At 36.9% G+C, this 57,017-nt stretch carries 60 protein-coding genes and 1 tRNA gene (2 of these 61 cut by a window edge); 17 read left to right on the top strand and 44 right to left on the bottom strand.

The window, feature by feature from the left end; all coding sequences use genetic code 11:
- From AC3RVG_RS13820 to AC3RVG_RS13795, 6 genes are all read right to left on the bottom strand, one after another.
- Positions 1-1,145 carry the 5' portion of a hemolysin family protein gene (locus tag AC3RVG_RS13820; protein WP_489692062.1) on the bottom strand. Its footprint begins 109 nt before the window's first position, so 1,145 of the gene's 1,254 nt are visible here — the first part of the coding sequence; the start codon lies at positions 1,143-1,145; its stop codon lies beyond the left edge, outside the window.
- A 67-nt stretch (positions 1,146-1,212) separates the two neighbouring features.
- Positions 1,213-1,410 carry a hypothetical protein gene (locus AC3RVG_RS13815; protein WP_489692061.1) on the bottom strand — a complete coding sequence of 66 codons (198 nt, stop codon included), beginning with the start codon at positions 1,408-1,410 and terminating at the stop codon, positions 1,213-1,215.
- Positions 1,400-1,978: an LPS export ABC transporter periplasmic protein LptC gene (gene lptC, locus AC3RVG_RS13810; protein WP_489692060.1), complete on the bottom strand. Its 579-nt coding sequence runs from the start codon at positions 1,976-1,978 to the stop codon at positions 1,400-1,402. Before lptC ends, AC3RVG_RS13815 begins: the two co-directional genes overlap by 11 nt.
- A gap of 2 nt (positions 1,979-1,980) precedes the next feature.
- A complete protein-coding gene (locus tag AC3RVG_RS13805; RefSeq protein WP_489692059.1) occupies positions 1,981-3,345 on the bottom strand; it encodes a tetratricopeptide repeat protein in 1,365 nt (454 codons plus the stop codon).
- Between the two features lie 19 nt (positions 3,346-3,364).
- A complete protein-coding gene (gene bamG / locus AC3RVG_RS13800) occupies positions 3,365-4,609 on the bottom strand; it encodes a BamG family beta-barrel-assembly machinery protein (RefSeq protein WP_489692058.1) in 1,245 nt (414 codons plus the stop codon).
- Positions 4,609-5,337, bottom strand: coding sequence for a type III pantothenate kinase (locus tag AC3RVG_RS13795; protein WP_489692057.1), 729 nt, complete (start codon positions 5,335-5,337; stop codon positions 4,609-4,611). Before AC3RVG_RS13795 ends, bamG begins: the two co-directional genes overlap by 1 nt.
- 144 nt (positions 5,338-5,481) lie before the next feature.
- Here AC3RVG_RS13795 and AC3RVG_RS13790 point away from each other — a divergent pair.
- A tRNA-Phe gene (locus AC3RVG_RS13790) sits at positions 5,482-5,554 on the top strand.
- A gap of 146 nt (positions 5,555-5,700) precedes the next feature.
- On the opposite strand, the gene AC3RVG_RS13785 is transcribed toward AC3RVG_RS13790, so the two are convergent.
- The 12 genes from AC3RVG_RS13785 to AC3RVG_RS13730 form a co-directional block, all read right to left on the bottom strand.
- A complete protein-coding gene (locus tag AC3RVG_RS13785) occupies positions 5,701-6,174 on the bottom strand; it encodes a hypothetical protein (RefSeq protein ID WP_489692056.1) in 474 nt (157 codons plus the stop codon).
- Positions 6,171-7,076 carry a GYDIA family GHMP kinase gene (locus AC3RVG_RS13780; RefSeq protein WP_489692055.1) on the bottom strand — a complete coding sequence of 302 codons (906 nt, stop codon included), beginning with the start codon at positions 7,074-7,076 and terminating at the stop codon, positions 6,171-6,173. Before AC3RVG_RS13780 ends, AC3RVG_RS13785 begins: the two co-directional genes overlap by 4 nt.
- A gap of 18 nt (positions 7,077-7,094) precedes the next feature.
- Complete coding sequence (locus tag AC3RVG_RS13775) at positions 7,095-7,334, bottom strand: hypothetical protein (protein ID WP_489692054.1); 240 nt, start codon at positions 7,332-7,334, stop codon at positions 7,095-7,097.
- Between the two features lie 43 nt (positions 7,335-7,377).
- A complete protein-coding gene (locus tag AC3RVG_RS13770) occupies positions 7,378-8,691 on the bottom strand; it encodes a hydroxymethylglutaryl-CoA reductase, degradative (protein WP_489692053.1) in 1,314 nt (437 codons plus the stop codon).
- Positions 8,692-8,833: 142 nt separating this feature from the next.
- Positions 8,834-8,965 carry a 30S ribosomal protein THX gene (locus AC3RVG_RS13765; RefSeq protein WP_489692052.1) on the bottom strand — a complete coding sequence of 44 codons (132 nt, stop codon included), beginning with the start codon at positions 8,963-8,965 and terminating at the stop codon, positions 8,834-8,836.
- Positions 8,966-9,047: 82 nt separating this feature from the next.
- Entirely contained in the window at positions 9,048-9,809 is a 762-nt protein-coding gene (trpA, locus tag AC3RVG_RS13760; protein WP_489692051.1) for a tryptophan synthase subunit alpha, read from the bottom strand.
- 47 nt (positions 9,810-9,856) lie between these two features.
- The gene (gene trpB, locus AC3RVG_RS13755; RefSeq protein WP_489692050.1) at positions 9,857-11,038 is read right to left on the bottom strand and encodes a tryptophan synthase subunit beta; all 1,182 of its coding nucleotides are present in this window, start codon (positions 11,036-11,038) and stop codon (positions 9,857-9,859) included.
- On the bottom strand, positions 11,028-11,630 hold the full coding sequence (locus AC3RVG_RS13750) for a phosphoribosylanthranilate isomerase (protein WP_489692049.1): 603 nt from the start codon (positions 11,628-11,630) through the stop codon (positions 11,028-11,030). The genes trpB and AC3RVG_RS13750 overlap by 11 nt, the downstream gene beginning before the upstream one ends.
- A 23-nt stretch (positions 11,631-11,653) precedes the next feature.
- The gene (gene trpC, locus AC3RVG_RS13745; RefSeq protein WP_489692048.1) at positions 11,654-12,436 is read right to left on the bottom strand and encodes an indole-3-glycerol phosphate synthase TrpC; all 783 of its coding nucleotides are present in this window, start codon (positions 12,434-12,436) and stop codon (positions 11,654-11,656) included.
- A gap of 78 nt (positions 12,437-12,514) precedes the next feature.
- Positions 12,515-13,513 carry an anthranilate phosphoribosyltransferase gene (gene trpD / locus AC3RVG_RS13740; RefSeq protein ID WP_489692047.1) on the bottom strand — a complete coding sequence of 333 codons (999 nt, stop codon included), beginning with the start codon at positions 13,511-13,513 and terminating at the stop codon, positions 12,515-12,517.
- Positions 13,514-13,584: 71 nt separating this feature from the next.
- Entirely contained in the window at positions 13,585-14,154 is a 570-nt protein-coding gene (locus AC3RVG_RS13735) for an anthranilate synthase component II (RefSeq protein WP_489692046.1), read from the bottom strand.
- 2 nt (positions 14,155-14,156) lie between these two features.
- Positions 14,157-15,554, bottom strand: coding sequence for an anthranilate synthase component I family protein (locus AC3RVG_RS13730; protein WP_489692045.1), 1,398 nt, complete (start codon positions 15,552-15,554; stop codon positions 14,157-14,159).
- A 259-nt stretch (positions 15,555-15,813) separates the two neighbouring features.
- On the opposite strand from AC3RVG_RS13730, the gene AC3RVG_RS13725 reads away from it, so the two are divergent.
- From AC3RVG_RS13725 to AC3RVG_RS13715, 3 genes are all read left to right on the top strand, one after another.
- A complete protein-coding gene (locus AC3RVG_RS13725; protein WP_489692044.1) occupies positions 15,814-16,125 on the top strand; it encodes a rhodanese-like domain-containing protein in 312 nt (103 codons plus the stop codon).
- 12 nt (positions 16,126-16,137) lie between these two features.
- Positions 16,138-16,536: a rhodanese-like domain-containing protein gene (locus AC3RVG_RS13720; RefSeq protein WP_489692043.1), complete on the top strand. Its 399-nt coding sequence runs from the start codon at positions 16,138-16,140 to the stop codon at positions 16,534-16,536.
- A 95-nt stretch (positions 16,537-16,631) separates the two neighbouring features.
- On the top strand, positions 16,632-17,045 hold the full coding sequence (locus AC3RVG_RS13715; protein ID WP_489692042.1) for a hypothetical protein: 414 nt from the start codon (positions 16,632-16,634) through the stop codon (positions 17,043-17,045).
- 1 nt (position 17,046) lies between these two features.
- Here the strand turns inward: AC3RVG_RS13715 and AC3RVG_RS13710 are convergent, their stop codons facing one another.
- From AC3RVG_RS13710 to AC3RVG_RS13685, 6 genes are all read right to left on the bottom strand, one after another.
- The gene (locus AC3RVG_RS13710) at positions 17,047-18,282 is read right to left on the bottom strand and encodes a DUF3570 domain-containing protein (RefSeq protein ID WP_489692041.1); all 1,236 of its coding nucleotides are present in this window, start codon (positions 18,280-18,282) and stop codon (positions 17,047-17,049) included.
- Positions 18,283-18,290: 8 nt separating this feature from the next.
- Positions 18,291-18,506, bottom strand: coding sequence for a DUF4266 domain-containing protein (locus AC3RVG_RS13705; RefSeq protein WP_489692040.1), 216 nt, complete (start codon positions 18,504-18,506; stop codon positions 18,291-18,293).
- Positions 18,507-18,540: 34 nt separating this feature from the next.
- Positions 18,541-19,530 carry an FAD:protein FMN transferase gene (locus tag AC3RVG_RS13700; protein ID WP_489692039.1) on the bottom strand — a complete coding sequence of 330 codons (990 nt, stop codon included), beginning with the start codon at positions 19,528-19,530 and terminating at the stop codon, positions 18,541-18,543.
- 1 nt (position 19,531) lies between these two features.
- The gene (locus AC3RVG_RS13695) at positions 19,532-19,969 is read right to left on the bottom strand and encodes a thioredoxin family protein (protein WP_489692038.1); all 438 of its coding nucleotides are present in this window, start codon (positions 19,967-19,969) and stop codon (positions 19,532-19,534) included.
- 81 nt (positions 19,970-20,050) lie between these two features.
- Entirely contained in the window at positions 20,051-21,625 is a 1,575-nt protein-coding gene (locus tag AC3RVG_RS13690; RefSeq protein WP_489692037.1) for a T9SS type A sorting domain-containing protein, read from the bottom strand.
- Between the two features lie 57 nt (positions 21,626-21,682).
- Positions 21,683-22,177 carry a DinB family protein gene (locus tag AC3RVG_RS13685; protein ID WP_489692036.1) on the bottom strand — a complete coding sequence of 165 codons (495 nt, stop codon included), beginning with the start codon at positions 22,175-22,177 and terminating at the stop codon, positions 21,683-21,685.
- 186 nt (positions 22,178-22,363) lie between these two features.
- Here AC3RVG_RS13685 and ctlX point away from each other — a divergent pair, with 186 nt between their 5' ends.
- Positions 22,364-23,275, top strand: a complete 912-nt coding sequence (gene ctlX, locus AC3RVG_RS13680) for a citrulline utilization hydrolase CtlX (RefSeq protein WP_489692241.1) — start codon at positions 22,364-22,366, stop codon at positions 23,273-23,275.
- On the opposite strand, the gene AC3RVG_RS13675 is transcribed toward ctlX, so the two are convergent.
- Positions 23,262-24,704, bottom strand: a complete 1,443-nt coding sequence (locus tag AC3RVG_RS13675; protein ID WP_489692035.1) for an SDR family oxidoreductase — start codon at positions 24,702-24,704, stop codon at positions 23,262-23,264. The two genes, ctlX and AC3RVG_RS13675, sit on opposite strands and share 14 nt — an antisense overlap.
- A 125-nt stretch (positions 24,705-24,829) precedes the next feature.
- On the opposite strand from AC3RVG_RS13675, the gene AC3RVG_RS13670 reads away from it, so the two are divergent.
- On the top strand, positions 24,830-25,036 hold the full coding sequence (locus tag AC3RVG_RS13670) for a hypothetical protein (protein ID WP_489692034.1): 207 nt from the start codon (positions 24,830-24,832) through the stop codon (positions 25,034-25,036).
- Positions 25,037-25,039: 3 nt separating this feature from the next.
- Here the strand turns inward: AC3RVG_RS13670 and AC3RVG_RS13665 are convergent, their stop codons facing one another.
- Positions 25,040-25,672, bottom strand: coding sequence for a MarC family protein (locus AC3RVG_RS13665; RefSeq protein ID WP_489692033.1), 633 nt, complete (start codon positions 25,670-25,672; stop codon positions 25,040-25,042).
- Positions 25,673-25,884: 212 nt separating this feature from the next.
- Between AC3RVG_RS13665 and argS the strand changes: the two genes are divergently transcribed.
- Entirely contained in the window at positions 25,885-27,660 is a 1,776-nt protein-coding gene (argS, locus tag AC3RVG_RS13660; protein ID WP_489692032.1) for an arginine--tRNA ligase, read from the top strand.
- Positions 27,661-27,732: 72 nt separating this feature from the next.
- Here the strand turns inward: argS and AC3RVG_RS13655 are convergent, their stop codons facing one another.
- The 3 genes from AC3RVG_RS13655 to AC3RVG_RS13645 all read right to left on the bottom strand — a co-directional run bounded on the left by AC3RVG_RS13655 (position 27,733) and on the right by AC3RVG_RS13645 (position 31,912).
- Positions 27,733-30,294, bottom strand: coding sequence for a TonB-dependent receptor (locus AC3RVG_RS13655; protein WP_489692031.1), 2,562 nt, complete (start codon positions 30,292-30,294; stop codon positions 27,733-27,735).
- Positions 30,275-31,201, bottom strand: a complete 927-nt coding sequence (locus AC3RVG_RS13650; RefSeq protein ID WP_489692030.1) for a FecR family protein — start codon at positions 31,199-31,201, stop codon at positions 30,275-30,277. Before AC3RVG_RS13650 ends, AC3RVG_RS13655 begins: the two co-directional genes overlap by 20 nt.
- Positions 31,202-31,402: 201 nt before the next feature.
- Positions 31,403-31,912 carry an RNA polymerase sigma factor gene (locus AC3RVG_RS13645; RefSeq protein WP_489692029.1) on the bottom strand — a complete coding sequence of 170 codons (510 nt, stop codon included), beginning with the start codon at positions 31,910-31,912 and terminating at the stop codon, positions 31,403-31,405.
- A gap of 103 nt (positions 31,913-32,015) precedes the next feature.
- On the opposite strand from AC3RVG_RS13645, the gene AC3RVG_RS13640 reads away from it, so the two are divergent.
- From AC3RVG_RS13640 to AC3RVG_RS13605, 8 genes are all read left to right on the top strand, one after another.
- Entirely contained in the window at positions 32,016-33,779 is a 1,764-nt protein-coding gene (locus AC3RVG_RS13640; RefSeq protein ID WP_489692028.1) for a hypothetical protein, read from the top strand.
- Positions 33,780-33,826: 47 nt separating this feature from the next.
- A complete protein-coding gene (locus tag AC3RVG_RS13635) occupies positions 33,827-34,294 on the top strand; it encodes a hypothetical protein (protein ID WP_489692027.1) in 468 nt (155 codons plus the stop codon).
- Positions 34,295-34,452: 158 nt separating this feature from the next.
- On the top strand, positions 34,453-35,958 hold the full coding sequence (locus tag AC3RVG_RS13630) for a hypothetical protein (protein ID WP_489692026.1): 1,506 nt from the start codon (positions 34,453-34,455) through the stop codon (positions 35,956-35,958).
- Between the two features lie 163 nt (positions 35,959-36,121).
- Positions 36,122-36,484 (top strand): c-type cytochrome, encoded by a 363-nt coding sequence (locus AC3RVG_RS13625; RefSeq protein ID WP_489692025.1) that lies wholly within the window; start codon positions 36,122-36,124, stop codon positions 36,482-36,484.
- Between the two features lie 5 nt (positions 36,485-36,489).
- Positions 36,490-37,038: a YceI family protein gene (locus tag AC3RVG_RS13620; protein ID WP_489692024.1), complete on the top strand. Its 549-nt coding sequence runs from the start codon at positions 36,490-36,492 to the stop codon at positions 37,036-37,038.
- An 11-nt stretch (positions 37,039-37,049) separates the two neighbouring features.
- A complete protein-coding gene (locus AC3RVG_RS13615; RefSeq protein ID WP_489692023.1) occupies positions 37,050-37,427 on the top strand; it encodes an OB-fold protein in 378 nt (125 codons plus the stop codon).
- Between the two features lie 5 nt (positions 37,428-37,432).
- Positions 37,433-38,320 carry a DUF5777 family beta-barrel protein gene (locus tag AC3RVG_RS13610; RefSeq protein ID WP_489692022.1) on the top strand — a complete coding sequence of 296 codons (888 nt, stop codon included), beginning with the start codon at positions 37,433-37,435 and terminating at the stop codon, positions 38,318-38,320.
- Positions 38,321-38,404: 84 nt separating this feature from the next.
- A complete protein-coding gene (locus AC3RVG_RS13605; protein WP_489692021.1) occupies positions 38,405-38,983 on the top strand; it encodes a T9SS type A sorting domain-containing protein in 579 nt (192 codons plus the stop codon).
- A 52-nt stretch (positions 38,984-39,035) separates the two neighbouring features.
- Here AC3RVG_RS13605 and AC3RVG_RS13600 read toward each other — a convergent pair whose 3' ends face one another.
- The 14 genes from AC3RVG_RS13600 to AC3RVG_RS13535 all read right to left on the bottom strand — a co-directional run bounded on the left by AC3RVG_RS13600 (position 39,036) and on the right by AC3RVG_RS13535 (position 54,088).
- Positions 39,036-39,683: a carbonic anhydrase gene (locus AC3RVG_RS13600; RefSeq protein ID WP_489692020.1), complete on the bottom strand. Its 648-nt coding sequence runs from the start codon at positions 39,681-39,683 to the stop codon at positions 39,036-39,038.
- A 107-nt stretch (positions 39,684-39,790) separates the two neighbouring features.
- Positions 39,791-41,311, bottom strand: coding sequence for a tetratricopeptide repeat protein (locus tag AC3RVG_RS13595; RefSeq protein ID WP_489692019.1), 1,521 nt, complete (start codon positions 41,309-41,311; stop codon positions 39,791-39,793).
- Positions 41,312-41,374: 63 nt separating this feature from the next.
- Positions 41,375-42,676, bottom strand: coding sequence for an APC family permease (locus AC3RVG_RS13590; protein ID WP_489692018.1), 1,302 nt, complete (start codon positions 42,674-42,676; stop codon positions 41,375-41,377).
- Positions 42,677-42,691: 15 nt separating this feature from the next.
- Positions 42,692-43,738: a proline iminopeptidase-family hydrolase gene (locus tag AC3RVG_RS13585; RefSeq protein ID WP_489692017.1), complete on the bottom strand. Its 1,047-nt coding sequence runs from the start codon at positions 43,736-43,738 to the stop codon at positions 42,692-42,694.
- A 16-nt stretch (positions 43,739-43,754) separates the two neighbouring features.
- Positions 43,755-44,936, bottom strand: a complete 1,182-nt coding sequence (locus AC3RVG_RS13580; protein WP_489692016.1) for a dipeptidase — start codon at positions 44,934-44,936, stop codon at positions 43,755-43,757.
- A 32-nt stretch (positions 44,937-44,968) separates the two neighbouring features.
- A complete protein-coding gene (locus tag AC3RVG_RS13575) occupies positions 44,969-46,324 on the bottom strand; it encodes an MFS transporter (protein WP_489692015.1) in 1,356 nt (451 codons plus the stop codon).
- A 168-nt stretch (positions 46,325-46,492) separates the two neighbouring features.
- On the bottom strand, positions 46,493-46,828 hold the full coding sequence (locus AC3RVG_RS13570; protein ID WP_489692014.1) for a hypothetical protein: 336 nt from the start codon (positions 46,826-46,828) through the stop codon (positions 46,493-46,495).
- A gap of 157 nt (positions 46,829-46,985) precedes the next feature.
- Positions 46,986-47,927, bottom strand: a complete 942-nt coding sequence (locus AC3RVG_RS13565) for a nuclear transport factor 2-like protein (RefSeq protein ID WP_489692013.1) — start codon at positions 47,925-47,927, stop codon at positions 46,986-46,988.
- A 35-nt stretch (positions 47,928-47,962) separates the two neighbouring features.
- On the bottom strand, positions 47,963-48,901 hold the full coding sequence (locus AC3RVG_RS13560) for an NAD-dependent epimerase/dehydratase family protein (protein ID WP_489692012.1): 939 nt from the start codon (positions 48,899-48,901) through the stop codon (positions 47,963-47,965).
- Between the two features lie 147 nt (positions 48,902-49,048).
- The gene (gene ahr / locus AC3RVG_RS13555) at positions 49,049-50,053 is read right to left on the bottom strand and encodes an NADPH-dependent aldehyde reductase Ahr (RefSeq protein WP_489692011.1); all 1,005 of its coding nucleotides are present in this window, start codon (positions 50,051-50,053) and stop codon (positions 49,049-49,051) included.
- 17 nt (positions 50,054-50,070) lie between these two features.
- Positions 50,071-50,598 carry a nuclear transport factor 2 family protein gene (locus tag AC3RVG_RS13550; protein ID WP_489692010.1) on the bottom strand — a complete coding sequence of 176 codons (528 nt, stop codon included), beginning with the start codon at positions 50,596-50,598 and terminating at the stop codon, positions 50,071-50,073.
- 285 nt (positions 50,599-50,883) lie between these two features.
- Entirely contained in the window at positions 50,884-51,654 is a 771-nt protein-coding gene (locus AC3RVG_RS13545) for a LytR/AlgR family response regulator transcription factor (protein WP_489692009.1), read from the bottom strand.
- Complete coding sequence (locus AC3RVG_RS13540) at positions 51,654-53,540, bottom strand: tetratricopeptide repeat protein (RefSeq protein WP_489692008.1); 1,887 nt, start codon at positions 53,538-53,540, stop codon at positions 51,654-51,656. The genes AC3RVG_RS13545 and AC3RVG_RS13540 overlap by 1 nt, the downstream gene beginning before the upstream one ends.
- Before the next feature lie 149 nt (positions 53,541-53,689).
- Positions 53,690-54,088, bottom strand: a complete 399-nt coding sequence (locus AC3RVG_RS13535) for a hypothetical protein (RefSeq protein WP_489692007.1) — start codon at positions 54,086-54,088, stop codon at positions 53,690-53,692.
- A 104-nt stretch (positions 54,089-54,192) separates the two neighbouring features.
- On the opposite strand from AC3RVG_RS13535, the gene AC3RVG_RS13530 reads away from it, so the two are divergent.
- Entirely contained in the window at positions 54,193-54,867 is a 675-nt protein-coding gene (locus AC3RVG_RS13530; protein ID WP_489692006.1) for an RNA polymerase sigma factor, read from the top strand.
- 92 nt (positions 54,868-54,959) lie between these two features.
- Here the strand turns inward: AC3RVG_RS13530 and AC3RVG_RS13525 are convergent, their stop codons facing one another.
- Positions 54,960-55,589: a hypothetical protein gene (locus AC3RVG_RS13525; protein WP_489692005.1), complete on the bottom strand. Its 630-nt coding sequence runs from the start codon at positions 55,587-55,589 to the stop codon at positions 54,960-54,962.
- A 206-nt stretch (positions 55,590-55,795) separates the two neighbouring features.
- Here AC3RVG_RS13525 and AC3RVG_RS13520 point away from each other — a divergent pair, with 206 nt between their 5' ends.
- A protein-coding gene (locus AC3RVG_RS13520; protein ID WP_489692004.1) for a DEAD/DEAH box helicase crosses the window boundary here: on the top strand, positions 55,796-57,017 show its 5' portion. The gene runs 53 nt beyond the window's last position; only the first 1,222 of its 1,275 coding nucleotides appear in the window; it begins with the start codon at positions 55,796-55,798; its stop codon lies off the right edge, out of view.

Raw genomic sequence — 57,017 nt, 5'->3', positions numbered from 1 at the left:
ATTTCTTCGGTGTGGTTTACAATTAAACCGCCCAAAGTTTCATAATTTTCGTTTTCGGTTAAATTGAGATTGTAGTTTTCGTTTATGTAGTCTACTTCCAAACGTGCAGAAAATTTATAATGTCCATCGCCCAGCTCTTCTTCAATTAGTGCAACACTATCGTGTTCGTCTTCAATATCGCCAAATAATTCTTCAATAATATCTTCAACAGTAATAATACCGCTGGTTCCACCGTATTCGTCAATTACAACTGCAATACTTTTTCTTTTTTTGCTTAGGATGCCGAGAACATCTTTTATAAGCATGGTTTCTGGTACAAAAACCACAGGCATTAAAACTTTTTTTATAGTTGCAGGTTTTTTGAAAAGCTCGAAGGAGTGAACATAGCCCAATATATCGTCTATATTTTCTTTATAGATTAATATTTTTGAAAGCCCAGTTTCAGTGAAAATTTTAGCGAGTTCTTTTGGCGTAGTATTAATATCTACTGCGACAACCTCTGTACGCGGAATCATAGCTTCGCGCGATTTTACTTCAGAAAAATCTAATGCGTTTTGGAATATTTGTATTTCCGAGTCCATTTCATCTTTGGTTTCGGCAATATCCATTTGTTCAGAAATATAATTACCAAGTTCCAGTTTGCTGAAAGTAAGTTGCACGGTATCGCCTTCCGACTTAAAAATTAATTTAAGTACTAAATCTGAAATCCAAATTACAAATTCGGAAATGAAAGAAAAGAATACATAAAAGAAATAAGCGGGAACTGCAAAAAACTTTACTAAGCTATTGGCATATATTTGGAAGAAAACTTTTGGCAGAAATTCTGCGGTCATTAAAATTACGAGCGTTGAAATTATGGTTTGCACCAATAAACCGCTAAAACCTGCCAAGGGAATGTAGCGCATTAAAAGATCGCCCATAAAAAAACCATAGATAACCAGCGCAATATTATTACCCACTAACATTGTGGCAATAAATTTTGAGGGGCGTCGGGTTATTTTTTTCAGAATACCGGCTAAAAAGGTATTCTGTTTCTTTTCAATTTCAATGTGGATTTTGTTGGAAGAAACGTATGCAATCTCCATCCCCGAAAAGAAAGCGGAGAGTATGAGCATTATTAGAATAATTATGATGCTGTAATCCAAATTGAATTTTGTTTAAACAGGTAAAAAAATCCCAGCTACTAAAAACAGGGAAGTTGTTTTGTGAAAATTAATCTTTGGAACGATTGTCCATTTTCTTTCTAAAATTTCTTTTGAAGAAAAACATAGAAATTGCAAGAACAACGAAGAATAAAAATAGATATGCTTGATTCGGTTCGGTGTTCCACTTGTTTATCGCTTCATAAGCGAAAAATGCAGCAATTATTAAATATGCGTATTCAAAAAAACGATATACTTTATTTACCATCTTCAATTTTTGTTTTGTCAACTAATTGTACTCCTTGGTTTTTTCTGGATAGAAAGGTAGTGAAATCTTCACTGCTGTCAAACCCAACGGCGCCCTCATTATAAGAGCCATCCTTAAATTTTATCTGATAGGGTTTATCTGTAAAAACCCATTTACTCTTTTGGTCCCAGTAAAGCTGGTTAGCTTTTAAGACCACGCTGTCTGCCGTAACAACTACTACATTATGGCGTAAATCTACCAATCCATTTTCATCAAACTGAATGGCGTAATCTGCGGTTACTGTGCTTCTTTTTCCGTCTTCATTCCAGAATCTGACTTCAATTCCGTTTGGGAATTCTTTATACGGAAACTCTAAATTTGAATAATCTAGTAATTTATTGGCTAGCAGGTTAGTAACTAATTTACCTGAGTCTGTATATTTAAAGTTGATGTTTTTGCCTTCAGCAATGGGTGCGCCATCAGAGAGGCTCAACTTTTTTACATTCTGATAATTGCTTTCACATGCAAAAAGCGTGATGACCAATACCAAGGCCATCACGCTTTTAAACATATTTATTGAGGTGTACATTCTTATAAATTTGGAACTCGAACGCTTCCACCAACCCAACAGTTAAACTTTACAGTTTTACCGGCCATACCTTCTGCGAAGATATCACTTGGTTGTGGTGCGCGGCCTCTGTATGAAGCGGCTGCTGCTCTAGCATTTCCTGCAACGGTACCATCAACACGTGCAGCTTTATCCATCATATCTGCAGCTAACCAGTACATTGCTCTTTTTTCAAAAACTGTTGTTCCACAGCCGTTTGCACTATCTGCGTACATTGCGCCAATTTTGTAATAAGCGATTCCAGCAGATGGCTTTACTTCAAGCATTTTGTTGTAGTAGTTTCTTGCAGTACCGTAGCTTCCTTTCTTACGGAAGTTTTCAGCTATACTGTAATAGATTCTGTATTTTTTTGAATTGTCTTTTTCAAGATCAGCAGCTTGGTTAAAGTATTCCAATGCTTTTGAAGCTTGTCCTTTCGCTTCAGCTTGTTTACCCAATAGGTAAGCAGAAGTTGAACTTGGCTCTAATTCGTGAAGGCGAACAGCTAATTTGCTAGACAATGGAGTTTCACAATCTTTAGCATCAAGTCTGTTACTTGCACCTTTTAACCAATCAACGTTATTTTTGTTTTCTTCAAAGTCTTTTTCGTAAAAAGGCACTAGGTTTTCGCAATCTGCTAATTGACCCAATGTTCCATTTACACTACCTTCAACAGTAGCATAAACTCCCAAGTTGTTTTCGTAAACATCTTTTGCGCGTTGTTCCTTATCGGTCATTGCAGTTCCAGCTTCTTCTTTATCCATTAAAGGAGTAAGTTTTGAAGCAAGGCTGTTCTTTTCAGTATCTATTTTACTAGTTACAACATCGTAAAGATTGAAAATTTCTTGAAGGGTTTTCTCACCATTGTTATAAAGCTCTACTGCTAAAGAGAAGTAAGTATATAAACTCTTTCCGCTGGTGAAATCTTCAGGGTGTTTGTTGAAAGCTTCATCAAAAGCTTTAAACTGCTCTGCTTTTGTACCAACGCTGTAATCGTACTTTATCTGAGCAATTGTTGAAAGTACATCACCTTCCTTAGTTTTTTCAGGAAAATTCTGCAATCTCAAGTTGTGAGCTTCAATAAGGTCTGTTACTTTGCTTTTGTCTCCTTTTTCTTCAACAAAATATTCAAACATTTTCACGCCATATTGATAAATGGCTAGATTGTAGTCTGGACATTCTTTTATTAATTTTTCGTAATACGGAAGTGCAGCCTCATAATTTTTTATTTTGGCAGGTTCTGTAAAGTACGATAACGAAATTGCACAATCATCAGGAGCTTGGGCAAAAGTTGTTCCTGAGAAGGAAAGAAGTGCAATTGAAAATAATAAAATGAATTTTGTTTTCATGGTATTTGAATTATTGGTATTAATCATATAGTCTTTTTTCGAACCAACGGTCATTTAACGAGAAGCTCAAAAATGTATTAAAAAAGTTTTCTTGAATCAAGCCAGAATCTGTGGTTCCGCGTTTTCCGATTTCTAACCCTAAATTTACATTAGAGAATAAACGTCCAACAGGTAGACCAACTCCAAAAGATATGCCAAACTCGTTAATGTCCTGCCCATTTACGTTTAAACCGGTTTGCTCATACCTTGCTCCAGCTCTGTAAACAACTCTCTGAAAGTAGTTTCCGAAAGAATTATAATTTGGAATATAAAAACCACCTACACGATATTTAGAGGCATTTTCATAAGTAACATTATCTATATTGAAAGAACGATTGGTAAAATTACTAGTTTTTTGGTTTGTATACTCTGCACCAAGTGCCCAATGTTTTGGTTTTCCTATGCCTGCACCAATACTAAATTGCGATGGAAACGTAAAATCTGTATTTTCAACATCAATATCTCTTTCATCAACGGTATATATACCCGTTTGTGTAATGGATACTGTGGAGATCTGTCTATAGTTTTCAGAAGTAAAATTGGTGCCAGGAGTAATTGTTACCGATCCAGTTAATTCTAACTCTTCAGTAATCATTTTTTTATACATCGCCCCGAAGTTAAAACTGAAACCTAAAATATCAGACCTATTAAAGGTTTCCGTGGCATACTGCGCTTCAATTTTTTGTGTGGTTGCGGTATTTTCTATTTTTCCGAAATTATAATTGGCATCAACCCCAACACTAAATTCAGGAGTTACTTGGTATCCCAACGAAAGGTAAGCTTTGTTTAAACCGCCGCTACCAGAATATTCTGTTCGGCCACTTCCATCTGGAACGTCAGAATAAAAATCATATCCAACAGACGTATAAGGTATGATACCGAAGCCCATTCCGAATTTTCCCATCGGAATTCCCATAGAAATATAATCTAGAGAAGTTGTTGAAGTATTTTGACTTTCGGTCTCGTTTTTTTGGTTTGAAACTTTGTGACTTGCTCCAACCGAAAAATTAACCAATCGCAAACTCGAGTAAGAAGCTGGGTTTTGCAGGTTAATATGAATACTATCTGAAAAAATACCTAGCCCCCCCATCGACCTGTTTTCTACAGTTCCTCGGAATTTCAAGGTCCCGATTCCATAATAAGAGTATGGAGATGTGGTGCCTTCTTGGGCCACTGCTACACTTGCAACAAGTATAAATAAGCCGACTACTATTTTTCTAAACATCAATGATTGTTAAATTCTAAAATGTGGTTCAAGCCCTCCAATAAAAAATTTGAGTTGGCAAAGATGTCATTTTTTATACTATCTCGCAAAAAATGTGTGTCTCCTCCTGTTAAAATAACTGTTAAATTCCTAAATTTTCTTTTGTAAGCTTCAATATATCCATCAATTTCAAATAACACGCCGTTCACTACCCCAGAATGTATGGAGTCTGTCGTGTTATTTCCAATTAATATTTGGGTGTTATCTGCCTCCAATAACGGTAATTTTGCCGTGAACGTATGTAACGCTTTATAACGAGTAGAAATTCCTGGCGAAATAGCTCCACCCAAATATTCGTTATTTGTATTTATAAAATCGTAAGTAATACAAGTTCCGGCATCGATCACTAAAACGTTCTCTTCTTTATATTGATGGGTTGCTGCACTAACCAAGGCAATACGATCAATTCCCAGGGTTTTTGGGGTGCCATAACAATTTGTGAAAGGCACTTTAGTTTCGTGATTTAAAATTAAAACACTGTAAAGTTGCTGCAATTTTGAAAGTTGGTGTTCAGAAAGATTAGAAACTGAAGACACAATGCAATTTGAAATAGTAGGGAAACTCTCATAAATTTCTACAAGGGTGATTAAAAAGTCTGTCTTAACACAGGTTTTTTTATGTTTAAGTGTTTTAGAATCAAACACTCCGAGCTTTACCAGCGTATTTCCGACATCAATTACAAGATTCATTTTTTTGAATAAGGCAGTAAAAATACAATTCTCTAACGAGGTAATTGTTAAGACACTATAAAATTGAGTCGAAATATATTATTTATTTTTTTAAATAATGTTTTGCGAAAACGAAAATAGCTTTATATTTGCCGTCTCAATAATGGTGCCTTAGCTCAGTTGGTAGAGCAATGGACTGAAAATCCATGTGTCCCTAGTTCGATTCTTGGAGGCACCACTTAAAAACCCGAAACATTTGTTTCGGGTTTTTTGTTTTAAGTAGTATGTCTGAATCCGCGAGGCTAATGGATTGAATCTGCAAAACGAATAACTTTAAGTCGTTACTTTATAAGGTTTCCGAGAGTGTGAAAAAACCAAATTCTTTTAATATACGTATTTGAAAGCATGATAAATTGCGACGAATTCTTCAAGTGAAACCAAGCCATCAATCGTGAAAAGAACGTCTCCGCTGTAATTCGAATTTCCAGAATAAACCTTTCCATCCTTTATATTCATCAATACATCTCCAGAATATTTTGAATTTCCCTCATAAACTTTACCGTTTTCAATGTTCATTAAAACATCTCCGGAGTAACTTGAATTGCCTTTATAGATCTTTTTTTTTGAAATAGTATATAGTATATCGCCTGAATAGCTTGAATTTTGGTTGTATATTTTATTCTCTACTATTCTGCAAATTATATCTCCAGTATAGTTTGAGTTCTTTTTATAAACTTTACCATCTTTAATATTGCAAAAAACATCTCCGCTATAACTTGAATTCCCAGAATATATTTTTACTTGTGATATTGAAAGGTTGCTATTAAAGAGAAATATGAATAGTAGTAAATATTTCATATTAGTATCATTTTGTCAAAAGGAATAACTGTCTCAAAGCCTTTATTTTTGAAATAATCCATTGCCAAATCATTTCCAGTCACCAGAACAAAATCGCCACCCCAAGCTCCCAAACTCTTTATTGTTCCCGGATAATCACTAAAAAGTTGCTGTTTAATTGTGGGTAGTTTTACTATTTCTGAAATAATTTGCTCGTGTGCATTGATTAATCTTTCGAAGTCTGAAAGTGAATAACAAACCAATAATTTGTTGCTGATATCTGAGATTCTTTGAATTGTTTTTTCGTCAACCGTTGATTTTCTGTAATGCGCAATCCCTTTTTTACTGTCTTGTTTATTGTTTAAGTGAACAAAAAACAATTTATCAGTAAAATCCCACGAAAGGTGAATTTGTTTAAATTCTGGCCTTCCGTTCTTCAATTTATAAAGAATTGGAGAATTATTTTGTGCTGCGGCAATGTCGTATCCACTCCCTCCGAAGCTGGTTTTTAAAAGTTCAAATGCGTTTACATTTGCCCATTGAGCAATATTATTAATTAAAGTAGAAGAGGTGCCCAAACCCCAGTTTCGTGGGAAATCTAATTTGGTAGAAATCGAAATTCCTTTGGAATCTGTAAGAAATAAAGGATTTAAAATCCTTGCCTGTTTAAGAATTTCTGATAACGTTTTTGAAGTACTATTTTCAGGTTTTGAATATTTAAAGTCGCTTAGGTCAAAAATATCTTCAAACCAAATAGCACCTTTTTCATCATAACTTTTCCAGTGAATCCCCTCTTTTTCTGAAACCTGAACGTCTAAAGATTGCCCATATTTTGTAGGAATAGCCAAAGCCGTTGCGCCGTCAAGCACTACGTATTCGCATGTAAGCAATAATTTTCCGTTGCTGTGAAAAGTTTTGGACAATAATTTAAGTTTTGAAATTCATTTCAAAAAGGGGGATTCTGATTTGATACGCGTTGTAGCCTCTTCGAGGGTGCTAAACTTACCTTCAGTATAATCTTTTAAACCTCGTTCAATACCAAGTTTTTCTTCTTCTGAAAGCTCTGGATGCAAATTTTCTTTTGAAATCTTCTTAAAATTATATAGCTCCTCAATGACTGTTTCATCTGTTAAATGAACCAACCACTCTATTAAATCCAATTTTTTTGTCTTTACGTCCATGCTTATAAAATTACGACATTTTTTCAATTTACATTTTAACTCATCAATCTCTCAACTTTTTCAAAAGATCAACAACCGAACTATGAGAAACTGCATTCTCCTTAAAATATTCCAAGGCTACATTTTTTTCATCTTGCGAAGCATCTAGCTGATTTAGAATATTCATTAAATGCATTTTCATATGCCCTTTTTGAATACCTGTTGTAACTAAAGATCGAACTGCGCCAAAGTTTTGTGCAAGTCCGGCTACAGCCAGAATTTTCATTAATTCTTTAGCATTGGGTTTTTGAAGTATTTCAAAAGCGAGTTTTGTTAACGGATGCAGCGATGTTAAACCGCCCACGGTGCCCACTGCCAAAGGCAATTCAATCCAAAAGGTGAAAACATCATCTTCAACTTTAGCGTGTGTAAGACTTCCGTAATAGCTGTTTCTTGCAGCATATGCGTGCACGCCAGCTTCAACGGCGCGAAAATCATTTCCAGTGGCTAAAACTACTGCGTCTACACCGTTCATAATCCCTTTGTTGTGGGTTACAGCGCGGCGCGTTTCTGTTTTGGCAATTTCAATTGCACGGACAAATTTTTCGGCAAATTGCTTTCCGTCGTGTTGTTTCGTGGTTAGTTCTTCCACTTTACAGCTTACTTCAGCACGCACCAAACATTCGGGAACGTAGTTAGAAAGTATACTCATTACTACCTCTGGGTAGTTATTCTTTTTTTGAAAAGGTTCATGATTTTTTGCTTCCTCTAAAAAAGTATGTGCCATTTCTTCCAAACAACTATTGATAAAATTAGCACCCATTGCATCCAGCGTTTCAAAAGTTGCGTGGATGTAGAAGTAACCATCTAAAATATGCGATTTGTCAACTAGCGAAAGCTCTAAAAGTCCGCCGCCACGCGCTTTCATGTTTTTTTCAATAGATTGAATGCTGTCGCGAAGTTTTGGTTTTACTTCATCAAAGAAGTTTTCAATATCTTTTTCGTCTCCGAAGAAATTTAAATGTATTTGGCCGTTTTTTTCGGTGGAAATCACTTCAGCTTTAAATCCGCCGCGTTCCAACCAAAACTTAGCTGAATTACTTGCAGCGGCAACCACAGAACTTTCTTCGGTAACCATTGGCAAAGCGTATAGCTTTTCATTGATTAAAAAGTTAGGGGCAATACCAAAAGGCAAGTAGTAATTAGAAAGTGTGTTTTCAATAAAATCGTCGTGAAGTTGCTGTAACGACGGGTCGTCATTCCAGTAATTTTTTAAAGTTTGAATGGAAGTTGGGTTGTTTTGCAGATAATTTTCTGCAATCCAATCAATTTTTTCGGCTTTGGTTTTCTTTGAAAATCCAGAAACAGGTTGCGTCATTTACTTAAATATCATTTAGCTGCAAAGATAGTGTTTCGGTGTAGTTTCTTCAGAACCATTTAAAAAAGAAAAGGTTTTTTAGAACAATAAGTCGTTCTTAAAAACCTTTTCCATTCAACTTAAAACAAAAAGCAAGGGTGTTTTAAGCTTCTTTTTTCTGAGCGTCTTTTGTTGGGGTTGGTTTGATTCTGAATTTTTTCCGTTTCGGCCTTAATTTTCCATGAGAGCCAATATTTATTTTTCCGCGTTTTGTTTTCTTATCTCCTTTTCCCATCCTAATTCGTTTATAATGAATGGGTAAGTTAATCATTCAAAAATTATAAAGCGGCTAAAACAGTATTAAAGTATGGCTAAAACTATCTAATTGATTTTAAAAATGAAGAAATGCCTGCCAATCCTTTTGCCGAAAGCATTTTTATAAAAGCGCTGCCAATAATGGCACCATTTGTATGTTTTGTGGCTTGTTGAAAAGATTTTGAATCGCTTATTCCGAAACCAACTATTAGTGGATTTTTAAGTTGAAGTGATGCAATTCTTTGAAAATACCTTTCCTGTTCTTTTCCAAAACCTGCTGAACTCCCGGTAACGTTGGCGCTGCTCACCATATAAATAAATCCATTTGAAGCAGCATCAATCTTGCGAATGCGCGCATCGGAAGTTTGCGGGGTGATTAAGAAAATATTAATCAAACCGTATTTTTCGAAGATTTCGGCATAATGTTCTTCATATTCCGCCAATGGAAGATCTGGAAGAATCAATCCGTCAATTCCAACTTCTTTACATTTTTCACAGAAATTTTCGACCCCAAACTGTAATATAGGATTGAAATAACCCATAATAATTAACGGAATGGAAACTGATTTCCGAATGTCTTTTAACTGTTGAAAAAGTAATTCAGTGGTCATTCCATTTTCCAACGCATTTTGCGAACTCGCTTGAATAGTGGGGCCATCAGCAAGCGGATCGCTGAAAGGCAAACCAATTTCCACCATATCAACCCCGTTTTTTTCCAATTGCTGAAGTATTTCTACCGTGTTTTCACGCTTTGGATAACCTGCGGTAAAATATATAGAGAGCAGTTTTTTATTTTCTGAAAGTTTATTTTGAATTCTATTCATAGCTAAAGATTAGACCTCAAAGGTCTCAAAGACCTTTGAGGTCTGGTTTATAAATTAAAGTGTTTAATATAGGTGTCCAAATCTTTATCGCCGCGACCACTTAAATTCACAACTACCACATCGTCTTTTTTAAATTTTCGATTTTCAAAAATTGCGAGTGCATGGCTGGTTTCTATAGCGGGAATAATGCCTTCCAGTTTACAAAGTTCTAAACCGGCTTGCATTGCTTCATCATCGGTAATTGAAATAAACTCACCTCTTCCGCTAACAAATAGATTGGCGTGCATAGGGCCAACCCCGGGATAATCCAGCCCTGCGGAAATTGAGTAAGGTTCAGTTATTTGCCCGTCGGGAGTTTGCATTAAAAGCGTTTTACTTCCGTGAATAATTCCAATTTTGCCCAAAGCCGAAGTTGCCGCACTTTCGCCACTATCTATGCCTTTTCCAGCAGCTTCTACAGCTATAATTCCAACTTCTGGCTTGTCTAAATAATGATAAAATGCGCCAGCCGCATTGCTGCCACCGCCTACACAGGCCACCACAAAATCAGGGTTTTCGCGACCTTCTTTTTCGCTAAGCTGACTTTTTATTTCTTCAGAAACCACACTTTGAAAACGAGCAACCATATCGGGGTAGGGATGTGGACCAACCACGCTACCTATAATATAATGTGTATCCAAAGGATTATTTATCCAATCGCGAATGGCTTCATTTGTGGCATCTTTTAAGGTTTTACTGCCGCTTATTGCTGGAACCACTTTTGCGCCAAGCATTTTCATTCTAGCCACATTTGGAGCTTGACGTTTTATATCAATTTCGCCCATAAAAACGATGCATTCCAAACCCATCAAAGCGCAAACGGTTGCTGTTGCAACACCGTGCTGCCCTGCGCCAGTTTCGGCAATGATTCGGGTTTTTCCCAATCGTTTTGCCATCAATATCTGGCCAATGGTATTGTTTACTTTGTGCGCCCCTGTGTGACAAAGATCTTCGCGTTTTAAATATATTTTAGTGTTGTATTTCTCCGAAAGTCTTTTCGCAAAATAAAGCGGAGTTGGGCGGCCAACATAATCTTTCAGCAACTCGCGGAATTCTTTCTGAAAAGATTCTTCTGCCATAACTTTTAGATAATTCTGTCGAAGCTCCTCTACATTTGGGTAGAGCATTTCGGGAATGTACGCGCCACCAAAGTCGCCGTAATATCCTTTTTCGTTTACGTTATAATTCATTTTTGAATTTTTTTAAAGTGTCAATATTTTTCATTCCCGGCTCAATTTCAAACTTGCTATTTACGTCTATCGCATGGATTGGCAAATCTGTTTTTAGCAGCTCTTTTAAGGAGTCAATTTCTTCCAAACCAATGCCGCCACTTAAAATGAAAGGTTTTTTCAGCGAGTAATTTTTCAGAATTTCCCAATTGAAAGTGTAACCATTTCCGCCTTTTTCTTTTCCTTTTGTATCAAATAGAAAAGCATCCACTTTATTTTCAAAAATTGAGAGCTGGCTGAAATCAAAATCATCGTCCATGCTAAAAGCTTTCCACACTAAAACGTTAGGGTAATACAGCACAAGACAGGCCTGCAAATCGAGTACATATTCATTGCTTTCATTGCCGTGAAGTTGAATTACATCGAGTGAATGCTTTATTGACAATGCAATTACTTTTGAAATATCTTCGTCCACAAAAACACCAACCTTTTTAATTCCGGCTGGAAGCTGAGGAATTTCTTCGCTATCAAAATACCTCGGACTTTTTTCATAAAAGATGAAACCTAGATAATCTGGCTGAAGTGCTGCAACTTCAGATATATTGTGTTTCATTCCGCAGATTTTCAGCAATGTTTTCATCTCAAATTTTTTATAAATTGTTTTGCTGTTTCGCCCGGGTTTTCGGTTTTCATGAAATTTTCACCAATTAAAAATCCTTCATAACCGTAAGTTTTCAATTCCTGAATAGTTGCAATATCGCTGATTCCGCTTTCGGAAATCTTTACAAAATCGGCTGGTATTTCTTTCGAAAGCTTTTTGCTGATATCAATATTTACTTTGAAATTTTTCAGATTTCTATTATTTACACCAATCATATCTACGTTCGGCAAAAGTGATTTTTGAAGTTCTTCTAAATCGTGAACTTCCAGCAAAACATCGAGTTTTAACCTTTTTGCCAAATGCGAAAGTTGCTTGAGTTCTTCCGCAGAAAGACAAGCAGCAATCAGTAATATGGCATCTGCGCCGTAGGCTTTTGCTTCGTAAATTTGATACGGGTCTACTATAAATTCTTTCCGAAGAATAGGAATGGAAACCGACTTTTCAGCCAACAAAAGATCATCTAGCGAACCGCCAAAAAAATTGGAATCCGTTAAAACCGAAATCCCACTAGCTCCGGCTTTTTCGTAACCCGAAACTACTTCGTGTAGCAAAACATTATCATTTATTACAGATTTACTGGGCGACCGACGTTTGTGTTCGGCAATAATTCCAGTGTTTGAAATGCGTAATGCGGCTGCCAACGACTTGGTTTCCTTTGAAAACAACGGAAACTTTTCAAGCAATCGCACAGGAATTGCGTCTTTTTTTGCGGCAACTTCTTTGCGTTTGTAATCGGTTATCTTATCTAAAATTGTCATTTCGTATTTCGTAATTTATTTTGTCCGGTCGAGTGCAGTCGAGACCTTTCTAGTTCTCGACTGCGCTCGAATAGACATTTATTTATTTATTGATAAGTCCTGCAATTTCTTCAATGAATTTAATGCTTTTTTGGATTGTAAAGATTCCTTTGCTTTTTCAAAACCTTGCATAATTGTGCAATTTTCAACTACTGAAATAGCCATTCCAGCATTTGCACAAACTACATTGTTTTGTGCTTCAGTGCCTTTTCCGTTTAAAATACTCAGAAAAATTTCGGCAGATTCCTTTACGGTTTCACCGCCAAATATTTCAGATTCTTCAATCTGTTTCACTCCGAAATCTTCTGCGTTTAAAATATATTCCGACGCTTTTGAAATTACTTTTGTGTTGCCTGTTAATGAAATTTCATCATAGCCATCCATCGCGTGCAGTACAGCATAATTCTTTTCGCTTTTTTGATAGAGATAGCCGTACATTCTTGCCAATTCTAAATCGAAAACTCCCACTAATTGGTTTTTCGGAAATGCTGGATTTACCATCGGTCCAAGCATATTGAAGAATGTTTTAACACCCAAATCTCTTCTAATTGGTCCCACATTTTTCATTGCGGGATGGAATAGGGGAGCGTGTAAAATGCAAATTCCAGCTTCGTCCAAGCTGCGTTTTAAAAAAGCCTCTTCGTTACTAAACTTTATGCCCAAAGCCTCCATCACATTACTACTTCCGCTAATAGAGGAAACGCCGTAATTGCCGTGTTTGGTAACTTTTACGCCTGCTCCAGCCGTAACGAAAGATGCTAAAGTTGAGATATTAAAAGTGTTTTTACCATCGCCGCCAGTCCCACATAAATCAATGGTGTTGTATTCGTCAACATTAACCGCTAAACACAGGTCTAGCAGTGCATCACGAAAACCTTCCAACTCTTGCAAACTTACATTTCGCATCATATAAACCGTCAAAAAAGCTGCAATTTGGCTTTGGTTGTATTTCCCTTCGGAAATATTTACCAAAACTGTTCGAGCTTCGTCTTTGGTTAGTTGTTCGTGATTTATTAATCTGTTTAAAATATGTTTCATTTTTTCTCTCGCAAAGACGCAAAGGCGCCAAGTTTTCTTATTTTACTGAACATTAATTCCCCCTTTGGGGACTAGGGGGCCTCCACCCAATTTTTAATAATCTGTTTCCCCATAGGCGTAAGAACACTTTCGGGATGAAATTGTACCCCGCAAACATCGTAATCTTTATGGCGTAGTGACATAATTTGGCCATTTTCATCTACGGAAGTAATCTCCAAAACTTCTGGAAATCCTTCTTTCGAAACCACCCAACTGTGATAGCGACCTATTTCAATTTCTTTTTCAAGTCCTTTAAAAAGTGGTTCGGCATCCGAAATAATCGTTGCTTTTGTGGCAACACCGTGAAAAACCTGACTTAAATTTTCAAGTTTTCCACCAAAAACTTCGCCAATTGCTTGTTGTCCCAAACACACCCCAAAAATAGGTTTTGAAGCTGCGTAACGTTTAATCACTTCTTTCAATAAACCTGCTTCATCGGGAATTCCTGGGCCCGGCGATAGGAGGATTTTGTCGTAATCTTCGGCTTCTTCCAAATAAAATTTATCGTTTCGTCTTACGGTTACCTCGCAATCCAATTCCTCTAAATAGTGAACTAGATTGTACACAAAACTGTCGTAATTATCTATTACTAATATTTTCATATTTATATGGTTTCAGCTAATTCCAGCGCCTTTGTAAGTGCGCCCAATTTGTTATAAACTTCTTGTAATTCGTTATCTTCATTGCTTTCCGAAACTACTCCGGCACCAGCTTGATAATGAAGCGTATGATTTTTACTCACGAAGGAGCGAATAATAATGGCGTGGTTAAAATTGCCGCTAAAATCCATAAAACCGATAGCGCCACCGTAAAATTCGCGACTTCTATTTTCATATTTTTCGAGCAATTGCAAGGCTTTGTGTTTTGGGGCGCCACTTAAAGTACCTGCTGGAAATGTGTCTGCAACAATCTGCATGGTAGAAGTAGACGGATTTTTTGTTGCTGTAACTTTGCTCACCAAATGAATTACGTGCGAGAAAAACTGAACTTCTCGATACGTTTCTACTTTCACATTTGTTCCGTGACGGCTTAAATCGTTTCGAGCCAAATCTACAAGCATTACGTGTTCGCTGTTTTCTTTTTTGTCTTCCGAAAGTTTTTTGGCTAACTCGGCATCTTGTTCGTCATTTCCGGTGCGTTTAAATGTTCCCGCGATTGGATGGATTTCGGCACGGCTTCCTTTTACAATTAATTGTGCTTCGGGAGAACTTCCGAAGATTTTGAAATTTCCATAATCAAAATAGAAAAGATAGGGCGATGGATTTACACTTCGCAAGGCTCTATAAACGTTGAATTCATCTCCGGTAAATTTCTGCGAAAAACGCTTGCTTGGCACAATTTGAAACACATCGCCGCGCTGGCAGTGTTCCTTGCATTTTCGAACCAAAGCTTTAAAATCTTCGTCGTTTAAATTTGTTGTTCGATCGCCATCTCTTTTAAAAGAATATTCTGCAAAACTCTTAGATTTTAAAATCTGCTCAATCTGCGGAATGTTGTTCTCGTTTTCGTAACAGTGCGCAAAAATGTAAGCTTCATTGTTGAAATGATTTATTGCAATTATATTTTGATAAACGGCATAATACAAATCTGGCATTCCAAGGTTTTCTTCTTTTTTTTGAAGATCAATATCTTCAAAATATCGCACCGCATCAAAAGCCATATAACCGAAAAGACCGTTGTTTATAAATTTGAAATTATTTTCTTCCGATGAAAAAGAAGATGCAAATTCATCTAAAATTTTCGGGACGTTCGTGCTCTCCGTAATTGCTGTTTCAACAATTTTTCCATCAGGAAACTGCTGCAAAATAGTTTCATTTTCAACTTTTATGGAAGCTATTGGGTTAAAACATATGTAGCTGAAACTGTTGTCGTTGGCGTGATAGTCACTGCTTTCTAGCAATAAGCTATTTGGAAATTTATCACGAAACCGTAGGTATACAGAAACAGGCGTAAGTGTATCTGCCAACAGTTTTTTTGAATATGTTTTTAAATTGTATTTCATTCTATTTCTTAAAATTATGCATAAAAAAAAGGCTTGTCGTGATTGACAAGCCTTTTCGTATATAGTTTATACCATAGGTGTTTATCTCACGACGTTTTCCGTAAGTTTTTCCACCACCAAGTATTTGTTGTAAATGTGTTCATAGTTTGAAGGTTCAAATATAAAAAGGTTTTTTTTGAAAAATCATAATATGATAATAATTTTTAAATTTTTATTGCGCCTCATTTCGATTCCTTATTTTTACAGAAAAATTTACGATATGGCAGATTTAACACAACAACAGTGGACTGAACAACTTGAAAAAGATGAGAAGGGAGTAATTATAGATGTTCGCACAGACGCCGAATTTGAGGAAGGTTACATTCCGGGTGCAATGCAAATTGATATTTTTAATGGTGCTGAATTTCTCGATCGAGCAAAAAAATTAGACCCAGAAAAGAACTACTACGTATACTGTCGTTCTGGTGGTAGAAGTGGGCAAGCTTGTATGTTACTGAATTCTGTGGGAGTAAAAAACGCTTATAACCTTAAAGGCGGAATAATGGAATGGAAAGGCGAGATTAATAATTAAATTCATTTTAGTATGCAAAGAATAGTTTTCGTTTTTGGATTGACAATGCTTCTTTTTTTTACAGCTTGTAAAGAAAATAGTACCGCTCAAGAAATTAGAGTAATATCTCCAAAAGAGGTTTACGACGCAGTTAGTAATAGTAAAAATCTTCAATTGATAGACGTGCGTACGCAAGATGAATACGGCGAAGACCATCTTGGAAATGCCCAGAATATCTGTGTAACTGACGATGACTTTAAAGAAAAAGTAGCCAAACTAGATAAAGAAGAACCTGTGTATTTGTACTGTAGAAGCGGCAAAAGAAGCGCGCGAGCGGCACAAATTATGAAAGAAATGGGTTTCAAAGAAATCTACGATATGGAAGGTGGTTTTCTTAATTGGGACAGTCAGGGACTTCAAAAGAAGAACTAAATATTTTTGAAGCTTCTTTCCTAATTTCTTTAACGCATCCCTGTTTTTTCAGTTAAACTAGCGCTAAAGTGCGGTTTCAAAAAATCTTGTAAACCATGTTTTGTCTATCTTCAGTAGAGATAGAGCGAATTATGGATACTAAGGATAAAATTTTACAAATGCGAATGCGAAACCTAGTTGGCGTTAGTTGCCAGTTTAAAATTCGCCCGCATAAGGATTTTAAAGAATTCCATAAATCGCTGTTGCTATTCTATTTTAATGCGGTAGACGTCGATATTAATTATGAGGCAAAACTTATTTCTATTTGGAATTCTAAGCCTTTAACTACAAATCCAGTTAGGCTTTATGATTTAAATAATGCAATTTCAGATACGGTTGGTTATTCAGATTTGGAAGAAACACTAAACGGTTGTTTGGAAAGCGGCCATCTTCAAAATAGCGTTTACATAAAATTTCTTTCTGAATACGGAGACTATCTTGATAATGACGACGATTTTTTAAGTGCTTAGATTAATTCCCAATAAATTTAAATCCTGCCGAGATAAGACTGTAGTTTAAACCGCTATCACGTTTGTAATAATCGTACTTAACATCTATACTTTTTAACCCAAAGCTGAATAATTTAAACTTTGTGAATATATCTGTATAGCCTATTCCGAACCCGTATTGGTTAGCAGAGAATTCAGAAAGGTCGTAATCTGCGGTGTAAAAATCATCTGTAGAAAGCGCCATTTCGTAGGGATAAAAATAATCTGCTGCAGTTTGATTATAATAACGATAACTTGGATACAACGTAAATTTATCTGAGATTTTTATAGGAACTTCAACACTTGCCGTGTGCGAATTTATTCCCCAATCATCAAAATAATAGCGATAGTAGGTGCGAAGGACAAACATTTCATTTATATAATAATTTAACCTTCCCCCGATAGCCGTTTTAAAACGTGTGTCTGGCAAACGTTCAATATCATCAGCTAACTGAAAATTTTCTGCGAAGCGATCGGGAAGATCACTAAAATACACCCTTTGGAATGGAGTGGAAAGCAAGCCTTGCTGTTGAACCAAATCTAACGAGAGAGAGCCTTGAAGGCTTTTTGAAAGTATTTGTGAAAACCCAAAACCAACTGAATACGAATTTCGGTTTTTCTTATCTAATTCATTAAAAGTGGAAGATCCGCGCAGTTCTATTGGGTACAATAATTTCCAAGTATCTAAATATACATTTGCGTGAACGCTTAATTCAGTGTTCTTTTCATTAAAAAGCCTGGTGTAACTTCCGCCAACACCCAGAGAGAAATAATCGTACTCCGATGAAACAGAAACCTTGGCGCTTACTATATTATTTCGGTCATCACTACTATGTGTGTAGCTGAAATTTGCACCCGCCCAAAGATCACTCGCCGAGGCGCCCGAAGATGCTACATAAGGGTCAGCAGGGCTATCACTATCAAAAGGATCTACATTACTTGAAGATGCTGACGTATAAGCCGAAACGCCAGCGTCGATCGTTAAAACGTCATCTGCATTTAAAGGGATTGCAACAACTATTGTGGGCGTGAAATCTGTTAGTTTTTCTGTTCCAATACCTCCACTTACGGCGGCATTGTCGCCATCTTGGCTATAATAACTTGTAAGAAAATCTACTTCGGTGGCTTCAAGTACGCGTTTTTTATAGGTAGAAGTAGAATCCTGCGCAAATACTGTTGCTGAAAACAGTATGATAAATGTGCTAATTAAGAATTTCATAAAATGTTTTAATTACAGCCGCATCCGCCACCAGTTTTTCCTCCGTTAGCGCCAGAAGCCGCTTCGCGATAAGCCTGTGCATTAACCTCAAACCGATCAACAGCTTTATCGCCCAAAACCATATCTGGGTCGTTAAGTTTTACTTTTTCGTATTCCTTTACAACCGTACAGGAACTTAAAGAACCCAAAATTATAATACTGAAAAGGATTATTGTTTTTTTCATAGTTATTTATAATGCCACTGAAAACTGTGACTGTTTACTTTTTAAGCGTTTCTATTTCAATATTCTTTGAAGTGAAAATGTCGCCATTTTCATCTATTACAATACATTCTATTTTTGGTAATTGATTTATAAAATCGATTCCAACATCTTTTCCCATTACAAAAATTGAAGTTGCCAAAGCATCGGCTATTTCGGCTTTAGGAGCAAATACGGTAGCGCTGATAATTCCGGTGGCGGGATACCCAGTTCGGGGATCAATAATGTGTGTGTAGCGAATTCCATTAAATGAAACGTATTTTTCGTAATTGCCCGAGGTAACCACAGCATTATCTTTTAAAGGTAATAACGCAAAAGCTTTGTCTTTGTTCATCGGGTTGGTGATGGCTACTTTCCAAAACTCTCCATTGGGTTGTTTTCCCCAGGTATTCATATCGCCTGCAGCGTTTATTATTCCTGCACTAACGCCTTTTTCCATTAAAAGTTTTTTGGCTTTATCGGCCGCATATCCTTTTCCGATGGCGCCGAAACCTATTTTCATACCTTCTAATTTCAGAAAAACAGTAAAGTTTTCAGGGTCGAGTATTATATTTTGAAATCCAACTTTTGCCACAGATTGCGCTATAGCTTCTTCCGAAGGCATCTCGGTCATGCTGCCGTCGAACTTCCAGATTTTATCCATCGACGCAAAACTAATATCGAAAGCGCCGTCTGTTAATTTTGAAATCTCAACAGAACGACCAATCAAATTATAAAGTTCTTCGTCAACCTTTACTTGTTTTATGCCTGCGTTTCTGTTAATTTCTGAGGTTTGCGAGGCTGGATCCCAAGAAGAAATTAGTTTTTCTATTCGTGTTATTTCACCAACGGCTAGATCAATATAATTATTAGCCGCTACGGAATCGTTGGCAACTACTGTAATTTCAAAACGGCTGCCCATTAATTTTAGGGTGCGTTTATAAATATCTTGTGCAAATATTGAATTCACACTAAGCAGTGCGATTGCGATTAAGATTGTGTTTTTCAAACTATTTTATAAACGATTCAAGTTTTTCTATATATGCGGTAGGTTGCGTTTTTTCATAACCCGCTTCTCCCAGCACATTGCCTTCTTTGTCAAGAACTACTACGAAAGGGAAATAGCCTTGTTGGTTATACTTCTCGGCAAGTTGATTGTTTTTTTGCTGTTGTTCGTCGGGAAGGGTATTTATTTTTTTTCGCGGAAAATCAGCTTGCAACATTACAAAATGATCTTTTGCGTATTCTTTAAAGGTATCAGTATTCCAAATTTCACGATCTAATTTTATACAAGGTGCACACCAATCGCTACCTTGAAAAACCAAGATAATTGGGCGATTTTCTTTAGAAGAAATTTGTTTTGCAGTTTCAAAATCGGTTTGCCATTCTTGGGCTGTTAGTGTTATGGAGAAGAGAATACTAACGAATAATAAAATTATGGTCTTCATTGGAATATTTAATATAGATTAAAACGCTAGGGTTTCAATTTTAGTGCCGAAGGTTGATAAAAGTGTTTGAAGGAAACTTTTTTAGGTTTTTATTATTTTTTTTGAAACAGTGCGTTCATCCTCAGAAAAAATCAAAACAGTATAAACTCCATTTTGGAATTTGCTTAAATCATATTCTATTTCAAGACAATTATTACCGTATAGTTTAGATGCTACAAGTTGGCCCAAAAGATTATAGATTTCCAATTTTTGGATTGGGTTTTTACTTTTTATTTTCACATTACCATTGGATGGGTTTGGATATATCTGAATATCATTTTCGGCAAATAAATCTTGTACTTCTAAAATTTCATTTTCTAGACGGCATACTATTGCATTTCTATATTCATCGTTCGCATCTGTGGTGACGCCAAAAGCTAAAACTTTATTATCTGTTTGCAATACTAAATCGGTAATATAATTTGTCTCTGAACCGCCAAAATCGGTTACAAAAATTCCATTATCTCCAAAATCTGAATAGATACTTCCGTTACTATTCAACTTAATTACGAAAAAAAACGAATGTACAATCGGAAATGGAGAAGAAGCTCCACCGCCCAATATTATTTTTCCATCTCGTTGAACGGCGATACTTCTAAGACGGTCATTGGCATCTAAATAAGTATCCATAACTACTTTTCCTCCTTGGCCGAAGGTTTGGTCCAGTGTGCCGTCATTATTGAATTTTGCAACTGCTGGTTTAATTCCACCAAAGCCTCCAGTTCCACCGTGATACTGGTAATTTCCACCGAGAATTATTTTATCTTCCAAAACAGCAATATCAGCTACTTCTCCCAAGTTCGATCCAGGTCCGAAAGTAGTAATCACCGTGCCGTTGTTTCCAAATGAAGTGTCCAAAGTTCCATTTTCGTAGAACCGAGTTATTACAGGATGATAGTCATCGCCATTATTATAGGAAGGGCCTCCAACAAGAATTCTGTCTTCCGCATCTATTTTAATTGCGAAACAAAGATCAAAACGATAATTGGTAACATCTGTAATTTGGATGCCATTATCTCCGAATGTTGTATCTAAAGATCCATCTGTATTTCGCCTTGAAAAACTATACATATTATTATAGCCATCAAAGTATTGACTTTGAACAATTATTTTACCCGTGGATTGTTGCGCAATTCTATAACCGCTACCAATACCTTGAATTCCGTCAATTCCGAATGTTGGGTCAAAAGTGCCATTTTGGGTTATCATAATTAATTTTGACTCATCCTCTATTGTACCCATTATTAAAATTTTTCCATCGAATTGTAATAGCATTGAAAAGAAATAGGATTTCTCAAGATTATTATTTGGAAAATATAAACTTCCATTATTTCCAAAACTGTCATCAATTTCTCCATTATGGGTTAACTTATAAATGTAAAACCCACGATTATATGTAGCCCCATTTTGTCTAAATTCGCTATTTACCGCTAAAATTATTGAATTGTCCTCCAAAAGAAGTAAGTCCAAGGCCCTTGCACCTTTGTCTGTATAAGCAAATCTTGTAGTTCCTTGGTCGCCAAAATCTAAATCCAATACTCCTTCTTGTGCAAAAGAAAATTGAAAGCTTAGAAGTACAAATAAACCCAATATTGATTTTGTGTTGATTTTTAACATTATTCGGATTTTTGTTTTGAAGGCGAAAATTTTGAGATTGTTCCTAAAGATAAAAATTTACTCCATCTGGTCGTCTGCCGAAGGCCCATAACTTCCCGGCACAGCAATATTCAATAATCTGTAATACACTCCCAACTGCGCTCGGTGATGGGTTACTTGGTTTAGGCTGTGCCGTATGGCGCCGTATTTGGTCCATTCCATTATTTTTTGACCGTTCATTCTAATGCTCCAAGTGGGGTTTAAATCTTCTTCCCGCGCCCCTTCCAAGGCTTTCATTCCAGCTTTGTGCTGTTTTTCCAGCTGCTGTAACAATTCTTCTTTATTGGCCATTTTTTCGGGCGCGTAATCATCTGCAAAATCTAGAAACTCTGTGCTCAATATTACTTGTGGCCAGCCAAAAATATCTGTTATATGGGTGGTTAAATCTATTAACTTCATACTCTTTTCGTGCGGAGCATAATCATTTTTGTCCTTCGGAAAATTATTTAGGAACTTTTTGGTGATCTCGTATTCATGGGTTAATTCGTCCTTTAAATTTTTTAAGGTATCCATAATTTTGAAATTTAAGGTTGAAGTAAAAACTCACGATCCAATAGGACCATAAATTCACTTTAGTTGGTTTAAAGTTTCCTGATACTAATTTACCCATTTAAAAGCATTTTTCCCAGCGGAAATTCCTTTAAATTTGCACCTTAAAATTCCTTCAATTTGACAAAGCAAATCACAAATACAATCGTAATGATACGCCCAGTTGCGTTCCGTATGAACGAGCAAACGGCAGTTAACAATTTTTTTCAGGAAGAAATAGCACTTCAAAATGCCGAAATTAATTTAAAGGCGCAGAACGAGTTTGATGCCTTTGTTGACAAATTGCGGAATGTGGGTGTAAATGTTATTGTTGAAAATGATGAGTTGCGAATGGATACGCCAGATTCTATTTTTCCGAATAACTGGATTAGTTTTCACGAAAATGGCGATATAGGACTATACCCGATGTTTGCTGAAAACCGCCGTCGCGAAAGACGCGAGGAGATTTTAATCCGTTTAGAAAAAGAAGGATTTGTAATTAACAATATCTACGATTATACCTCTGCCGAAGATGAAGGTCTTTTTCTGGAAGGCACGGGAAGTTTATTGCTAGACCGAGTAAATTATAAGGCTTATTGCGCACTTTCTGCGCGTGCCGATGAAGAATTGCTTATTGAATTTTGTGAAGATTTTGAATATTCACCCGTAGTTTTTACTGCAAATCAAACGGTTGACGGGAAACGCGTGCCAATTTACCACACCAATGTAATGATGTGTCTGGCAGAAAAATTCTGTGTTATTTGCTTAGACACTATTGATGATGCAAAAGAGAAGAAAAACGTTGTTCAGCATCTAAAAAAGGACGGAAAAGAAATTATTCCGATTACTGAAGCGCAAATGCACCATTTTGCTGGTAATATGCTTCAACTTCAAGGAAAGGACAAAAAGTATTTGATAATGAGTTCCGCCGCTCACAATAGCCTAAATAAACAGCAAGTGAATGCAATTGAAAAACATTGCGAAATATTAAGCAGCGATCTTACAACTATTGAAACCTGTGGCGGTGGAAGCGCCCGCTGTATGATGGCTGAAGTGTTTTTGCCAAAACTTAGTTTGGTTTAGAAACGTAATTTCCTTTAGCGATATTCTTTATCATCCCTCCAAAAATAAAATAGTGGAATGGCAGCATTAAATACCAATACAAGCGTCCCCACAATCCTTTTGGCCTAAATGTGGCGGTCTGTATTAATTCGTTTTTTTCATTAATACAGAATTCTAACCAAGCTTCTCCCGGAAGTTTCATTTCGGCAAATAGTAGTAATCGTTTGTTTTCTCTGTCGGCATAAAGTACGCGCCAAAAATCTAAAACATCGCCGGTGTAAATTTTATCGGGATGGGTGCGTCCACGTCTCAGGCCAACACCGCCAAAGAGTTTATCGATAAAGCCACGAATTCTCCAAAGCGAGTTAGCATAGTACCAACCCTGTGTGCCGCCAATGGCCCAAATGTTGTTCAACGCTTTTTCGGGATCAGCTACTTTTATAACTTGCTCATCCTTTAAACAGCCGTATTTTGGCACTTGTATGTATTCTTTTAAATTCGAAATCCTACCTGCCGTCAAAGAATCTTTCCAACTTGAAATAACAAGGTTTTGTTCAATTTTGATAAAAGCTTTTTTAATAGCTTCTTCGTATGAAATGGGTTGAATATTTAGAATTTTTTGAAGTTTGTTATCGCGGGCAACTACCTCCATTTTCATACTGTCCACAAGGTTTACAGCAAGTTTATATGAAGTTGATGTAACAAAATAAAGCCAATACGAAGATAATCGCGGCGACATAATTGGCACGGGAATTATCCAAAGTTTCAAACCGCGAATTTTAGAATATTTCTCTAACATTTCTCGGTACGTTAAAACATCGGGGCCACCGACATCAAACGACTGATCGAAACATTTTTCGTTATCTAAAACTCCGTACAGAAAAGCAATTACATCGCGAATAGCAATGGGTTGAATTTTAGTTTTTAACCATTTGGGCGCAACCATTATTGGTAGTTTTTCGCACAAATCTCTAATTATTTCAAAGGAAGAACTTCCGCTACCAACTACAATTCCGGCACGTAAGACCGTGAGGTGGTAATCGCCATCGTATAAAATTTCTTCAACTTTTTTTCGGGAAGAAAGATGTTTTGAAAGCTCGTCTTGGTTAATAATTCCACTTAAATAGATAACCTGTTTCACCGAAGTAGTGGCCATATATTTATTGAAATTTTCAGCTGAACGCGCTTCTATTTCATCAAAATTTGTGGTGGAACCGCTCATTGAGTGTATTAAATAATACGCTGCATCAATGTCTTTGGGAAAGGATTCGGCATTAACTTCTTCTGCGAAATCTACTTCAACTACGCTTACCCTTTCAGTAGTTTTTGGGTCTATTGGCAGTCTATTTTTATCGCGCACTGCACAGATTACTTCGTGTCCGTTTTCGAGTAATTCGGGAAGCAATCTCATGCCTATATATCCGTTAGCGCCAGTAAGTAGAATTTTCAATTTCTGAGTTTTGTTTAAAGATAACTCATTATTAGTAAACAACAGTTAAATACCCGTTAACATATAGTCGCCTATATTTTACAAAACGGTATCTTTAAAACTTAAACCAATCAAAATTAAATTCCATGAAAATTTTAAAAGTTGTATTGCTTATAGTAGGGGTCGTCTTAATTGTATTCGGACTTTACAATGCATTTGTGCCTCAGCAAGTTTTAGATATTGGCCCTTTGGAAGTCAATGCCAAAGAGGGATTGACAAATCAAACTTTGGGGATGATTGGCATTGGCGTTTTAGCTTTGATAGCGGGCGCACTGCTTAAAAATCGTCGCTAAATTTTAAGCGTTTATCGTTTTAAGAATAGAAATAACGGCTACGCTAATATATTCTACTCCTATCGATATTACAATAAATCCAACAATTCGCGAAATAGCATTAATGCCCGAAGCTCCCAAAAACTTACTGATATAATGCGAGCATCGTAAAATTATGAACGTGGCTAAACCAACCGCCAATACTGCTAAAATCACAACTATAATTTCGTTTGTTGCTTGGTATTTCTGATTAAAAGTAATCAATAGTGAAATAGATCCCGGCCCTGCTAGCATTGGGATTGCCAATGGTGTTAACGAGAATTTTTCGCGTTTGTCCAAATCTTTTTGCACCCGCTTGTTCTTCATTCCTTTATGTTTAGAAAAACTTCCCGTGAGCAACGCAAAGCCCGAAGTAACAATTATCATCCCACCAGCAATGCGCAATGCATTCAAACTTATTCCGAAAAAGTCTAGCAAATAAGTTCCCGCGAAAAAGGAAATAATTAAAATCACAATTACATTTGTCGTGGTTAAAAGTGACGTTTTATTTCGTTCCTGCGGTGTTTCATCACTTGTTAATCCTACAAAAACAGGGACGGTTCCCAGGGGATTTATTACTGAAAATAGCGCCGCAAATACGTATAAAAATATATCCATAGTTTTTTTCGCAAAGGACGTGCGGTTTTCGGTTTCGAAGTTTACCAAAACATTAAATGAAGGTTATTAATATTCGTTTGAAGCAGGATTTAAACTGTTCCTTTTCTGAAATTAGATGCGACTATTTTTTTTACTGGCTCGCTTCAAAAAAGTATCTTTGCCCTCAAACTCTGAAGCTTCAGCCATGGAGTATATTTTTTTAAAATTTTATTATGACATTTCAACAAAACCTGGAAACCCAAATTAAAGCTGCAGTTGAAAAACTGTACGGCGCCAAACTTGAATCGGTAGAATTGCAGCCAACCCGCAAAGATTTTGAGGGCGATATTACTGCAGTAGTTTTCCCGATGCTCCGCGTTGTAAAAGGAAATCCAGTGCAAATTGGTGAAGCAATCGGCAACTATTTGGTTGAAAATGTTTCGGAAATTGAAAAATTCAACGTTGTTCAAGGTTTTTTGAATATCGTTTTGAGCAATTCGTATTATTTGAATTTCTTCAATTCCGTGACTGATTTCTCTTCATTCGGAACAGTTCCGGAGGGAAAGGAAGCGTTGATGGTTGAATATTCTTCGCCAAACACAAACAAACCACTGCATTTAGGGCACGTTCGAAATGTTTTGCTTGGCTATTCAGTTGCTGAAATTGAAAAAGCTGCCGGAAAAAAAGTGTATAAAACCCAGATTATTAACGATCGTGGGATTCATATTTGTAAAAGTATGCTGGCTTGGGAAAAGTTTGGAAACGGTGAAACACCCGATGCCGCAGATTTAAAAGGCGACAAGCTTGTTGGTAATTATTATGTAAAATTTGACCAAGAATACAAAAAAGAAATAGAGCTTTTAAAAGCTGAAGGAAAAACCGAAGAAGAAGCAAAAGCAAAAGCGCCATTAATTCTCGAAGCGCAAAAAATGCTAATAAAATGGGAGGCTGGCGATGAAGAAACTGTTGCACTTTGGAAGAAAATGAACGGTTGGGTTTACAGTGGTTTTGAGGAAACTTATAAATCTATCGGCGTAGATTTCGACTTTTATTATTATGAAAGCGATACGTACCTTTTAGGAAAAGATATTATAGAAGAAGGCATAAAAAACGATGTTTTCTTTATGAAAGATGACGGCTCAGTTTGGTGCGATTTAACCGAAGATGGCCTTGATGAAAAACTAGTTTTACGAAGCGATGGCACGGCGGTTTATATGACGCAGGACCTTGGTACTGCCGTACAGCGTGTAAAAGATCACCCAGATGTTGGCGGAATGATTTACACCGTTGGAAACGAGCAAGATTATCACTTTAAAGTCTTGTTTTTAATTCTGAAAAAGCTGGGCTATACTTGGGCTAAAAACTTATTTCACTTAAGTTACGGAATGGTAGATCTTCCTTCGGGAAAAATGAAAAGCCGGGAAGGAACCGTTGTAGACGCCGATGATTTAATTGCGCAAATGACTTCAACTGCGCGCGATATTTCTGAAGAGCTTGGAAAGATTGATGATTTTTCGGAAGAAGAAAAAGAAGCACTTTACCGAATGATTGGCTTGGGAGCTTTGAAATATTATATTTTAAAAGTTGATCCAAAAAAACGAATCCTTTTCAATCCCGAAGAAAGTGTAGATTTCCAAGGAAACACGGGACCGTTTATTCAATATACGTATGCACGGATTCAGTCTATTTTGAGAAAAGCGGGGGAGGTCTCGACTGCGCTCGACCTGACATCGTTGACTATGCATCCCAAAGAAAAAGAACTGATAAAAATTATTCAGCAATATCCTGAGGCTATTCAATTGGCGGCTGCTAATTACAGCCCGGCTTTGATTGCAAATTATACGTATGATTTGGTAAAGGAATTCAACAGTTTTTATCAAAACGTGCCAATTTTGGCAACGGATAATGATGCTGAAAAAGCTTTCCGTGTACAGCTTTCTGCAGCAGTTGCTGAGGTTATAAAAAGTGCGTTTGCGCTATTGGGAATTGAGGTTCCGGAGCGAATGTAGATTTCTTCTTTGCGACTTGGCGCCTTTGCGAGAGAAATTTGCACGCAAAGCCGCAAAGTTTTTTATGCTCTTCTAAAACAAAACCTGAAACGAAAAATTGGGTGTAATTCCCAAGGAGATTTCTTCAACTTTATTTATTGAAACTTCATTGTTTTCGTCCCGTATCAAAGCATAACGAATATTCAGAGTGTTTTCGGTATTTAAAAGATTTAAAAGCGCAATATTTATTTTAGCATCGATGGTTGGGGAGAGTTTCCAAAGATATTCTGCAGAGAAATCTGTTCGGAAATAATCTGGCAACCTTTCGCTATTCGGAATATCATATTGTATGGTCGAAAATCCGCCTTCTATTGTGGTTTCGGTATCTTTTAGAGGAATGGTATAAGGTTTTCCGCTGTGCCAATTTAAGCCCAAAGCAAGTTTTAAAGTATTCCACGAATAGCTTCCCGCGAGCGTTGCAGCGTGTTGCATGTCTAAATTATTCGGAAACGTTGGAGGGACGAGGGTTTCAAACTCATAATCGTTTTTACTGAACACATAACTGGCCCAAGTGCTGAAAGATTTCGTTTTATGGTTGATTACGAATTCGGCACCTTTTACAGTGTAATTGCCAATTGCTTTTGAAAATCTAAACTGGTTTTGAAAACCTTGGTTTGCACTATTAATATCTTCCACGATTTTATAAAATCCTTCCACATTCATAAAAAGTCCATTCTTGCTGTAAACAAACCCCGCAGAGGCTTGTTTGCTTTTTAAAATTGGCGTGTTTTCTTCATCGGCTAAAATCCAACGTCTTTTTTCGATACCAAGAAAATCACTTTCAAAATCGACTCTTTGTGTTGCACTTTGACTTTTGAATTCGCCCAAAATCTCAACCGCAAAACCATTACCGAATTTTTGATGCAGACTCAACCGTGGTTCAATTAAAATTTTTTCAAACTTGTCGAAATAATTTCCTCGTAAACCTGCAGCAATAAAGGTTTTTTGATTATTCGAGAGATAATTCAATCCAGCAAAAAGAGCATGCGTTTGCAGCACATCTTTTTCATAGCTACGAAATCGCGGTAGGTTAATATCTTGTGTATTTGCAATGCCAATTTCTGAAAAATGATAGCCAGTTTGAAGCTTTAGGTTTTCTGAAAGCATAACGTTTGCGTCAAGTTTAACGCCAGTTTCCAATACTTCGTTTTTTTGAATTTGTTCCTGGGTAGTGAATATATCGCGATTGATTGCATCCAGCAAATAGTAGGTGCCATAACCTAAAACAGTGGTTTCAATTTTATCATTCCACGAGCGATTCCAAGATACGCCGCCAAGCAAACTGCGTTGCTCCAATTTGCTGGTTTTCGATTGCGAATTGATTGTTAAAGTTTCAGTAAAATCTAAGGAATTATCGATGGTTAAAAAGTTGACGCGTATTTTGTCTTTTTCTGAAATATCCCACAGTAATTTGGTGCCGAAATCATAAAAGCTAAAATTTTCGTCCGTGCTTATACCAATATTATTTTGGTTGTTTTCTTCATTGTTGATTTCACTATCCTGAAAAATTCGTTGGGTATAATTTTTATAAATAGGCGATTCCCAAAGTTGGTTGATGGATTTTCTTCCAGCTACTTGAATGCTTGCTTTTTCAGAAATTGAAACGTCCACAAAACCACTTCCGTTTATTAGATTGAAGCCGATTCCCGCTTCGGTTTTTGATGAAACTGTATTTTTTGAACGCATATCCAGCACACCCGAAACCCCTTCGCCATAACGAATGTTGGTTCCGTTTTTATATATTGTTACTTTTTTTGTTATGTCTGGATTGAAGGCAGAAATAAGACCGAAGAAATGACCGCTTTGATACATTTTTATATCGTCCCAAAGCAGCAGGTTTTCATCGTGCATTCCTCCGCGAATGTTGATGTTAGAGATGGTTTCATCCACACTTTCCACGCCCGGAAGCGCTTGTGCAATCTGCAACACATCGTTTTCTACTTGACCGGGCAACAAACCAAAATGTTCCGTTGAAAGCAAAATAGAACCGTCCATGTTTTTGTCGATTCCCTTTGTGAAAATGTTTTGTAGTAAAACGGGCTCAAGTGTAGAAATTGAAGGCAACATCAGCAAGGCACTACATGCAGTTGAGAGTTCGGAAGTGTTTTTTGTAAGTCGCAAATAACCTACAAAAGAGATGGTGAAGTTTGTGTTTTTAAATTGTGGTGGAACATAAAAAAAACCTTCGGCATTCGAGATTGTATTGAAAGAATTATCTTCAGAAATAACGGTTGCTCCTTCCAGCGGTAACTGGGTTTCAAAGTCGATTATCCTGCCACAAAGAAGGCCAGTATTTTCTTTTGAAGTAATTGTTATATAACGTTCATTTATGCGGTTGTAAAGGAAAGGCGTGTTTTCGCGAAGGTATAAAAGTATGTTCTCTATTGAAGCCACATCCTTTGGAGGTTGCTTCAGTTTAATTCCTTCAACTTCTTCGTGAACGTAGGAAAAACGAACATTATTTTCCTTTTCTAAGGTTTCCAAATAGGTCAAAAGTGTAGTTTCTTCGGTTTCCTGCGCAATGGTTTTTGCTCCAAAGGCACAGAATACCAAAAGGAATACAATGACTCTGTAGCTACTTGCTATGTTTGGCATCAATGGTTACTGCTCCGTTATTATTTATTTTATAGTCCAACTGCAGGGGCTCACAAATTGATTTTAATGCAAGTTCAAGATTTTTGTGGGTAAATGTGCCAGTAAATCTTTTTTCTAAATTTACGTTTTTTAATGATACTTTGACCGTGAATTGTCTTTCAAGTTCTTTTATAACTATTTGCAGTGGAGCATTTTCAAAACTGCTTTCATTTTGAAGCCATATTGGCGAAGTGTCTTCGTTAGCTTCATTAACCACCAATTTACCATTTTCTATTTGCACTTTCTTTCCAGCGGGCAGTTTTAACGAATTATCGTTAAAGGCTACACTAACTAAACCTTCGTAACAAGCAACGGTAAAAAGCCCGTCTCGTGCAGAAACATTGAACTGTGTGCCCAAAACGCTTACAGTTCCTTCGGCAGTTTTTACGCTGAATTTACTTCCTTTAGTTACTTTAAAATACGCTTCGCCATCCAACGAAAGTTCGCGGGAATCATCCCAATTCTTTTTGTTGTACGTAATTTTTGAATCCGAATTTAATGCTACTTCCGAGCCATCGGGTAGCGAAAAGTTTTCAGTTTGAGCAACTTCAGTTTTAACTGAAGTATCGAGCGTTGTAGTGTAATAATATCCAGCAAACAGCAATGCGAATACCGCAGCCACCTTCCAAACAACTGAAAAAATATTCGGTTTTTGTAATTGGCGAACGGGTTTTATATGGTTTGAAATAGCTTCAAAATTTGCTTCGGAATTCATTTCGGCAACCTCAAAACCAGAGCTGGCAGCGGCAATTTGAATATATGAAGCATATTCCGGATCGGCTTTTAACTGTTCCAGTTCTTCTGGAGTGGCTTCATTGTTTAGCCATTTGTGCAATATGTAATCTTTTTCCATTTCTATTGTGTTCATAGGTGAAACAGTTATACTGAGCGATACCCTACCATTATTTTTTTCATTATCCTTATTCCAACCTAATAACAAGTCCGATATATGATTAAAGGACGTAAGACATATGACTAAAAAATTTGAAATTTATTTTTGTCACAAAATACTTTGTCTTACGTCCTATGTCATCCAGTCTTAAGTCTATCAATAACATAATATAAAATTTCAAACGTTCCCAATTTCTTTCCGAAGTACTGCCAATGCTTGGCTCATTCTTTTCTCAACTGCTTTTACTGAAATATTCAGCATTTCAGCTATTTCAGCATATTTTTTTCCTTCAATACGGTTTAAAAGAAAAGCGGTGCGTTGTGCTTCGGTAAGATTTTCGATGGAATTTTTGAGCTTTTCGTGAAACTCATTTTCCTCCATCAAAAATTCTGGAGACTGGTAATTAGTTTTATCGGGCTGTCTTTTAGCGTGTTTTAAAACTACTTTTTTATGAGCTATTTCATTCAAAAATGCATTGTTACAAACGGTGTATAAAAACGATTTCGCCTTCTCTTTAGTAACTTTCGCGCAGTTTTGCCACAGTTTTATGAAAGCTTCCTGCACCAAATCGTCTGCCTGCGCTGTGTCGCCACATTTAAAATAGATAAACCGCCAAACTGGTTTTCCATGAGATTCATACAGTTGGTTAAACGTATTTTCGTTACAGACGTTTTCGGGTTGTTTCATAAAAGGGATTGATCTATTTCAAATATATTTAAAAGTTATTCAACTTGTAGGGTAGGGTTTATTTTTATTAATTTGTTATTAATGTATAGCAAAAGTTTAAAATTTGAAAAAAATACACTTTTTCCGTTTTTTCGTTTTGTTTCTGTTAAGTGTTTCTCTTTTTTCTTGCCAAAAAGAAGAAGAGGAATATATTGATGAAACTGAAGAAGACACCATTACCGCCAATTCTCCATTGACGGGATTGTTGTTGCGCACATCACAAAGTCCGGGTGCGTATGACGATATAATCGACCAAAATAGCTGCGCTTCAATAATTTTGCCCGTAACGGTAATTGCCAACGGACAGCAAGTGACGGTGAATACTCCCGAAGACATAAATATTATTAAGGATATTTTCAACCTGTTTCCAAACGACACGGATACTTTAGAAATTATATTTCCTATTTCGTTCGAGCTATTTGATTATACTCAAGTAACGCTCAACAATCAAACCGATTTGGATGCGCTTGCTGCAACCTGTGATATTGCCGATGCTGAAATTGGCTGCTTGGATATTGTTTATCCTATTTCTTTTTTCACCTACAATACAGATCAGCAGCAAACGGGAACGGTTGCTATTACTAATGATTGGGAGCTATTCGATTTTCTGCAAAGTTTAGGGCCAGATGTTTTTATCAGTCTGGATTTTCCTATTTCGGTTAAATTGGCAGATGGTTCAACTGTGCAAGTGAACAACAACCAAGAACTGCAAACATTGATTTTAGATTGTGTGGCGAATACCAACGGAGACCCGATAGATATTTCGCAATTTGAAGAAGATTTAACCACTGGCACTTGGTATGTAGATTACTTTTTTGACGACTATGACGAAACCGACAATTATGCTGGATATGAATTTACTTTTGCTTTAGACGGAACGGCGCAGACTGTAAAGTCGGGAGTAGTTGTAAATGGAACTTGGGCACTTGTTGATGATTTTAAATTCGATCTTTTCTTTGGAACAAATGCACCGCTGGACGAACTAGACGAAGAATGGGAAATACTTGAAGCCAACGCAGATTTTATTAAACTGAAACACATTAGCGGCAGCGACGGAAGCATAGATTACTTGACTTTTGGCCGCGAACCGAACACTGGCGGGACAAATACTGAACTCAATCTTTTTATTGAAAATTTGATTACCGGAAGTTGGTACGTAAACTTGCTTGAGGAGAACGGAACAAACCACACAGTAAATTTCAATGATTATGAATTTACTTTCTTCGGAAATGGTTCTGCCACAGCAGTAAGCAATAGTAATACAATTAATGGGTATTGGACTGCGCAAGTAGATAGTGGCAATTTAGATTTTATCTTAAATTTTGAAACAACAACTAACGGTGATTTCGGAGATCTGAACGATGATTGGGATGTGCTGGAAGCAACTCAAACCATTATTAGACTTTCCGATGTAAGTGGCGGTGGTGGCGGAACAGACTATCTTACTTTTGGTCGTGAACCAAATGGTGGCGGTGGTGGCGGTCCCGACCCACAAGAGCTGCGAGATATTCTTGAATCTGGAACTTGGTATGTTGAAAAGTTTTTAGATGATGGCGACGATGAAACTGCAGATTTTAATGGGTTCGATTTCAACTTTTACAACAATCAGACTGTTTATGCTACCAACGGTACAGAGAACGTTTACGGAATATGGATTGTAACTGTAACTGGCCAAGAACTCAATTTTGAACTTGATATGGACAGCCCAATTAATGGTGCAGATAGCCAGGAATATAAAGCTTTGCAGTATTCACCAACTTCAGTAACATTTATTACCCGTAACAGTCAAGGGCAGATTGAAGATACTTTAATTTTCAAAAAGAATTAAATAACCCCAATTTTTTCACACCATTATTAAAACTAAAAAAATAAATTATGAAATTCACGTTAAAAGCAATTCTCTTTATTTTTATATTCACAGGTTTGGCAATGTCCTGTAATAAAGATGACGATAACAATTCAAACCAAGACACATCAGTTGCCGATGCTATAAATACTGCACAAAGCGGGAGTTGGAAAATCACTTACTTTTTTGATTCCGATCAAGTAGAAACAGACCATTTTACTGGTTATATTTTTAAGTTTAATGAAAATGGTTCTTTAGAAGCGGTAAATGGAAGCACAACAATTACTGGAACATGGTCTATAACAGACAGCAATTCTAGCGATGACGACGGAGGTTCAAGCGACATTGATTTCAATATTTTCTTTGCTTCGCCACCAGACTTTGAAGACCTTTCAGACGATTGGGATATAATCTCTATTAGTAATTCAAAAATTGAATTAACCGATGTAAGCGGCGGTAATGGCGGCACAGATTTTTTAACTTTCGAAAAAATATAAAACCTTTTTATTTTCAAATGAAACCATCCTATTTACGGATGGTTTTTTTTGTCAAATTATTTAGGGAAGATTTCATCTTTTCTTCAAAATAATAAATTTCAGGGTAGGGTTTTCTTTGCGTTGGCTGTCTTAATTATATAAAACATAAAAAAAATAAAATGAATAGATTCATCAAATTATCAGTATTTGTTTGCCTGCTAATTTTCGCGGCAAACTCTTGTTCCGAAGACGACTCAACGCCTTCTGAAAATCCAGATTCAAACATAATAGCGGTAGATTCCGAATTGGGGAATTTATTGCTTCGCACCACAGACGGTAATAATACGTCTTCAATAGATTGTATAGATCTTGTTTATCCTGTTACTTTCTTCATTTATAATTCAAATCAGCAGCAAACCGGATCACAAACGGTTGGTAGTGATAGTGAACTTCTAGCCTTATTGCTTTCCTTAGAAACTGGAACTTATATAGCCTTGCAGTTTCCTATTAGCGTTGTTTTGCAGGATGGCACTATAATGGAAGTTAATAGCAATGCCGAATTAATAACATTAATTTCTGGCTGTTCCTCGAATGGGGGAGGTGTGCCTTCAGATTTTGAAGCCATATTAACTTCTGGCTCTTGGTTTGTTACTTATTTTTTCGATGATGTAGATGAAACTAGTGATTTTGCTGGTTATGAATTTACATTCGCAACAAACAATACGGCCCAAGCGGTAAGTACTACAAATACTGTAGATGGCACTTGGAGCTTGACAAATAGCAATACGCCAGATTTAAATCTTTTCTTTGGAATAAATGATCCATTTGATGAGCTTGATGAGGATTGGGATATAATTGAAGCTACCCAAGATATTATTAAGTTAAAACACATTAGCGGTGGCGACGGTAGTGTAGACTTTTTAACTTACGAACGCACCCCGAATGGTGGTGGCGGAGGTGGAAATACTTCAGATTTTGTTGATAATCTTACAACCAGCGTTTGGTATGTGAATCTATTAGATGACGATGGTATTGACGAAACTTGTGATTATGTAGATTACCAATTCACTTTTAATGCAAATGAAACAGTTACAGCTACAAGTACTAACAATACTGTTAACGGTACCTGGGCAGTTACGAGTAGTAGCAGCGGAATAGATCTTACCTTAAACTTCGAAATAATAGGTGGCGATGATCCTTTTGATGACTTAAATGATGATTGGGATGTAATAAGTTTTGATGCTCAAATCATTAAATTAATTGATGTTAGCGGCGGAAACGGCGGTACAGATTATCTCGATTTTGGAAGAAATCCGCACCAAGGTTGCAGCGGAGGTGGAAACACTACAGAGCTAACAAATATCTTAATTGATAGTCAATGGTTTGTAGAAAGCTACATAGACGATGGCGATGATCAAACAAATGACTACAACGGTTATGCGCTTACATTTAACGCTGATGGAAGTGTGCAGGCGGTAAACAGCAATAATACCATAAACGGCACTTGGAGTGTGGTAACCAGCGGTAGCGGTCTAGATGTAATACTAGATTTTGGAACTGCAATTCCTTTTGATGAATTTAACGACGATTGGGATGTTGTTACCTACACAAACACTAGAGTCGAACTCTTTGATGTAAGCGGCGGTAATGGCGGCACAGATTACTTAACTTTTCAGAAGCTATAATTTTCTTTTTTTCCCCCACTTTAAAGCCATGGTTCGCCATGGCTTTATTGTTTTCTATATTTTGAATTTCAACACGTTATGGAAATATTTTTTTGGAAAAGAAGTAGGGTTTTTCTTTTTTGAAATGTTATATTAATAGTTAAAGCAAAATAACTAACGCATTATGAAACGATACGCTCTGATTCTTTTTTCTTTTTTAATAGTGAGTTGCAGCACTAGTACCTACGATGATATTGAAGAAATTCAAGAGGAAACTCAAGGCGAGCTGGTAACCTATCAAGAAATAGCTTCAATTTTTGAAAACAATTGTACGGTATGCCACAGCAATCCTCCGCAAAACGGGGCGCCTATGGCATTGACTAACTTTTCTGAAGTAAAAGATGCGGTGGAAGATAGAGGGCTTTTAGACCGAATAAGTAGAGAAGAAGGCGCACAGGGATTGATGCCTTTGGGCGGACCGCGCCTGCCACAACAACAAATAGATTTAATAATGCAGTGGAACATAGACGGACTACTGGAAAATTAATAATTATGAAAACTACAACCACTTTATTAATCATCTGCTTCGCATTTATTGCTACAACCGTAGGGCAGGAAAAATTTGCCACTAAAACTGGGCAAATAAATTTTGAAGCTTCTGTTCCTTCTTTTGAAGAAGTAAAGGCAGAAAACACCAATGTTAGCGCTGTTTTAGATGCAGCCTCAGGAAATTTTGCAGCACTCGCACTAACGAAAGGATTTCGGTTTAAAGTGGCTTTAATGGAAGAGCATTTTAATGAAAATTATATAGAATCTTCAAAATATCCAAAGGCAACTTTTAAAGGAACTATTCAAGATTTTGATATTTCTGAAATTTCTGGAAAGCGTGAATATTTAATTAAAGGAACTTTCAACCTACACGGTGTAGACAAAAATATGGAGGTGCCCGCAGTCATTTCTGTTAAGGGAGATGTAGTAATGCTCAGCGCTCAATTTGTAATGCAACCAGAAGATTTCAACATTAAAATCCCATCAATTGTAAGTAATAAAATTGCCGAAGACGTTAACGTTTTTGTGGTATTCAGCTTACAAAAACAATAAAAATAGAACCGATGAGCAAGCAAAGAAAATTTTTATACCTGATTTTGATTCTAGGATTGGTGGGCTATTTTGGCTATAACTACATCTACCAAGATCACAGAGATATAAAGACTGAAACCTCGCAGCTTGAGATTACAGCTCCGTACTTATTAGAACGTTTTAAAACAGATGACGCCGAAGACTTGCTGAATAAAACTATAACTGTTACTGGTGTAATTACGAGTATAGAAAAAGGCGCAATTACCCTTGACGAAAGTGTTTACGCAAGTTTCGATGAAAATAATACAGATGTTAATGAAAACGAAAAAGTAAAGATTAAAGGCAGATGCATAGGTTATGACGAGTTATTTGAAATTGTAAAACTGGATCAAAGTACACTGATAAAATAGGACCAATGATGAAAAAAATAGCATTCTTAATATTCTTTCTTCCGCTGGGGCTTTTAGCTCAGGATGATTTACTGGACGGTCTTGAAAGTGAAGCGGTGGTAGATAAAACCGTAACATCTGCCTTTAAAGGCCTGAAAGTTGTTAACTTTGAAACTACCAAACTTGCAGATAAAAACGACTTTTATTTTGTAGTGGCGCATCGCTTCGGTTCAGTAAAAAACGGTGTCAAAGATTTCTTTGGGCTTGACAATGCGGTTACCCAGTTAAAATTTATTTACGGTTTTACCGATTGGTTGAACGTAGGTATAGCGCGTAGTTCTCTTCTACAAAAATATGGAGCTCAAATTAAATATCGTTTAATTCCGCAGGAGAGAGACGGCTTTCCAGTGACCTTAGTTGGTTATAACTTGGTTACAATAAATACTTCTTTGGAAAAGGACCAATATGCAAATCTGGAATTTGAAGACAGACTTACCTACACTTCACAATTATTAGTGTCGAAAAAATTTAGCGAATCATTTTCGCTATTGCTGGCTCCTACTTATATTCATGAGAATTTAGCAACTCGCAGTCGTGAAGTTTTAGCAGACGGAACTACAGTAAATTACGATGAACAATCTAATCAATACGCGCTTGGTTTGGGCGGGCGATATAAAATATCTAAGCGAGTGAGTATTAATGCAGACTATGGTCTTCATTTAAATAGAAACGATAATTCAAATTTCAGAAACCCGTTGTCGGTGGGTGTAGATATTGAAACTGGTGGTCACGTATTCCAAATGCATTTTACAAATGCGCAAGCCATGTTTGAAGAAGGATATATTGTACAAGGGCAGGGAGATTGGACCGATGGCAATTTCTTTTTCGGCTTTAATATTAGCCGCGTTTTTTAAAAAGCACGAATAAAAGAAATAGTAGAATTTTAAAAGAAAAATATAAAAGCAATTCGAATAATTATTAATCTAAAATCAAATATTATGAAAAAAATTAAACTATTTCTTTTGATGGCACTTACAGCCTCAATGGCAAGTGCACAAACAACCTTTGACCTAGACTGGTTTGTTGGAGTAACAAATCAGAACGCGAGTATAACCATAGAACCGGGCGATACTGTAAGATGGACTTGGACAGATGATGTTCCTCATTCCGTTACCAGCGAATCCGGAAGTCAAGAAGATTTTGACAGCGGCATAGAAACTGGAAACGGCTTTCAATATTCTTATACATTTACGCAAATTGGCGTAAATGAATATGACTGTGATGTGCATTCAAATATGACCGGTACAATTACTGTAGACAATCTTGCTTCTATTGAAGATAAATTTAGAATGAATATTTCATTTTATCCTAATCCTGTTAGTAACAAGTTAACGGTGGCTTCTCTTTATAAGCTGGATAGTTACAAAATTCACAACATTTTAGGTAAACTTGTTGCACAAGGTGCGGCAAGCGGAAATATTACCGAAATAGATATGTCTAATTTAGAATCTGGAATGTATTTTATAAATGCAACATCTGGAGAAATGCAGTCAACTTTTAAAGTTGTAAAGCGATAAAAAATTCTACATTTTAAAAAGAGGCTGTCCAATAAGGCAGCCTCTTTATTTTTTATTTGGACTCTATTTTATCTTTATCCAAATGATAGATTTCCATAATTCCTTCGAGGACTTTTTCGAAATCAATCTTTAAATCTATCAGTTTTCCTGTTGCAACATCCATCACCCAACCATGAACCGTTAAACGACCTTGCCTTACTGCAATCTGTACATCGGCGGTTTTTATAACGTTTACACACTGTTCCTGTACATTCAGTTCTACCAACCGCTTGTATTTCTGTTCTTCGTCTGTAATGGAATTTAATTCATCCCGATGTAGGCGATACACATCTCGAATATTTCGCAACCACGGATTTAGAATTCCTAAGTCTTTAGATTGCATGGCGGCTTTAACGCCTCCACAACCGTAATGTCCACAAATAACTATATGTTTTACTTTTAAAACGCTTACTGCGTAGTCAATAACACTCATGGCGCTCAAATCTAGATTTGACACCATGTTCGAAATATTTCGCATTACGAAAACATCCCCAGGTTTTACGCCCATAATTTCTTCTGCAGTAACGCGACTGTCGCTGCAGCCAATATATAGTATATCGGGGTTTTGGCCATCGGCAAGATTTTTGAAGTAATCCGGATCAACGCCTAATTTTTCGTTTACCCAGACTTCATTATTTTTGAAAATTTGATCTATATTCATGGTTCTTCTGAAGATTTTTTTCAGAATTTAAAGATAAGGAAAAGCATTTGTGCTCGCAATGTAGAAAGTGAAAATTAGAAACCTATGCCCTCTTTTGGATATAAAGCTTATAGTACTGGTTTTGCTTTTTCTATCCCTTTTAAAACTTGCATTCTGCCGGGTCCATTTTTTAGCGCAAGCTCATACTGTTTTGTGGCGTCTGCATTTCTAGTTTGAACGAGCAGCCAATCTGCATAAAGTTCGTGGGTAGGTTTTTGGATGAATGGTGGCCCGTAACTGTAACTTATAGTATTTTCAATAGCTATGGATTTCTTTAAATATTCTTCCGCAGATTTTAGATCATTATTCAAGTCAGCACGAAGTGCCAATAGTTGGTTTTGCCTAATTTCAGTTTCTTTTAAATCCATTTCCGTGGCTTCATCGCGGCTAACACTGGAGCATAGTTTAGAACTTCCTGTCGCAATAACGAACGATTCCCTTTTCTGGTCCTGACTCATAATATTGATGGTGCTGTCTAGCTTCTTAATATTGCCCGTTTTAAACGCTTTCATCCCTTCCATAAAGTGATATTGGGAGCGAACAGAAATATTTAAATCGGCTATGTCTACTGGAATGTTTGCTATTTCACTTTCCCAGTCATCTGTCTCAGAAAGATAAGTTCCTTTTAAGAATACTAAATGAACCCTTGCTTTTTTCGATGGATTTTCGGAAGCATACTTCTTCATATCGAGTACCATTTTCTTAGCTTCTTCGTAATTTCCTTTCTGAAGATAGCCGTATTCTAACCAATGAAAAGCGTGATATCCACGCGCATCATTGTCCAGTTTTTTCTGCTGCATCCTTGTAATACTTGCTTGATATGAAGCAATATTTGACGAAATTACCTCATCCCACATACCCATTGCTACATAAATGTGCGATGGCATATGTAAAGCGTGGCTGGCATCGGGAGCTACTTTTGAATATGCATTGGCGGCGTCCAATGCAAGTGCAGCGTGATCCGGATCGTCATAAGAATGTATTAAATAATGCAGCGCGCCGGGATGATTTGGATTTTCTTTTAAAACACCTTTAGCAATTTTGGCGCCTTTTCCATAAAGATCGTCATCTCTTCCTTCGGGCACGGAACCTAAAAGGGAAAGCGCGTAAAAGGCAGCTACTTCTTGATTGGCGGGATATTTTTTGTACAAACCTTCCATAAAATCGGCGTAGGCGATATCGCGTTGTGTTTTTTCGGTTTTTGGTTGGTAGAGTATTTGTGCGGCTTTAATTAAATCCTGTTCAAGTTCTACGGTTTTTTCATCTAAATTAATTTCGTCAAGTTTTTCTAATGCAGCTGTGGCAGCTTCATAATCTTGGTTTTGCCATAAGCTGTGATTGTGCGTCATTGCTTCGCCCCAATAAGCCATTGCCATTTCGGGATCTTCCTTTTGTGCTTTTTGAAATGCTTCGCGGGCATCTTCATATTCAAAGGAATGAAGCAGTAGCAATCCTTTTTCAAAGTGTGGCTGTGCACTCTCCTTTCCGCTGACTGAAATGTCTACAACACCCAAAAAATCCTTTGCAGGTTTCTGTTGTTTACATGAAATTATAAAAAGTAATATAAAAAAAGAGGTTAGAAATCTCATAGAAAATAATTTAGAAAGTTTTTAAAGATAGCGATTTCTGCACAACGTGTCAGGAGCGCTTTATCACAGTTCTTTCTTTTTGAAAAGTTTAATAGCGAAAAAGATAATGGTTAACACCCCTATAAAAATAACCGTTCCCAACATTTCTTTGGAGGTTAGTGATGATAGAAAATAGAAAATGATAAATATGGAAATGATCGGAACCGTTAATCCGCCTGGGATTTTAAACTCGTCTGGTTTCGACTTTTGAGTGTAACGTAATTTGATTACAGACAAGACAACGCCCAAATAAATAAGTAATATTGAACTGGTCGCAATTACTACCAATTGTTCAAAACTTGCTGTTGCGGCAATAATGAAAGCAATGGTAGCATATGTGATGATTGCCAAGTAGGGCGTCTTAAACTTTTTATGGATTTTTGCCAAAAAAGGTAGCGGAATTACTTTATCTCTTGCTAGAGCATACGGAATTCTGGGAGCATTCAATATTTCACCACTTAAAAATCCAAACATGGAAATGGCAGCACCAACGATTAATACAACGAATCCTATTGGTCCAAATGCTACTTTAGCAGTTTCGGCTAGTGGTGAGGCTGTATAATTTGGCAACTCGCTGCCCAGAACACCTTGGGATACCATTTGTATCAAAATATAAATAACTACGACCGATGTAATGCCTATAAAAATACCTCTTGGAATCGTACGTTTTGGATTTTTAATTTCACCACCTACAATCAATCCGTTTTCGCCGCCAACAAAGGCAAAAAACAAGATGAGCGATGTCTTTCCAACTAATTCTATACTGGGCATGGCTTCAATAGATAAATTATCTGCAGATACAGCTATCCATCCAAAAAGTATAAGTAGGAGTAATGGAATTAGTTTCGCGATAACAAAGAATTTCACCAAGCCAATCCCTTGTTTTATTCCAATAACGTTGATAATTGCCAATCCGAAAAAGATGACGAACAGAAACCCTAATCGTACCCCTTCATTTGCAAAAATAGGATAGGAGGAAGCCAGTACATTCACTAAAGCATTGGATACCGCAGCATCAGACATTAGGGAAGAGCCCATATAAAAAATACCGCCCAAAAATCCGGCATAGTCACCAAAAGCAGTTTCAATAAAAGTGTATGCACCACCAGTATTGGTTACTTTGCTTCCTGCTTCGGCAAAACAGAGCATAATTAAAGCTAGCAGAATACCGCAAATAACATAAGCAATAATGCTTGATGAGCCCATGTTCGCGGCAATAATGGCAGGTAAAGCAAAAATACCCGCACCAATTATGATGTTCATAATATTGGCGGATAAGCCTAAAACACCAACAGTTCTGATTAATTCTTCGTCTGGTTGTTTCATTGAATTACTGCCAAGTTAGAATGAGCCGTTATCCACATCTTTAATAAACTTAATCAATCCAGTGAAATAATTTTCTGGGTCGTCATATTGTGAAACGTGGCCTGCATTTACGGTTAAACTTCTTCCGTGTTGCACTTGGGTGCTCATCCATTCCATATATTTTGGATCCATAGTATCGTATTTCCCCCCAATCATTAGTGTTGGTGTTTTAATCTCTTTCAACCTTTCGGAAACATCCCAACCTTTTAAAGTTGCATTTCCGGTAACGCCAAATTCACTATGACCTTGCATATAGATATAAATATTTGGGTTGAGGTGGCCAAAGCCGCGATTGATAAATTCTGGCCATTCATCCAAAGGTTTGCGAAGAATGTGTTCTGTATAATAATTGTTCATCACCAATTCGGCATATCTGGGATTTGAGAAATCTTCCTTCGCCTCCAAATCTTTAATTTCTTTATAAATTTCTGGAGGAAGTTGGGCTCCCAATACTTCAGCATACTTTTCGTATTCCGGAATGCTCGCCATCATATTTGAAATTATTAAACCTTTTAAATTGTCTTGATATTTCAGTGCGTATTCCATTGCCAAGATTCCGCCCCACGACTGGCCGAGCAAGTAAAAATTGTCTTTATCTAGATTTAAAGTTTTGCGAACTTGTTCTACTTCTTCCACAAAATGTTCGGTGGTCCAAAGGGTAGAATCGTTTGGCTTATCGCTGTAATAACTGTCCAGTTGATCGTAATAGATATATTCAATTTCTTCATTTGGAAGATAGCCGTCAAAATTCTCGAAAAACTCGTGAGTTCCGCCGGGACCTCCGTGAAGCAACAAAACCTTCATTTTTGGATTGTTACCCATGCGTTTTGTCCAAACATTGAAAGTTCCTTTTGGAGTTTTAATAGGAATCATTTTGATACCACCTGTTATTTGGTCGTCGCTGTTCGAATAATCCATGTAGCTGGATTTGCTATCGGTTTCGGTTTTTGTAGATTCCTTTTTTTCGGCACAGCTTAAAAGAACACTTGCTGAAATGATTAAAAAGTAAAGTGCGGTTTTCATGAAGGTCAGTTTTACATTAGTTAGTTTCATTCGCTTTTAAAACCCTTAGCAGATTTCCGCCGAGAATCTTATTAATATCCTTTTCACTGTAGCCTTTTTCAACCAAAGCCTTTGTGATTAAATGATAAGTAGTAACGTCATCCAATTGTTTTGGTGGCTGATAAATGCCATCAAAATCGGAACCAATGCCTACATAATCTACACCCACTAATTTAATAATATATTCTATATGTTGAATAACAAAATTAAAAGGTGCGCGTAGGTCATAAGATTCATCAGTATATTTTCTGTACATAGCTTCTTCAGCGTGATATTGAAACATTCCCGTATTTACGAGAGAGTCAATTTCGATTTTGTGATTTTCCAGAAATGCGGTCTCTCGTGGCTCAACAGAAGGATCTATAAACCCTGAATTAAAGTTTATTTGAATTACACCACCGTTTTTAGCAATAGCTTTTATTTGCTCATCTTTTAAATTTCGACGATGTGGACAAATGCTGTAAACCGAACTATGCGAAGCGATTATTGGTTTTGACGTAGTTGCAATTACATCGTAAAACGTTTGTTCGCCAACATGCGAAATATCTACCATCATCCCCAAACTATTCATTTTTTGAACTACTTGTTTTCCAAAAGCGGTAAGCCCATTTTTTCCCTCGGAATTTTTCGCGCCTTCGGGATTGGTTTCATCTGCAGCACTTGTTGCCCACGGAGTAGAGTTGTTCCAAGTTAAGGTTATATAGCGCGTGCCGCGATTGTAAAGCGCTTCAAGATTGCCTAAATCGTTTTCGAATTGATGGCCGCCTTCCACGCCAATCAAGGCTGCGATTTTGTTTTGTTTTACAGCTTTTAAAAGTTCTTTTGAATTGCCGACTTTCACGATTTTATCAGGGTTTCGTTGTATAACGGCATCCAAACTATCTATTTGTCTATTTGCAAAAGCATACGGATTAGGCTGGTCGCCATCACTAAAAACTGAAAAGAATTGTACATCTACGCCGCCTTCCTTCATCCTATTGAGGTCGCTGTGGGTTTTGCCCTTTAAGTCGGTGTCGAAAACAAAATTCTTCTCCATATTTTGGGTTAGAAAATCATTGTGAGTATCAATTAGTAAAGCTTTGTTGTGAATTTTTTGATAGTTTTGGGCGCTTAGTTGAAACGTTACAATTAAGCTGAAGAGAAGTATTTTGGTTTTCATTGGTTTGGTTCATTTCTAGATTTAATTATTTTTTATACTCCTATTGCCTTTACTAGCATGCTTTCATTCTCAATGTCTTTATTCTCTAAATGTACAACGTTTTTTACTTGATGTTCTATATTTAAAAATTGCAATAAAATCCAGGCCAGAACCACAAAAGTTGCAAAGGCCAACAAGGTAATTTCCCAACTAAAATGATCTTTAATTGGGGGGATTAATGCTGCAAATACAATACGGCCAATATTCGAAATAGTCATATATAATGTAAATTGGCTGGCAGAAACTTTTTTCCAACAACATTGCATGGCAATAGCAAAAAAACCAATCTGGCAAAAAACACCTAGAGTGGAGTAAGCAAACATATATGCATTAATAAAAAAAGTGTCAACCCAAAAAGTTTTCATAAAAACTAAGGCAACCGTTGAAGCTATCCAAGCGAAGAAGTAGAAATTCAACATTCGCTTTTTGCCGAATTTATCTACCAAAAAACCACCAATGAGCATGCCACTAATTCCTCCAATTACAGAAGTGGTTGCAAATACTTGAGAATAGGCAAGGTCTGTCCAACCTAATTCCTTTACGGTAAAAATGGGTAATAAAATATCCATATAATTGATGCAGCCAGCGATAATGAAACCAATAACCGCAAGTAGTAACGAATTCTTTAATTTAAAAACGCTATATAATGATTTGAAAATTTTACTCCATTTTTTCGCCTGCAGTTTTTGGTTTTGTGGAGAAGCTTTTCCTTTAGTCCAAGGCAGTATCTTTTCATTGGGTCTCTCTCTTAAAAAAATAGGTACAAGCATTATTAAACCTACCAAGACAGAAAGTGTTGCAATAGAAACCGAAAAGCTGTAGTTGTTTAAAAGCCAACTTCCCAATGCCAAGGAAGCCGATATTCCGATTATTTTTGAACCCCACATAAACCCATTTGCACGAGCCTGTTCATTTACAGGAATAATATCTACTGCCATTCCATCTGTGGCGACATCCTGAAAAGACCCAAAAAAAGAAATTATAAAACCTGCCAACATTAAAAGGTTTAAGTTGTTTAATGGATCGGGTAAAAATGCCATCATAATAAAACTGGTCATCAATCCCAACTGGCCAAAAATTACCCACGGCCTTTTTCTTCCCATAGCTAATATAGTATAGCGATCCATCAAGGGTGCTACTATAAATTTGAAGCTCCAGGGTAAACCACAGGCTATCGCAAAACTGGCGATTTCTCCAGCAGATTTTCCGTTCATCGCCATCCAAGCCGGAATTCCAAAGAATAACATTCCTTCTGGTACGCCTTGGGCAAAATATAGTGCGATGAAATTAAAATACCTTAAGGTTGTATTTTCGGAAAGTGCCGGTAAGTTGGTTTTAATGGGTTTCATAATCCCTGTTTCTAATTTGCTTGAATTCCTATTTAAGAATTTTTTTCTTACTGTTTTCCTAAACCTAAGTATTGCTGAAATGCGGTTATTTTTCCGTTTGCGCCTGAAATATGTATTGTTTTCATTTTTAAAATACTTAAAGGTTAATATTGAAAGGCGTATTCATTATTAATAAATTAAATTCTCCAAAATACGGCCCAGGTTGCTTTCAGACATTGGTATTTTGCGATCTACTGCGAAGAGTTGTTGAATTTCGTTCTTCAATTGGCAAAGTTCTAATTCCGAATATTGGTGTCTTTCTAAGGTATCCTGAATTTTATCTAAGCTTGAATCTTCGTGATCATTTTGAAACTCTCGATTCATTTTATCGAAAATATCTTTGGAAGTTTTCGCCTTTATTAGCGTTATTTCATCCTCACTTTCTATTTGATCTGCTTTGGAGCAGAGTAGCAAAATGTATGTTTTCAGTTCTTCCTTGCTCCATTGGGTATGTTCTTGTTTCATAACTATGATTTTATGATTCAAATTAAAAATGTGCGATACGGCTTAATCATACCGCACATTTACTTCTTATTTTACCTCATTATAGCAACTTTTACTTCGCTGTTGTGGTATTTCAATTTGGATTCTGTTTTTAAAAACTTGCAATTTTAAGGCTGGCCTAATCTAACAGCTTTGCATTGTAGTAAGCTGTTTCGGCTGTTATCTTGCCTTCTTTGTTAAAATCCATTTGATAGTGAATGGGTAGGACGATCACTTTTTTATCGGCCTTGCGAACAAGGTTGACGTTCCACCATGATAGCACAACATGGCTATCGCCCATTTCATAATGCAGGTCGTCTGGGTAGCCAACCATGTCTATGCTTGTAATGTCGTATGTATCGTTAATCTTTTTGTCAATTACTTTTTGATCTGCAAATGAAGTGCTCTCAAATGTGGGGGAGCTGGAATTCAAAAACCTTGCATTTTCATCGTAATAAGTATATGCCTTGTCCAAATCCTTATTTTCAAAAGCATAAATTACGTTGCGAACGGAGTTTATATTTTCGTGATGGTTATAGATGGTGCCGTTCTTTCTATCGCTAAAACTTTGACCGATTTCAGAATTAACAAGATCGTTACCATAACTTATAATAGTTTGAATCTTGTTATTTTTATTTATCACAAATAATCGGTGGATAGGTTGGTTTATTTTAACGCCTGTTTTTTTGTGAACACCTTTTAAGTCTTCCCAAGTCTGCACCCACATCACATCTTTTTGATTGTCATCCTTATATTCCAATGCATCGGGATAGGCTCCCGGGGTACGGCTTATTGAAAAATAATCAAGAGCGCCATGCCATCCTTTTGCAGAATTTGAAAATGATGCTTTGTCTTGTCCCTTGTCATTTGCATTGGCGCTTGTGCCGTTAAAGGCCCTAAAATCATCTGCCAGATAACTCGCCACCTTGTCTGAGTCTCCACTAACAAAGGCCTGAGTCATAGCCTCCACTGTGGTAATGGCTGGATGGTCTACGTAAATAGTTCCGTTCTTTTTTTGTGCTGTCGAAATGAATGCTATAAGCATCACTACCGATAAAATCGTTGTTTTAATGGTTTTCATTATTGATATATTTAATTGATTAATATTCTGTTTTTTTACTTTGAATAGTTATTTAAGGTTTCTTGAACTGGTCTGAAGTTCACTCCCAAATCGTTCATTGCCAGTGTATTTTTATAAATTACACTTCCTTTATTTTTAGGGGTTTGGTGGTTCAGCATCAAGCTCATATCGCTAACAGGATAGCTTTCACTAGTCAACAAATAGTTTTTACCGTGCAATCCAGAAGTTGTAGCGGCTTTGAAAACGGCTTCCGCTACATCTTTAACATCTACCGTAGCCATTTCCGCATCGGTGTCATAAAGCATTTGTACAAATGGATTGGGTGCAATTTTGTTTTTAAAGAGAAATTGCAACCCAGTTGAAGTGGAATCTTCTCTATTAGAAAGTGATTTCCCCATAACGCCTACAGGCGAAACCGAAGTGATTTCATAAGAAAGATTTGGGTGTGCTGATATGAATTTTTCTACAGTTTGGTTGGCAATAAATTTAGCCTGTGCATACGGATGACTTTCCTCGCTCATAAAAGGTTCGTCGGCTTCACTAAAGGTATCGTGAGGTGTTTTTCCGCCAGCCGGCATTGGGAAATTTGTGTTATACGCCGCCACCGAAGCAATTAAAACAATCTTTTCAATTAAAGGGGTTTCACTTACCGCTTCCAAGAAATTCTCCGTTCCTTTTATGGTTGGGTCGAATAACTCCGTTTGCGGGTCTTTCACATCAAGCTGAAACGGTGTTCCGCCGTGGACTACAATTTCGCAATCGCTGATAAAATCTTTTAAATCGTTTAAATTTTCAACCATAAGTGGGCTGATATTCAGATTGTCTGAATTTTTTAGATCGAAAAGATGTTGATACTTTTCACTCTTTTTTATGTCTGTAACAGATACTTTCACATTGAAACCTTCTGTTAAGAATTTCTTGGTTATGAAGCTTCCTATAAAGCCAGAACCGCCTATAATGCCTACTGTTTTCATATTCTCGTATTTTAGGGATTGAATTGGGGCTAAATGGTTTTATAAATAGAGCCAACAGGTTGACTGCTTCTTCACTTGCAATACCAGTCCGGCCTTGGGATTTTTGATTCCAAAACTGCTATTTTGTCGGGAAGGCTTTGATAGAGATTAATTTTTCAATACTATCCTAAATCGAGCTTTACCGTTATCTAAGTGTTCAATTGCTTCATTTACTTTTGCCATCGGGAATTCTTCAACGTCTGGATAAATATTGTGCCTTACACAAAAATCGAGCATAGTTTTCGTTAATGCAGGACTGCCTATTGGGCTTCCTCCAACCGTTTTTTCACCCATAATTAAACTGAATGCGGGAATTGCCATTGGCTCCAAAACAGCGCCTACTGTATGGAATTTTCCTTTCGGTGCCAAGGCGGTTAAATATGAATTCCAATCCAATGTTACATTAGTGGTATTCAAAATAAAATTTAGTTTTCCAGCAATACTTTCTAATTCTTCCGGAACTGTTGAATTAATAACCTTGCTGGCTCCCATATTCAAAATTTCCTTCTTTTTATTCGGGTTTGAGCTAAAAGCAATCACTTCGCATCCCCAATGTTTTAAGAATTTAACGGCCATATGTCCTAATCCTCCAATTCCTATTACGCCAACCTTATCCGTTGGTTTTACTCCAGCTAATATTATTGGATTGAAAACTGTAATTCCGCCACAAAGCAAAGGGCCTGCTTTACTCATATCTATACCCTCCGGAAGCGGTATTGCCCACGACCAATGTCCACGAACATAATCTGCAAATCCACCGTTTCTACCTACAATAGTACCTTCGCTTTTAGCGCAGAGATGGTGGTGCCCGTCCATACATTGCTCACAACTCATGCAGGAAGAAGACATCCATCCCAATCCTACTTTATCCCCAACTTTCACATTTTTAACCGCATTACCCGCAGCTATTACTTCTCCAATTATTTCGTGACCAGTAACAATTGGATATTGCGTCATTCCCCAATCATTGTTTATCATACTTATATCTGAATGACAAAGACCACAATAGGAAACTTTAATATCAACTTGTTCAGAACCTATCGCTCCTAATTCATACGAATAAGGCGTTAGTTTTGCTTTAGGGGCAATGGCTGCATATCCATGAACTTTCATCGGTTTAAGTATTTAATTTATAAGTTGGTTGAATCTTTCACAACAGCTGCATCTGCTTGCTGCATTGCTTGCACATCCATCATGATTTTTGAGATGTCCCAATAGCCAAATTCTTTTACAACTTTTCCGTCCATAAATTGGGCTGTGATGTGAGCGGGAATGGTGTATGTTTTGTTATTGGCAGCAAGCGTGCCCTTCCAAGTACCCCAAAAGTTTACCCAAGTTTGGCCTTTGTCAGTAACAACCATTTCATATTCAGATTCCCCATCCACATAGTCCCAACCGGAAAAAAGTGAAGCATCCTCTTTGCCCATTGCTACCTCTTCGGCTATGGACCTGCCTTCTGCCTCAATAACATTGTTCATTATTTTGGCTGTATCGGCATAGTGGCTGGCAAGAGCTTCCCAGTCTTGCTTTTCGTAGGCATCAATTATTTTTTTGTAGGTGTCAATTTCGGGCGATTGTTGGGTGTAGCGCTTTTCTTGTTGTTGACAAGCGGTTAGCAAAAGGACTATTGCAAGTCCTAAAAAGAGTAATCTTTTCATAATTTTTAATGATTTAAATGGTTAGTTAGTTGAAAATAATTTTGCGAGGAGAGAACTAAGTAACTGAATATCAATAATTATAAAAAGCAATCTAGGACGAAGAGCCTTTAAATTTGTCCGAAATAAGGGTTTTACTTGCCGAAGAGAATTTTATTGAAAAGTGAAGTTTGGACTCACGACGTTTAGACTCACGACAGATTATCTATAATGAATATCGTTTTTTTTAAAAACAATAATCCTTAAAAGTCGTGGCTCAAATCCTCCTGATTCAAAAAGTCAATAAATTTAAATGGTTTGCAATCGTTTAAGAAGTTCGGTGCGCATTGCTTTGCTCATCGGGATTGCTTTTCTTGATATTACTACGTGCGTACCCGCTACTTCATCTATTTGTGAAAGATTGATAATATAAGAGCGGTGTATTCTTAGGAAGTGATTTTGCGGAAGTTTTTCGTCAATATCTTTCAAAGTCATTACCAAAAGATATTCGCGGCCTTGCGAAAAGATGCGGCAATAGTTGCGGTCTGCTTCAATATAGTAGATGTCTTTAATATCTATTTTCAGCATTTTATCGTTGTGACGAACAAAAATGCGATCGTTCAAAATGAAATCAGTAGCATTTCCATTTGGTGGCGTTATGCCATTTCCACTGCCGTTTTTTTGGTTTTCTGAAGTGTTTTCTACTGAAATTCTATCAATAGTCAATTCAATTGCACGCTGTAAATCTAGCTTTTTAAAGGGTTTCGAAATAAAAGCGTAGGGATGTGTTTCCTTAGCGCGCGTAAAATGTGCATCATCTGTATTTGCTGTTAAATAGATAATAGGAATATAGTATTGTTTTTCAATTTCCTTGGCGGTTTCAATGCCGTCCATTTCGCCTTTTAACTGAATATCCATCAATACTATGTCTGGTTTTTCAATTTTTATTTGTGATAGCGCTTCTTCGCCGCGAGGCAAAATACCGGTAACTTCATAACCAAGATCGCTTAGCTGCAGGGAGATGTTGGCTGCAATTACCATTTCGTCTTCAACAATTAATATTTTTACGGCTCTATCCATCAAGCGATTTTAAAGTTTTTGAAATTAAAAAAAACGGTAGTTCCATTGTTGTGTTCTTCGGTTAGCGTACCATTAAGTTGTTGGGTAAGTAGTTGTATTAATTGTGTTCCAAAACCCGTGCCTTGTGGTTTTAAACCTTCTGTTTTACCGATGCCGTTGTCTGAAACTTTTAATAATAAGACATCATTTTCCTTTTTTAGGCTAATGTTTATCAGTCCCTTTTCTCCCGTTGGGAAAGCGTATTTTAACGCATTGGTCAATAATTCATTCACAATTAAACCGATGGGAACGGCAGTGTCCACATCCAGATTTAGGTTGTCCATTGCACATTCAATTTTTACTTTGTCTTCGGCATTAAAAGTGTCTAGCACACCTTCGCTTAAATTTATAAAGTAATCTTTCATTTCAATACTGCCCAAGTTTTCACCTTGATACAATTTTTGGTGAATAATGCCCATACTCTGCACGCGGTTTTGGCTGGCAAGCATCGCCTCTTTGCTGGCGCCGTCTTCCAGTTTTGCCGATTGCAGGGCGATGAGGCTTTTTACCATTTCCAGGTTGTTCTTTACGCGATGGTGAATTTCTTTTAGTAGTAATACGTTTTGCTTGTTTTTGGCGTCCAGGTCTGTATTTAGTGTTACTAAAGCTTTTCGTTTTTTGCGAATGTTCTTCAACGTAAAATACATTCCGAAGAGAATAATGGCCAACAATCCTGCAATACCAATATAAAGAATTTGCGTTTTTCGTTGTTGCGAAATCTTAGCCTCTTGGTTTAAAATCTCCATATCCTTTTGTGCCGTTTCGTACTTTACTTGCAGCTCGCTATCCTGTCGAGCAATAATGGTGTTGAGGTATTCCGAATGACCTTGTTCATATAACTCATGATACTCCAAAGCATTTTTATAATCGCCCAGCTGGCTATAAATGTTTGAAACATGCATATAGTTTTCCCAAAGATTTTTGGTGTTGCCAATGCGTTTCATAATTTCTATCGCTCTCAGGTTATAAGGCAGCGCTTGAGCATATTTTCCCTGTAAAATATATACGTGACCAATATTTGCAGTGGGTGGCATCGTGTAGCGAAGGAGGCCTATTTTTTTTGCTCCTTCGTAACAAGCGGTATAATCTGCAATGGCTTCGTCGTAGCGTTCCATGTATTTGAAGATATTACCGCGGCCATTGTAGCAAGCTAAAAGAGGCGCATCTGTAATTCCCACTTTTTTGTATAACTCGATGGCGCGATTCATATTTGCTAAACTTTTTTCTAAATCGCCAAGAAACAATTGATTTTCTGCAAGCCGCCGGAAGGAGAGTGCCATATCTTCGTCGTAGCCATATTTTTCTTGAATTGCGATTGCTTTTTTACAATATTCGGCACCCTCGGCATAACTGTCTGAATAATAAAGCAAGTCACTAATTTTGGTATAGCATTGTGCAATTCCGCGTTTATCATCTATTTTTTCAAAGAGCGCCAATGCTTTATAAACTGCTTCAGAACCTTTGTCGTATTCTGCTGTGCCGCTGTAGTTGGTCGCCAATAGAAGATAGGTGTCTGCCATCGGTTTTGTCATTTCCTCTTTTTTATAAAGTGAAATGGCTTTATTTAAATAAACGATGGAAGAATCGAGCACGGTGTGATCTTCGTGCCATTTTGCTAAATCTATATAGGCTTTACCAAGGGTTTTAAAATCGTTATTTTTTTTGGAAAGCTGAATGGTTTTCTTGAAATTGTTGTATTCGGAAAGCGTGTCTTTGCTCTTCGGAATCGTTATTTCCGAATTTAAATACGAACTTTTAAGCGTGTCTTCTTGTGCTTGAGAAGAAGCTTGAGGGAGGCTGCTCCACGAAACGCAAGCTAGTACTAGTGCTAGTAATAGTCGTTTCATTGGTTTATTGATTGATTGTTAGTTACTTCTAAAGATAGGGAGATTTTCTTTACCAAATAGGGGGTTGAAAATTTCGACTAAAATAAAATATCTTCCCTGCCACATTTTGAAGTGACAGAGAAGATATTGAAATACAATGAATAACAGAATTAACGGGTTGAATTTGTAATTTCAGGAATGCTCAACTTGGCCAAAACGTAGGCGGCAATTGCCATCACAATATCGCGTACAGCAACGTCTGGGTGATGCCAAGTAAAAAGCAAGCTCAAGGCAATAAGTAAAAGCCAAAGCGATACAATATAAGCTCCTAATCGTGTTTTGGTGAATACGAGTATGCCCGCAATAATTTCGATTACGCCTACAATCATCATAAATGTTGCCCCACTAAATGGTAACATATCTAATAAAGAAGGTGCGAGATAACCAACCCATTGGACTAAAATATTCAAAAATTTGTCGGCTCCCGCGGCAATTGGCACTATTGCAAATGTGTATTTTAAAAGGGTTTGTAATTTGCTGATTTCGGCATTGATTGCTAATGTTTTCATAGTTTTTTGATTTTATGTTCTATCGGTTAGATGAAATCTACAGAACACGGTTACAAAATTTGTAACTTTAGAACAGCTGCGGCATCTAAATAGAAAAAGAAAGCATGAATGCGACTCAACCAGACAGATTTACTTTAACAAAATTGTCCGATTCAAAAGTGGTGCAACGAATATTGGAGGGCGAAAAGGAGCTTTTCGAGATTTTGATGCGAAGGTATAACCAGCGACTTTTTAGGGTAATACGGAGTTATATTTATTCTGAAGACGATGTGCAAGATATAATGCAGGATGCTTATGTGAAAGCTTATACTAAACTACATCAATTCAATAACCAATCTGCTTTTTCTACTTGGCTTATCAGGATTGCAATAAATGAAGCGCTTCAAGAAATACGAAAACATAAAAGACAATTAACTAATTACGGAAAAACCGAAAGCTTAGAAAACATTTTTCAATTGCCAGACACAAACCAAATGAATCCCGAAAAACAAGCCATAAAGACTGAAACCAAAGCCTTGGTAGAAAAAGCGGTGGATGCGCTTCCCGAAAAATATAAAGTAGTGTTTGTGCTGCATCAAATTGAAGGCCTTTCTAATCCTGAAATAGCAGATTGCTTAAAACTCACAGAGAGCAACGTAAAAGTGCGACTGCATCGTGCAAAAAATTTACTGAAAGACGAACTTTTCAAAACAACCCACGATGCTTCAATTTTTCAATTCGGCAATCATAAATGCGATGCGGTGGTTGAAGAAGTTATGATGCGAATTCAGAATTTTTAAAATTGAATTACTGAAATTTATAATTCAGTTATTCGGTATTTAGTTGTTCTCTTTTCTGAAGAATTTAACCGATTATAAAGCGAGTTTAGACACTATGCGCCCCAATGAACAAAAATGGCTTTCACGTCTTTAACATCCTTATTGTTTGGAAATTGTTCCTCCAACTTATCGATTAATATTTTGCCTATTTCACAATCTTCAAATTCATATTGGCAGCGATAGCTGTATGCTAGTGCAAGTCTGTAATTGGCATCAAAATCACCCGGATATAGTTTTAATGCACGTTTGAATTGAAAAATGGCATTGTAGTACGCTCTTTTTTTTAACCAAGAATCACCGTCATTTATATAAAAAAGATACTTTTCTTCCTTTTTCTTTTCAATAACATTTGGATCAGAATTCTCCATTTTCGGAAACCCGAAACTATAATTATTGAAGGTAATATAGAGAGTACAGCCAATTAAAGGCAAACCAATAAATAGTAGAAGCATTAAATTTCGAGCCTCTTTTTTTCGCTTATTTATAATTTTATTTCTAATAGCTTGCAACTGTAGCGGACTGGCTTTTTTTATATTAAAGGCAGTTCCAACAGCATTGTAATATTCGTTTTTGATAGTGCCGTAGTCTTTTCGCTTAAAAAAGGATCTTTTTGCAGGAAGCAGGTTTTTGTTGTTACGAAGTGTAACAATCATATGATTTATACTACCAAAACCACCCATCATAGAAATAATTTAATTATCAATTATACTATTTTTCTCCCAATTTCTGCCAATTTCCTTCATAAATTCCCCACGCAGAAAAATAGACGTACCTTCGCCGCTTATTAAAACCGTCTTCTTAGTTTTAATGGTTTTTCAAAGGACCGAATTCTAAAAGCGCCGCGATATACTATCTCCAAGCGCAGCGGTCTTACAACTTAAATAAATTTATGTCATTTAAATCTCTTGGGCTGTCCGATGCCTTGTTGAAAGCAATCAGCAAAAAAGGATATGAAACGCCTTCGGCAATTCAACAAAAAGCAATTCCATTAATTTTAGAACGTAAAGATGTACTTGCCTCCGCACAAACCGGAAGTGGGAAAACAGCAGGTTTTGCATTGCCAATGTTACATATATTGAGCAGTGAACCAACCTTGCGTCAGCGCCCCGTTCGCGCATTAATACTTACCCCAACCCGCGAACTCGCAGCACAAGTGCAAGATGAGTTTAGGGAATATAGCGAATTTACAGATCTACGTTCAACCGTAATTTTTGGTGGTGTAGGTGCAAATCCACAAATACGCGCTTTGCGAAATGGAGTGGATGTATTGGTAGCAACTCCTGGTAGATTGTTAGATTTGGAAAACCAAAACGCACTAACTCTTTCAAAAGTTGAAATTCTAGTTTTAGACGAAGCCGATAGAATGCTCGATATGGGCTTTCTTCGCGATATTAAAAAGATATTAGCATTACTGCCCAATAAAAGACAGAATTTGCTTTTCTCTGCAACCTTTTCCAAAGAAATTAAAAAATTGGCGAATGAGTTTCTACACAATCCTGTTTTAGTAGAAGCAACGCCAGAGAATACTACGGTTGAAAAAATTGATCAGACTGTTTATAGAGTAGATAAAGCGCTAAAAACAGACTTAATTATAAAACTTATTTCTGAAGGAAACTGGCAGCAGGTTTTGGTTTTTACCAGAACTAAACACGGTGCGAATCGCTTAAGTGAGAAGCTTGAAAAAGCAAAAATTACTTCCGCGGCAATTCACGGAAATAAAAGTCAAGGGGCACGAACACGAGCACTTTCTGGTTTTAAAGAAGGAAAAGTTAGGGTTTTGGTAGCGACAGATATTGCTGCCCGAGGCTTAGATATTCCATTATTACCACACGTTATTAACTTTGAATTACCAAATATTTCCGAAGATTACGTTCACCGAATAGGCCGTACAGGGAGAGCAGGAGCAAGCGGTGAAGCACTTTCACTGGTAAGTTTAGATGAAGTTGGTTATTTAAAAGATATTGAAAAACTAATTGGTGAACGCTTACAGCCTAAAACAGTTACAGATTTTCAACCCACCGAAACCATGGCCGATGTAAAAGCTGCCGAGGAAGAAAAGAAACAGCAAAAGGCACAACGCCATAGCCGAGGACGAAATACTGGGTCTAAAG

The sequence above is a fragment of the Aequorivita sp. IT1282 genome (assembly GCF_058068205.1).
The sequence above is the reverse complement of the archived record's forward strand: the minus strand, read 5'-3'. Positions and strand labels throughout refer to the sequence as shown.

Excerpts from the sequence above, each read along its gene's own strand:
- trpC (WP_489692048.1), bottom strand. The coding sequence starts at position 12,436 with ATGACAATTTTAGATAAGATAACCGATTACAAACGCAAAGAAGTTGCC.
- AC3RVG_RS13635 (WP_489692027.1), top strand. The coding sequence starts at position 33,827 with ATGAAATTCACGTTAAAAGCAATTCTCTTTATTTTTATATTCACAGGT.
- trpB (WP_489692050.1), bottom strand. The coding sequence starts at position 11,038 with ATGAATTATAACGTAAACGAAAAAGGATATTACGGCGACTTTGGTGGC.
- AC3RVG_RS13560 (WP_489692012.1), bottom strand. The coding sequence starts at position 48,901 with ATGAAAACAGTAGGCATTATAGGCGGTTCTGGCTTTATAGGAAGCTTC.
- AC3RVG_RS13735 (WP_489692046.1), bottom strand. The coding sequence starts at position 14,154 with ATGAAAATATTAGTAATAGATAATTACGACAGTTTTGTGTACAATCTA.
- AC3RVG_RS13795 (WP_489692057.1), bottom strand. The coding sequence starts at position 5,337 with ATGAATCTTGTAATTGATGTCGGAAATACGCTGGTAAAGCTCGGAGTG.
- AC3RVG_RS13815 (WP_489692061.1), bottom strand. The coding sequence starts at position 1,410 with ATGGTAAATAAAGTATATCGTTTTTTTGAATACGCATATTTAATAATT.
- lptC (WP_489692060.1), bottom strand. The coding sequence starts at position 1,978 with ATGTACACCTCAATAAATATGTTTAAAAGCGTGATGGCCTTGGTATTG.
- AC3RVG_RS13565 (WP_489692013.1), bottom strand. The coding sequence starts at position 47,927 with ATGAAAACCATTAAAACAACGATTTTATCGGTAGTGATGCTTATAGCA.
- AC3RVG_RS13590 (WP_489692018.1), bottom strand. The coding sequence starts at position 42,676 with ATGAAACAACCAGACGAAGAATTAATCAGAACTGTTGGTGTTTTAGGC.
- trpA (WP_489692051.1), bottom strand. The coding sequence starts at position 9,809 with ATGAATAGAATTCAAAATAAACTTTCAGAAAATAAAAAACTGCTCTCT.
- AC3RVG_RS13585 (WP_489692017.1), bottom strand. The coding sequence starts at position 43,738 with ATGAAAACCGCACTTTACTTTTTAATCATTTCAGCAAGTGTTCTTTTA.
- AC3RVG_RS13530 (WP_489692006.1), top strand. The coding sequence starts at position 54,193 with ATGAATGCGACTCAACCAGACAGATTTACTTTAACAAAATTGTCCGAT.
- argS (WP_489692032.1), top strand. The coding sequence starts at position 25,885 with ATGACATTTCAACAAAACCTGGAAACCCAAATTAAAGCTGCAGTTGAA.
- AC3RVG_RS13610 (WP_489692022.1), top strand. The coding sequence starts at position 37,433 with ATGATGAAAAAAATAGCATTCTTAATATTCTTTCTTCCGCTGGGGCTT.
- AC3RVG_RS13580 (WP_489692016.1), bottom strand. The coding sequence starts at position 44,936 with ATGAAAACCAAAATACTTCTCTTCAGCTTAATTGTAACGTTTCAACTA.
- AC3RVG_RS13770 (WP_489692053.1), bottom strand. The coding sequence starts at position 8,691 with ATGACGCAACCTGTTTCTGGATTTTCAAAGAAAACCAAAGCCGAAAAA.
- ahr (WP_489692011.1), bottom strand. The coding sequence starts at position 50,053 with ATGAAAGTTCATGGATATGCAGCCATTGCCCCTAAAGCAAAACTAACG.
- AC3RVG_RS13805 (WP_489692059.1), bottom strand. The coding sequence starts at position 3,345 with ATGAAAACAAAATTCATTTTATTATTTTCAATTGCACTTCTTTCCTTC.
- AC3RVG_RS13690 (WP_489692037.1), bottom strand. The coding sequence starts at position 21,625 with ATGTTAAAAATCAACACAAAATCAATATTGGGTTTATTTGTACTTCTA.
- AC3RVG_RS13765 (WP_489692052.1), bottom strand. The coding sequence starts at position 8,965 with ATGGGAAAAGGAGATAAGAAAACAAAACGCGGAAAAATAAATATTGGC.
- AC3RVG_RS13665 (WP_489692033.1), bottom strand. The coding sequence starts at position 25,672 with ATGGATATATTTTTATACGTATTTGCGGCGCTATTTTCAGTAATAAAT.
- AC3RVG_RS13670 (WP_489692034.1), top strand. The coding sequence starts at position 24,830 with ATGAAAATTTTAAAAGTTGTATTGCTTATAGTAGGGGTCGTCTTAATT.
- AC3RVG_RS13720 (WP_489692043.1), top strand. The coding sequence starts at position 16,138 with ATGCAAAGAATAGTTTTCGTTTTTGGATTGACAATGCTTCTTTTTTTT.
- AC3RVG_RS13695 (WP_489692038.1), bottom strand. The coding sequence starts at position 19,969 with ATGAAGACCATAATTTTATTATTCGTTAGTATTCTCTTCTCCATAACA.
- bamG (WP_489692058.1), bottom strand. The coding sequence starts at position 4,609 with ATGTTTAGAAAAATAGTAGTCGGCTTATTTATACTTGTTGCAAGTGTA.
- AC3RVG_RS13600 (WP_489692020.1), bottom strand. The coding sequence starts at position 39,683 with ATGAATATAGATCAAATTTTCAAAAATAATGAAGTCTGGGTAAACGAA.
- AC3RVG_RS13710 (WP_489692041.1), bottom strand. The coding sequence starts at position 18,282 with ATGAAATTCTTAATTAGCACATTTATCATACTGTTTTCAGCAACAGTA.
- AC3RVG_RS13630 (WP_489692026.1), top strand. The coding sequence starts at position 34,453 with ATGAATAGATTCATCAAATTATCAGTATTTGTTTGCCTGCTAATTTTC.
- AC3RVG_RS13730 (WP_489692045.1), bottom strand. The coding sequence starts at position 15,554 with ATGAAATACAATTTAAAAACATATTCAAAAAAACTGTTGGCAGATACA.
- AC3RVG_RS13655 (WP_489692031.1), bottom strand. The coding sequence starts at position 30,294 with ATGCCAAACATAGCAAGTAGCTACAGAGTCATTGTATTCCTTTTGGTA.
- AC3RVG_RS13705 (WP_489692040.1), bottom strand. The coding sequence starts at position 18,506 with ATGAAAAAAACAATAATCCTTTTCAGTATTATAATTTTGGGTTCTTTA.
- AC3RVG_RS13540 (WP_489692008.1), bottom strand. The coding sequence starts at position 53,540 with ATGAAACGACTATTACTAGCACTAGTACTAGCTTGCGTTTCGTGGAGC.
- AC3RVG_RS13645 (WP_489692029.1), bottom strand. The coding sequence starts at position 31,912 with ATGAAACAACCCGAAAACGTCTGTAACGAAAATACGTTTAACCAACTG.
- AC3RVG_RS13595 (WP_489692019.1), bottom strand. The coding sequence starts at position 41,311 with ATGAGATTTCTAACCTCTTTTTTTATATTACTTTTTATAATTTCATGT.
- AC3RVG_RS13715 (WP_489692042.1), top strand. The coding sequence starts at position 16,632 with ATGTTTTGTCTATCTTCAGTAGAGATAGAGCGAATTATGGATACTAAG.
- AC3RVG_RS13545 (WP_489692009.1), bottom strand. The coding sequence starts at position 51,654 with ATGGATAGAGCCGTAAAAATATTAATTGTTGAAGACGAAATGGTAATT.
- AC3RVG_RS13575 (WP_489692015.1), bottom strand. The coding sequence starts at position 46,324 with ATGAAACCCATTAAAACCAACTTACCGGCACTTTCCGAAAATACAACC.
- AC3RVG_RS13605 (WP_489692021.1), top strand. The coding sequence starts at position 38,405 with ATGAAAAAAATTAAACTATTTCTTTTGATGGCACTTACAGCCTCAATG.
- AC3RVG_RS13785 (WP_489692056.1), bottom strand. The coding sequence starts at position 6,174 with ATGAAATATTTACTACTATTCATATTTCTCTTTAATAGCAACCTTTCA.
- AC3RVG_RS13750 (WP_489692049.1), bottom strand. The coding sequence starts at position 11,630 with ATGAAACACAATATATCTGAAGTTGCAGCACTTCAGCCAGATTATCTA.
- ctlX (WP_489692241.1), top strand. The coding sequence starts at position 22,364 with ATGATACGCCCAGTTGCGTTCCGTATGAACGAGCAAACGGCAGTTAAC.
- trpD (WP_489692047.1), bottom strand. The coding sequence starts at position 13,513 with ATGAAACATATTTTAAACAGATTAATAAATCACGAACAACTAACCAAA.
- AC3RVG_RS13620 (WP_489692024.1), top strand. The coding sequence starts at position 36,490 with ATGAAAACTACAACCACTTTATTAATCATCTGCTTCGCATTTATTGCT.
- AC3RVG_RS13570 (WP_489692014.1), bottom strand. The coding sequence starts at position 46,828 with ATGAAACAAGAACATACCCAATGGAGCAAGGAAGAACTGAAAACATAC.
- AC3RVG_RS13685 (WP_489692036.1), bottom strand. The coding sequence starts at position 22,177 with ATGGATACCTTAAAAAATTTAAAGGACGAATTAACCCATGAATACGAG.
- AC3RVG_RS13650 (WP_489692030.1), bottom strand. The coding sequence starts at position 31,201 with ATGAACACAATAGAAATGGAAAAAGATTACATATTGCACAAATGGCTA.
- AC3RVG_RS13725 (WP_489692044.1), top strand. The coding sequence starts at position 15,814 with ATGGCAGATTTAACACAACAACAGTGGACTGAACAACTTGAAAAAGAT.
- AC3RVG_RS13535 (WP_489692007.1), bottom strand. The coding sequence starts at position 54,088 with ATGAAAACATTAGCAATCAATGCCGAAATCAGCAAATTACAAACCCTT.
- AC3RVG_RS13615 (WP_489692023.1), top strand. The coding sequence starts at position 37,050 with ATGAGCAAGCAAAGAAAATTTTTATACCTGATTTTGATTCTAGGATTG.
- AC3RVG_RS13525 (WP_489692005.1), bottom strand. The coding sequence starts at position 55,589 with ATGATGGGTGGTTTTGGTAGTATAAATCATATGATTGTTACACTTCGT.
- AC3RVG_RS13775 (WP_489692054.1), bottom strand. The coding sequence starts at position 7,334 with ATGGACGTAAAGACAAAAAAATTGGATTTAATAGAGTGGTTGGTTCAT.
- AC3RVG_RS13550 (WP_489692010.1), bottom strand. The coding sequence starts at position 50,598 with ATGAAAAGATTACTCTTTTTAGGACTTGCAATAGTCCTTTTGCTAACC.
- AC3RVG_RS13625 (WP_489692025.1), top strand. The coding sequence starts at position 36,122 with ATGAAACGATACGCTCTGATTCTTTTTTCTTTTTTAATAGTGAGTTGC.